The 56325-nt window shown below is 72.1% G+C and carries 55 protein-coding genes (1 of these 55 only partly in view); 33 read left to right on the top strand and 22 right to left on the bottom strand.

The features are described 5' to 3' along the window. Positions 1–205: the 3' end of a TetR/AcrR family transcriptional regulator gene (locus HMPREF0063_RS09945; RefSeq protein ID WP_040320232.1), read on the top strand. 335 nt of this gene lie to the left of the window's left edge; 205 of the gene's 540 nt are visible here — the last part of the coding sequence; the start codon falls outside the window, past its left edge; the stop codon is at positions 203–205. A gap of 43 nt (positions 206–248) precedes the next feature. Continuing rightward, positions 249–1685: a glucose-6-phosphate dehydrogenase gene (gene zwf, locus HMPREF0063_RS09940; protein ID WP_007078534.1), complete on the top strand. Its 1437-nt coding sequence runs from the start codon at positions 249–251 to the stop codon at positions 1683–1685. A gap of 6 nt (positions 1686–1691) precedes the next feature. On the opposite strand, the gene HMPREF0063_RS09935 is transcribed toward zwf, so the two are convergent. After that, positions 1692–2303 carry a TetR/AcrR family transcriptional regulator gene (locus tag HMPREF0063_RS09935; RefSeq protein ID WP_007078533.1) on the bottom strand — a complete coding sequence of 204 codons (612 nt, stop codon included), beginning with the start codon at positions 2301–2303 and terminating at the stop codon, positions 1692–1694. 74 nt (positions 2304–2377) lie between these two features. On the opposite strand from HMPREF0063_RS09935, the gene HMPREF0063_RS09930 reads away from it, so the two are divergent. Beyond that, positions 2378–3607, top strand: coding sequence for an oxygenase MpaB family protein (locus tag HMPREF0063_RS09930; protein WP_007078532.1), 1230 nt, complete (start codon positions 2378–2380; stop codon positions 3605–3607). On the opposite strand, the gene HMPREF0063_RS09925 is transcribed toward HMPREF0063_RS09930, so the two are convergent. Then, on the bottom strand, positions 3597–4040 hold the full coding sequence (locus tag HMPREF0063_RS09925) for a GNAT family N-acetyltransferase (RefSeq protein ID WP_211208727.1): 444 nt from the start codon (positions 4038–4040) through the stop codon (positions 3597–3599). The two genes, HMPREF0063_RS09930 and HMPREF0063_RS09925, sit on opposite strands and share 11 nt — an antisense overlap. Beyond that, positions 4037–4396: a GntR family transcriptional regulator gene (locus tag HMPREF0063_RS09920; RefSeq protein ID WP_007078530.1), complete on the bottom strand. Its 360-nt coding sequence runs from the start codon at positions 4394–4396 to the stop codon at positions 4037–4039. Before HMPREF0063_RS09920 ends, HMPREF0063_RS09925 begins: the two co-directional genes overlap by 4 nt. A 229-nt stretch (positions 4397–4625) precedes the next feature. On the opposite strand from HMPREF0063_RS09920, the gene pcrA reads away from it, so the two are divergent. Next, entirely contained in the window at positions 4626–6950 is a 2325-nt protein-coding gene (pcrA, locus tag HMPREF0063_RS09915) for a DNA helicase PcrA (RefSeq protein WP_007078528.1), read from the top strand. 19 nt (positions 6951–6969) lie between these two features. On the opposite strand, the gene HMPREF0063_RS09910 is transcribed toward pcrA, so the two are convergent. The 3 genes from HMPREF0063_RS09910 to HMPREF0063_RS09900 are packed head-to-tail and all read right to left on the bottom strand — an operon-like array spanning position 6970 to position 8883. Further along, positions 6970–7440: a hypothetical protein gene (locus HMPREF0063_RS09910; RefSeq protein WP_007078527.1), complete on the bottom strand. Its 471-nt coding sequence runs from the start codon at positions 7438–7440 to the stop codon at positions 6970–6972. Further along, positions 7425–8036, bottom strand: a complete 612-nt coding sequence (locus tag HMPREF0063_RS09905; protein ID WP_007078526.1) for a CDP-alcohol phosphatidyltransferase family protein — start codon at positions 8034–8036, stop codon at positions 7425–7427. Before HMPREF0063_RS09905 ends, HMPREF0063_RS09910 begins: the two co-directional genes overlap by 16 nt. A 46-nt stretch (positions 8037–8082) precedes the next feature. Further along, positions 8083–8883 carry a M23 family metallopeptidase gene (locus tag HMPREF0063_RS09900; RefSeq protein WP_156794089.1) on the bottom strand — a complete coding sequence of 267 codons (801 nt, stop codon included), beginning with the start codon at positions 8881–8883 and terminating at the stop codon, positions 8083–8085. Positions 8884–9041: 158 nt separating this feature from the next. On the opposite strand from HMPREF0063_RS09900, the gene HMPREF0063_RS09895 reads away from it, so the two are divergent. Beyond that, complete coding sequence (locus tag HMPREF0063_RS09895) at positions 9042–9302, top strand: hypothetical protein (protein WP_156794088.1); 261 nt, start codon at positions 9042–9044, stop codon at positions 9300–9302. A gap of 50 nt (positions 9303–9352) precedes the next feature. Here the strand turns inward: HMPREF0063_RS09895 and HMPREF0063_RS09890 are convergent, their stop codons facing one another. Then, the gene (locus HMPREF0063_RS09890; RefSeq protein WP_007078523.1) at positions 9353–10234 is read right to left on the bottom strand and encodes an alpha/beta fold hydrolase; all 882 of its coding nucleotides are present in this window, start codon (positions 10232–10234) and stop codon (positions 9353–9355) included. A gap of 173 nt (positions 10235–10407) precedes the next feature. Here HMPREF0063_RS09890 and sucC point away from each other — a divergent pair, with 173 nt between their 5' ends. Continuing rightward, entirely contained in the window at positions 10408–11577 is a 1170-nt protein-coding gene (sucC, locus tag HMPREF0063_RS09885; RefSeq protein ID WP_007078522.1) for an ADP-forming succinate--CoA ligase subunit beta, read from the top strand. 1 nt (position 11578) lies between these two features. Continuing rightward, positions 11579–12475, top strand: a complete 897-nt coding sequence (gene sucD / locus HMPREF0063_RS09880) for a succinate--CoA ligase subunit alpha (RefSeq protein ID WP_007078521.1) — start codon at positions 11579–11581, stop codon at positions 12473–12475. Positions 12476–12566: 91 nt separating this feature from the next. Here the strand turns inward: sucD and HMPREF0063_RS09875 are convergent, their stop codons facing one another. Beyond that, on the bottom strand, positions 12567–14384 hold the full coding sequence (locus HMPREF0063_RS09875) for an RNA polymerase sigma factor (protein ID WP_007078520.1): 1818 nt from the start codon (positions 14382–14384) through the stop codon (positions 12567–12569). Positions 14385–14450: 66 nt separating this feature from the next. Between HMPREF0063_RS09875 and HMPREF0063_RS09870 the strand changes: the two genes are divergently transcribed. Genes HMPREF0063_RS09870 through HMPREF0063_RS09855 form a run of 4 tightly spaced genes read left to right on the top strand, consistent with a single transcriptional unit; the run spans position 14451 to position 18747 of the window. After that, positions 14451–15635 (top strand): cell division protein PerM, encoded by a 1185-nt coding sequence (locus HMPREF0063_RS09870; RefSeq protein WP_007078519.1) that lies wholly within the window; start codon positions 14451–14453, stop codon positions 15633–15635. Beyond that, entirely contained in the window at positions 15610–16248 is a 639-nt protein-coding gene (purN, locus tag HMPREF0063_RS09865; RefSeq protein WP_007078518.1) for a phosphoribosylglycinamide formyltransferase, read from the top strand. The genes HMPREF0063_RS09870 and purN overlap by 26 nt, the downstream gene beginning before the upstream one ends. After that, on the top strand, positions 16245–17807 hold the full coding sequence (purH, locus tag HMPREF0063_RS09860) for a bifunctional phosphoribosylaminoimidazolecarboxamide formyltransferase/IMP cyclohydrolase (RefSeq protein ID WP_007078517.1): 1563 nt from the start codon (positions 16245–16247) through the stop codon (positions 17805–17807). Before purN ends, purH begins: the two co-directional genes overlap by 4 nt. 28 nt (positions 17808–17835) lie before the next feature. Continuing rightward, a complete protein-coding gene (locus HMPREF0063_RS09855) occupies positions 17836–18747 on the top strand; it encodes a DMT family transporter (RefSeq protein ID WP_040320756.1) in 912 nt (303 codons plus the stop codon). On the opposite strand, the gene HMPREF0063_RS09850 is transcribed toward HMPREF0063_RS09855, so the two are convergent. Continuing rightward, positions 18744–19361, bottom strand: a complete 618-nt coding sequence (locus tag HMPREF0063_RS09850) for a TetR/AcrR family transcriptional regulator (RefSeq protein WP_050760938.1) — start codon at positions 19359–19361, stop codon at positions 18744–18746. The genes HMPREF0063_RS09855 and HMPREF0063_RS09850 overlap by 4 nt on opposite strands. 75 nt (positions 19362–19436) lie before the next feature. Here HMPREF0063_RS09850 and HMPREF0063_RS09845 point away from each other — a divergent pair, with 75 nt between their 5' ends. Genes HMPREF0063_RS09845 through HMPREF0063_RS09835 form a run of 3 tightly spaced genes read left to right on the top strand, consistent with a single transcriptional unit; the run spans position 19437 to position 22442 of the window. Next, positions 19437–21281 (top strand): CocE/NonD family hydrolase, encoded by a 1845-nt coding sequence (locus HMPREF0063_RS09845; RefSeq protein WP_007078515.1) that lies wholly within the window; start codon positions 19437–19439, stop codon positions 21279–21281. Positions 21282–21312: 31 nt separating this feature from the next. Further along, the gene (locus HMPREF0063_RS09840) at positions 21313–22167 is read left to right on the top strand and encodes a bifunctional methylenetetrahydrofolate dehydrogenase/methenyltetrahydrofolate cyclohydrolase (protein WP_007078514.1); all 855 of its coding nucleotides are present in this window, start codon (positions 21313–21315) and stop codon (positions 22165–22167) included. Continuing rightward, positions 22164–22442, top strand: a complete 279-nt coding sequence (locus tag HMPREF0063_RS09835) for a DUF3017 domain-containing protein (RefSeq protein ID WP_007078513.1) — start codon at positions 22164–22166, stop codon at positions 22440–22442. The genes HMPREF0063_RS09840 and HMPREF0063_RS09835 overlap by 4 nt, the downstream gene beginning before the upstream one ends. A gap of 99 nt (positions 22443–22541) precedes the next feature. Here HMPREF0063_RS09835 and HMPREF0063_RS09830 read toward each other — a convergent pair whose 3' ends face one another. Together HMPREF0063_RS09830 and HMPREF0063_RS09825 are read right to left on the bottom strand one after the other, a co-directional pair. Further along, complete coding sequence (locus HMPREF0063_RS09830) at positions 22542–23531, bottom strand: malate dehydrogenase (RefSeq protein ID WP_007078512.1); 990 nt, start codon at positions 23529–23531, stop codon at positions 22542–22544. 82 nt (positions 23532–23613) lie between these two features. Beyond that, positions 23614–24789: a winged helix DNA-binding domain-containing protein gene (locus HMPREF0063_RS09825; RefSeq protein ID WP_007078511.1), complete on the bottom strand. Its 1176-nt coding sequence runs from the start codon at positions 24787–24789 to the stop codon at positions 23614–23616. Positions 24790–24851: 62 nt separating this feature from the next. On the opposite strand from HMPREF0063_RS09825, the gene HMPREF0063_RS09820 reads away from it, so the two are divergent. Further along, on the top strand, positions 24852–26087 hold the full coding sequence (locus HMPREF0063_RS09820; RefSeq protein WP_245527702.1) for an MFS transporter: 1236 nt from the start codon (positions 24852–24854) through the stop codon (positions 26085–26087). On the opposite strand, the gene HMPREF0063_RS15810 is transcribed toward HMPREF0063_RS09820, so the two are convergent. After that, positions 26060–26563 (bottom strand): hypothetical protein, encoded by a 504-nt coding sequence (locus HMPREF0063_RS15810; RefSeq protein ID WP_007078509.1) that lies wholly within the window; start codon positions 26561–26563, stop codon positions 26060–26062. The genes HMPREF0063_RS09820 and HMPREF0063_RS15810 overlap by 28 nt on opposite strands. A gap of 109 nt (positions 26564–26672) precedes the next feature. On the opposite strand from HMPREF0063_RS15810, the gene HMPREF0063_RS09810 reads away from it, so the two are divergent. Further along, entirely contained in the window at positions 26673–29186 is a 2514-nt protein-coding gene (locus HMPREF0063_RS09810; RefSeq protein WP_007078508.1) for a helix-turn-helix transcriptional regulator, read from the top strand. Positions 29187–29232: 46 nt separating this feature from the next. Then, positions 29233–29592, top strand: coding sequence for a DcrB/PsbP domain-containing protein (locus HMPREF0063_RS09805; RefSeq protein WP_007078507.1), 360 nt, complete (start codon positions 29233–29235; stop codon positions 29590–29592). A 29-nt stretch (positions 29593–29621) separates the two neighbouring features. Here the strand turns inward: HMPREF0063_RS09805 and HMPREF0063_RS09800 are convergent, their stop codons facing one another. From HMPREF0063_RS09800 to galK, 9 genes are all read right to left on the bottom strand, one after another. After that, positions 29622–30590, bottom strand: a complete 969-nt coding sequence (locus HMPREF0063_RS09800; protein ID WP_007078506.1) for a sulfate/molybdate ABC transporter ATP-binding protein — start codon at positions 30588–30590, stop codon at positions 29622–29624. Then, positions 30580–31410, bottom strand: a complete 831-nt coding sequence (locus HMPREF0063_RS09795; RefSeq protein WP_007078505.1) for a sulfate ABC transporter permease — start codon at positions 31408–31410, stop codon at positions 30580–30582. Before HMPREF0063_RS09795 ends, HMPREF0063_RS09800 begins: the two co-directional genes overlap by 11 nt. Continuing rightward, positions 31403–32197 (bottom strand): sulfate ABC transporter permease subunit CysT, encoded by a 795-nt coding sequence (gene cysT, locus HMPREF0063_RS09790; protein WP_007078504.1) that lies wholly within the window; start codon positions 32195–32197, stop codon positions 31403–31405. Before cysT ends, HMPREF0063_RS09795 begins: the two co-directional genes overlap by 8 nt. Then, entirely contained in the window at positions 32194–33204 is a 1011-nt protein-coding gene (locus HMPREF0063_RS09785; RefSeq protein WP_007078503.1) for an extracellular solute-binding protein, read from the bottom strand. The genes cysT and HMPREF0063_RS09785 overlap by 4 nt, the downstream gene beginning before the upstream one ends. A gap of 136 nt (positions 33205–33340) precedes the next feature. Then, positions 33341–34207 (bottom strand): formyltetrahydrofolate deformylase, encoded by an 867-nt coding sequence (purU, locus tag HMPREF0063_RS09780; RefSeq protein ID WP_007078502.1) that lies wholly within the window; start codon positions 34205–34207, stop codon positions 33341–33343. A 9-nt stretch (positions 34208–34216) separates the two neighbouring features. After that, on the bottom strand, positions 34217–35734 hold the full coding sequence (locus HMPREF0063_RS09775; protein WP_007078501.1) for a DHA2 family efflux MFS transporter permease subunit: 1518 nt from the start codon (positions 35732–35734) through the stop codon (positions 34217–34219). Between the two features lie 27 nt (positions 35735–35761). Then, positions 35762–36880, bottom strand: a complete 1119-nt coding sequence (locus tag HMPREF0063_RS09770; protein WP_007078500.1) for a GNAT family N-acetyltransferase — start codon at positions 36878–36880, stop codon at positions 35762–35764. Positions 36881–36882: 2 nt separating this feature from the next. Next, positions 36883–37731, bottom strand: a complete 849-nt coding sequence (locus HMPREF0063_RS09765) for a prephenate dehydratase (protein WP_007078499.1) — start codon at positions 37729–37731, stop codon at positions 36883–36885. Continuing rightward, entirely contained in the window at positions 37728–38816 is a 1089-nt protein-coding gene (gene galK, locus HMPREF0063_RS09760; protein ID WP_007078498.1) for a galactokinase, read from the bottom strand. Before galK ends, HMPREF0063_RS09765 begins: the two co-directional genes overlap by 4 nt. A gap of 42 nt (positions 38817–38858) precedes the next feature. Here galK and trpS point away from each other — a divergent pair, with 42 nt between their 5' ends. Together trpS and HMPREF0063_RS09750 are read left to right on the top strand one after the other, a co-directional pair. Further along, positions 38859–39899, top strand: coding sequence for a tryptophan--tRNA ligase (gene trpS / locus HMPREF0063_RS09755; protein ID WP_007078497.1), 1041 nt, complete (start codon positions 38859–38861; stop codon positions 39897–39899). Between the two features lie 34 nt (positions 39900–39933). Then, positions 39934–40455, top strand: coding sequence for a 2'-5' RNA ligase family protein (locus HMPREF0063_RS09750; protein WP_007078496.1), 522 nt, complete (start codon positions 39934–39936; stop codon positions 40453–40455). Positions 40456–40532: 77 nt separating this feature from the next. Here HMPREF0063_RS09750 and HMPREF0063_RS09745 read toward each other — a convergent pair whose 3' ends face one another. Continuing rightward, the gene (locus HMPREF0063_RS09745; protein WP_007078495.1) at positions 40533–41408 is read right to left on the bottom strand and encodes a LysR substrate-binding domain-containing protein; all 876 of its coding nucleotides are present in this window, start codon (positions 41406–41408) and stop codon (positions 40533–40535) included. 86 nt (positions 41409–41494) lie between these two features. Between HMPREF0063_RS09745 and HMPREF0063_RS09740 the strand changes: the two genes are divergently transcribed. From HMPREF0063_RS09740 to HMPREF0063_RS09675, 14 genes are all read left to right on the top strand, one after another. Continuing rightward, positions 41495–42214 (top strand): succinate dehydrogenase cytochrome b subunit, encoded by a 720-nt coding sequence (locus HMPREF0063_RS09740; protein ID WP_040320227.1) that lies wholly within the window; start codon positions 41495–41497, stop codon positions 42212–42214. 1 nt (position 42215) lies between these two features. Then, entirely contained in the window at positions 42216–44204 is a 1989-nt protein-coding gene (locus HMPREF0063_RS09735) for a fumarate reductase/succinate dehydrogenase flavoprotein subunit (RefSeq protein ID WP_007078493.1), read from the top strand. Positions 44205–44217: 13 nt separating this feature from the next. Then, positions 44218–44967 (top strand): succinate dehydrogenase/fumarate reductase iron-sulfur subunit, encoded by a 750-nt coding sequence (locus tag HMPREF0063_RS09730; RefSeq protein WP_007078492.1) that lies wholly within the window; start codon positions 44218–44220, stop codon positions 44965–44967. A gap of 129 nt (positions 44968–45096) precedes the next feature. Further along, positions 45097–45507: a MarR family winged helix-turn-helix transcriptional regulator gene (locus HMPREF0063_RS09725; RefSeq protein WP_040320226.1), complete on the top strand. Its 411-nt coding sequence runs from the start codon at positions 45097–45099 to the stop codon at positions 45505–45507. Beyond that, the gene (locus tag HMPREF0063_RS09720) at positions 45504–46796 is read left to right on the top strand and encodes an MFS transporter (protein ID WP_007078490.1); all 1293 of its coding nucleotides are present in this window, start codon (positions 45504–45506) and stop codon (positions 46794–46796) included. Before HMPREF0063_RS09725 ends, HMPREF0063_RS09720 begins: the two co-directional genes overlap by 4 nt. A 58-nt stretch (positions 46797–46854) precedes the next feature. Beyond that, positions 46855–47283, top strand: a complete 429-nt coding sequence (locus tag HMPREF0063_RS09715) for an SRPBCC family protein (protein ID WP_007078489.1) — start codon at positions 46855–46857, stop codon at positions 47281–47283. A 38-nt stretch (positions 47284–47321) separates the two neighbouring features. Further along, entirely contained in the window at positions 47322–48488 is a 1167-nt protein-coding gene (locus HMPREF0063_RS09710; protein ID WP_007078488.1) for an amidohydrolase, read from the top strand. 155 nt (positions 48489–48643) lie between these two features. After that, positions 48644–49717, top strand: coding sequence for a BMP family lipoprotein (locus HMPREF0063_RS09705; RefSeq protein ID WP_007078487.1), 1074 nt, complete (start codon positions 48644–48646; stop codon positions 49715–49717). A 133-nt stretch (positions 49718–49850) separates the two neighbouring features. Continuing rightward, the gene (locus HMPREF0063_RS09700; RefSeq protein ID WP_007078486.1) at positions 49851–51356 is read left to right on the top strand and encodes an ABC transporter ATP-binding protein; all 1506 of its coding nucleotides are present in this window, start codon (positions 49851–49853) and stop codon (positions 51354–51356) included. Then, positions 51353–52435: an ABC transporter permease gene (locus HMPREF0063_RS09695; RefSeq protein ID WP_040320225.1), complete on the top strand. Its 1083-nt coding sequence runs from the start codon at positions 51353–51355 to the stop codon at positions 52433–52435. The genes HMPREF0063_RS09700 and HMPREF0063_RS09695 overlap by 4 nt, the downstream gene beginning before the upstream one ends. Next, positions 52436–53671: an ABC transporter permease gene (locus HMPREF0063_RS16980; protein ID WP_007078484.1), complete on the top strand. Its 1236-nt coding sequence runs from the start codon at positions 52436–52438 to the stop codon at positions 53669–53671. It begins immediately after the preceding gene. An 86-nt stretch (positions 53672–53757) separates the two neighbouring features. After that, positions 53758–54117: a cytidine deaminase gene (locus tag HMPREF0063_RS16975; RefSeq protein WP_050761021.1), complete on the top strand. Its 360-nt coding sequence runs from the start codon at positions 53758–53760 to the stop codon at positions 54115–54117. Between the two features lie 10 nt (positions 54118–54127). Further along, entirely contained in the window at positions 54128–55324 is a 1197-nt protein-coding gene (locus HMPREF0063_RS09680) for a cytochrome P450 (RefSeq protein ID WP_007078482.1), read from the top strand. 29 nt (positions 55325–55353) lie between these two features. Beyond that, the coding region (locus tag HMPREF0063_RS09675) for a thymidine phosphorylase (protein WP_040320745.1) at positions 55354–56325 on the top strand (972 nt) is incomplete at its 3' end.

Genomic DNA, 56325 nt, shown 5'->3' with positions numbered 1-56325 from the left:
GCGGGAGCCCTACGCCACCCACGTGCCCGCCCTCGTCGAGGCCTGGGTGCAGTGGGCGGCCGACCACCTGCAGGGGTCCGCCGACCGGCGCCGGAGCGAGGCCGAGGCGACGATCGCGTCGATCGACGGACTCCTGCTCGTGCGGCAGCTGCTCGGTGTCGAGGCGGCAGCACGGGCCGCCGAGGTGCTGGTGGGTCCGACCTGATCGACGTCACGTGCCGGCAACCTGGGCGGTCTAGCCTGACCGCATGAAGCAGCCTCATCTCATCGTGCTGTTCGGGGCCACCGGCGACCTGGCCCGCCGCAAGCTGCTGCCGGGGATCATGCACCTGGTGCAGTCCGGTCTCGTGGGCGACTCACGGATCATCGGTGTCTCGCTCGACGACTTCGACGACGACGCCTTCCGGGAGTTCACCCGCAGCGCGTGCCGCGAGTTCGGGACGCGGGCCGTCCGCAGCGAGTCGTGGGACGACTTCGCCGGCAAGCTCAGCTACGTCAACGTCGCCGCCGGGCCGGAGGTGCTGGCGGCACGGGCGGCCGAGCTCGAACGCGATCTCGGCGGATCCCCGGGCCGGCTGCACTACCTCAGCGTCCCGCCGAGGTCCGCGCTCGACGTCGTGCACACCCTCGCGGCCGCCGGGCTGGTCGAGCGGTCCCGGATCATCATGGAGAAGCCGTTCGGCGTCGACCTGGCCAGCGCCCGGGCGCTCAACGCCCAGCTGCACCAGGTCTTCGACGAGCAGCAGATCTTCCGCATCGACCACTTCCTCGGCAAGGAGGCGGCGCTCAACATCCTGGCGTTCCGGTTCGCCAACGGTCTGTTCGAGCCGATCTGGAACCGCAACTTCATCGACCACGTGCAGATCGACGTCCCCGAGCGGCTCTCGGTCGCGGGTCGGTCGGGCTTCTACGAGGGCACCGGGGCCTACAAGGACATGGTGGTGACGCACCTGTTCCAGATCCTGGCCTTCATGGCCATGGAGCCCCCGACGGCGCTGGACTCCGACGCGATCAGTGAGGAGAAGAACAAGGTCTTCCGCTCGATGCTGCCCCTCACGCCGGCCGACGTGGTCCGTGGGCAGTACCAGGGCTACCGGGAGGAGGACGGCGTCTCCCCGGAGTCGGAGACCGAGACCTTCATCGCCCTCAAGGCCGAGATCGACAACTGGCGCTGGGCGGGCGTCCCGTTCTACCTGCGCACCGGCAAGCAGATGGCCGAGGGCGCCCGGATCATCTCGATCGCCTTCCGCGAACCGCCCAAGAGCATGTTCCCGACCGGGTCGGGGGTGGGGCTGTCGGGACCGGACCACCTCACCTTCGACCTCGCCGACTCCTCCCGCATGTCGCTGTCGTTCTACGGCAAGCGTCCCGGGCCCGGCATGCGGCTGGACAAGCTGTCGATGCAGTTCGCGATGCAGGAGACCGACCGGGCCGGGGACGTGCTCGAGGCGTACGAGCGGCTGATCCACGACGCCATGCAGGGCGAGCGCACCCTGTTCACCACGGCCGAGGGCATCGAGCGGCTGTGGGAGGTGTCGCAGCCGCTGCTGGACGACCCGTCGCCCGTGCGCCCGTACGCGCCCGGGACCTGGGGCCCCAACTCGGTGCACCAGCTGATCGCTCCGCGGGCCTGGCGGCTGCCGTTCGAGCGGGGGTGGCGCGACCCCAACGAGCTGGGTCAGTAGGCGGCGTCAGGACTGCAGGTAGGCCGTGACCATGGCGTCGACCTCGGCCACCAGCTCGTCGCGGCTCATCGGCGGTCGGTCCAGCACGTACCGCACCGTGAGCTGCTCGATGGCGCGGACCACGATCCAGGCCGCCCGCGACGGGGGCACGTCTCGCACGTCGCCCCGCCGGGCGGCGAGGTAGGCGGCCATGAGGTCCGAGACCCGCTGTTCGACGCCGGCCAGGCGCTCGTGGTTGCGGGTGCGCGGCAGCTCGTCGACGAAGACGCGCAGGAACGCCTCGTTCTCCTCCAGGGCGTCGAGCAGCGCGTGCAGGGTGGCGTGGATGAGGGAGTCGTCGGGGCCCCCGAGCTGGTCGGTCAGTGAGGCCGCGACCCGGTCGGACAGCTCGTCGGCGTACTTCGCCACCACCGCGTCGACGACCGCGTCCTTGTCGGCGAAGTACTGGTAGAGCGAGCCGGGGCTGATCCCCGCCTGCTTGGCGACCTTGTTGGTGGAGGCGGCGTCGTAGCCGTCGCGCAGCAGCACCTCGCGGCCGGCCGTCAGGATCTTCTCGACCATGAGGCGCGAGCGTTCCTGCTGCGGAGCCTTGCGGACGGGCGGAGTGGGAGCGACCATGACGCGAATTGTATGCGAGTGATCGCTCGTGTGAGGCTGGGGGCGATCGATCCCCGACGGACCCGGAGGTCCCCATGAGCGTCACCACCCCGTCCGAGGCTCCTGTCGTGCTGCCCACGCGGTTCCGGGCCGCCGAGGCGCGGGGCGCCCGCATGGGGCGCTTGCTGCGGCCGCTCGGTCGGGTCCGGCAGGTCGACGAGGACCTGATGACCCGGCTCGGCCGTGGCCTGATGGAGGTCGACGAGACCGGGGCGGCGCTGGCCCGGGCGATGCGGCGGCCGGCCGGCGACCCCGCGCGGGTGTCGATGGCACAGCTGAAGCAGGCGACCGACCACGGCATCGACACCGTCGAGGACGCACCGGCGGCGCTGGTCGAGTTCTTCACGCGCGTCGAGGCCACCCCCGCGTGGGTCGACCTCGACCTCGTCGACGAGGGCGCGCGCGTGTTCCGGCGGCTCGGTCAGAACGCGGCCGACGTGCTGCTGCAGCTGTCCCTGATCGGCGGCTACCGCTTCGGCGGCCCGACGGACCTGCTGGTGGCCACCGGCGGGCTGGTGGGCGACACCACGATGCGGCGGCTGGGGGAGACGCAGAAGTGGGCGGTGGCCGTCGGTCAGCCGGGTGCGATGCGTCGTGGCGGGGAGGGATGGGCACTGACCGTGCACGTCCGGGCCATGCACGCGCTGGTCAACGAGGGGTTCGCCCACCGGTGGGACGCCGCCCGGTGGGGCCGGCCGATCAACCAGACCGACCAGGCGGCGACGCTGGGGCTCTTCAGCGGCGTGGTGCTGGTGGGGTGCCGATCGCTGGGCGCGCGGATCACCCGTGACGAGTCACTGGCCGTGATGCACCTGTGGAAGTACGTCGGCTGGCTGATGGGGGTCGACGGGCAGTGGTTGGTCGACACCGAACGCGAGCAGCACCACCTCAACTACCACGTGCTGCTCGCGCAGGACGACCTGACCGAGGCCGGGCCGGCGTTGACGCAGGCCATCGTCGAGGCGCAGGGGTCACTGCACATCACGGCCTTCACCCGGCTGCGACGGCACTATGCGAGGGAGCGCCTGCTGAGCATGCTGACGGTCTTCCTCGGTCCGCGGAGCATGCGGGAGCTGGGCCTGCCGCTGCGGCCGCCGTGGGCGTTCGCGCTGGCCCACCTGCTCAACGTCGTGCGCTACCGCATCGTGGGTCGCAGCGCGTGGGGTGAGCAGGCGCTGCAGGCGTGGGGCGCACGGGTGCGGGCGCGCACGATGAGTCGCTACTTCGGGACGTCCACCCCGGAGATCGGGAGGCTCACGGTGTGACGGAGCGACGGGCGAGGTGGGCGATCGGGAACGGCCGGCCCAGGACGTCGGTGGGGTCGCGGCGGGTCTCCGTGAACCCGTGGGACCGGTAGAAGCCCATCCCGGTGACGTTGTCCGCGTAGACCTCGACGGTGGTCGCGGCGGTCCACCTCAGCAGCCGGCTGCCGAGTCCGCGGCCGTGGTGGCGGGGCTCGACGTACAACAGCTCCACGTGGTGGTCGCGCACCCCGGCGAACGCCGCCGCCTCGGCGTCGACGTCGACGACCCAGACGTCCATCGACGGCAGCAGCAGGTCGCGCACGGAGGGCCGCATCTCGCTGACGTCCTCGTCGGCGAGGAACCCGTGCGTGCTGCGTGCCGACCGCTCCCACAGGTCGGTCAGCTCGTCGAAGTCGGCCTCACCGGCGCGGCGGGGGTTCAGGGGCTCCGTCACACCCGGGGCCACTGCTGCTCCACGAGCCGGACCGCCTCGTCGCGTCCCAGCCCCCGCCGACGGGCGACGTCGACGAACGTCGCTGCCGCCGCGGTCGCGTCCGGGTCGGCGGTGCGGGTGCTGGCGATGAACGTGCCTCGGCGGCCGTGGGTCTCGATGACGCCGTCGGCCTCGAGCTCGCGGTAGGCCCGGGCGACGGTGTTGACGGCCAGACCCAGGTCCGCGGCGAGCTGGCGCACGGTGGGCAGCTTGTGACCCGGGCCGAGGGTCCCGGACGTCGCGGCCGCGGCGACCTGGCGACGGACCTGCTCGAACGGCGCCTCACCGGAGCCGGGGTCGACCGAGACGGTGATCACGACGTGACCCGCCGACGGGCCCTGGTGCGCTCGTCCATGCGGTCCTCCCGGGCAGCTCGAGACCCGCCGATCGTAGCGCTGTCTCCCCCCGCGCGGTGTCAGGCGGACCGAAAGAAGCCTCATGCGGTCGCGGAAGCACCTCCGGGGTCCATTCGGTCGCGAATCCACCGCCCAGGCGGGGTGGCGGGTGGGCGGGGCCGTCGGCGGGGCGCCGTAGGCTGGAGCCGCCATGACCCTGCCTTTCCCCGTGCCCCCGGCCGCCGCACCCGAGCGCGCCCCCGCCCGCCGTGCTCCCCGGTCCGAGACCCTCCTCGAGGACCTCAACGACGCGCAGCGCGAGGCCGTCAGCCACCCCGGTGGGCCCCTGCTCGTCGTGGCCGGCGCCGGCTCGGGCAAGACCCGGGTGCTCACCCGGCGCATCGCCTGGCTCATGGCCGCGCGCGGCGCCCACCCCGGCTCCATCCTGGCCATCACCTTCACCAACAAGGCGGCCGCCGAGATGCGTGAGCGGGTCGCCGAGATGGTCGGCGGCGCCTCCCGCGCCATGTGGGTCTCGACCTTCCACTCCGCCTGCGTCCGCATCCTGCGCCGCGAGGCCGCCACCCTGGGGTACACGTCGTCCTTCACCGTCTACGACGCTGCCGACTCCCGCCGGCTCATGACCCTGGTGTGCCGCGACATGCAGCTGGACCCCAAGCGCGTCAACCCCCGGGCCGTGCTGGCCCACGTGTCGAACCTCAAGAACGAGCTGGTCGACCACGAGTCGGCCGCCGGCCGGGCCGAGAACCCCACCGAGGAGCTGTACGCCGAGGCCTACGGCACCTACCAGCGCCGTCTCATCGCCGCCAACGCGATGGACTTCGACGACCTCATCATGAACACCGTCCACCTGTTCCAGGCCTTTCCCGCCGTGGCCGAGTCCTACCGACGCCGGTTCCGGCACGTCCTGGTCGACGAGTACCAGGACACCAACCATGCGCAGTACTCGCTCATCCGCGAGCTGTGCGACCCGGAGTCCGACCTCCTGGTCGTCGGTGACTCCGACCAGTCCATCTACGCCTTCCGCGGGGCCAGCATCCGCAACATCCTGGAGTTCGAGGACGACTTCCCCGACGCCCGCACGATCCTGCTCGAGCAGAACTACCGCTCGACCCAGACGATCCTGTCGGCGGCCAACGCGGTCATCAGCCGCAACGAGGGCCGGCCCGAGAAGAACCTGTGGTCGGCCGAGGGCGAGGGCGAGAAGATCGTCGGCTACGTCGCCGACGACGAACGCGACGAGGCCCAGTTCATCGCCGACGAGATCGACACGCTCACCGACGACGGCGCAGCGACCCCCGCCGGCGTCGCGGTGTTCTACCGGACCAACGCCCAGAGCCGGATCTTCGAGGAGGTCTTCATCCGCGTGGGCCTGCCGTACCGCGTGGTCGGCGGGGTCAGGTTCTACGAGCGCAAGGAGGTGCGCGACGCGCTGGCCTACCTCCGGGCGCTGGTCAACCCCCGCGACACCGTCTCGATGCGCCGCATCGTCAACGAGCCCAAGCGGGGCATCGGCGACCGCGCCGAGGCCAGCCTGGAGGTGTTCGCGGCCCGCGAGGGCGTCAGCTTCTGGGAGGCGATGCGTCGCTGCGACGAGGTCGCCGACCTCGCGACCCGGTCGCGCACCGCGGTGGCGGGGTTCGCCGGCACCATGGCCGAGCTGATGGAGCTCGCCGAGTCCGGCGCCCCGGCCGACCAGGTGCTCGAGGCGGCCCTGACCCGCAGCGGCTACCTGGCCGCGCTGGAGAAGAGCGACGACCCGCAGGACGAGTCCCGGGTCGAGAACCTCGCCGAGCTCGTCGCGGTCGCCCGGGAGTTCGTGACGGCTGCCGCCACGGTCGACGACGACGCCCCGGCCGACCCCGACGACGTCGACCTCACCCCGGGCTCCCTCGCGGCGTTCCTCGAACGGGTCTCCCTGGTGGCCGATGCCGACTCGATCCCCGACTCCGGCGACGGGGTCGTCACGCTCATGACCCTGCACACCGCCAAGGGTCTGGAGTTCCCCGTGGTCTTCCTCACCGGGCTCGAGGACGGCATCTTCCCCCACATGCGGTCCATGGGGGACCCCGCCGAGCTCGCCGAGGAGCGGCGACTCGCCTACGTGGGCATCACCCGCGCCCGCGAGCGGCTGTACCTGACCCGGGCCACGAGCCGGTCGGCGTGGGGCGCACCGTCGTACAACCCGGCCTCCCGCTTCGTCGAGGAGGTGCCCGACCACCTGGTCGACTGGCGACGCGAGGCCAGCCCGCCGACCCAGTGGATGCCGTCCACCCCGTCGGTCACCGCCCGGGCGCAGGGCTCGTTCCGCTCCGGCAACGTGTCGGCCCGGTCGACCGACATGAGCGGCATCCCCTCGCTCGATCCGGGCGACCGGGTCTCGCACGACACCTTCGGTCTCGGCACGGTCGTCGCGCTCGACGGTCAGGGCCAGAACAGTCAGGCGTCGGTCGACTTCGGCTCACAGGGCATCAAGCGACTCATCCTGCGGTACGCCAAGCTCGAGAAGCTCTGAGCCCGCGGCGGGCGAGCCGTCAGGTCGTGGCGAACACGATCGGCATCGCGATCGCCGCGAACCTGACCGTCCGCCCGGCGAAGCAGCACACCACGAAGTCGAGCCGGCGCATCTGCACGACGCCGGCGGCGGTCGCGGTGGCCAGCAGCGGGGGGAGGCCCACGGAGGCGGACAGCGAGATCACCCCGATCGCGCGCCAGCGCCCGTCCAGGGCGGCCAGGAGCCTGGTGCCGGCGCGCACCCACCACGCGTCGGGGCGCTTGGGAGGCCGGCGCTCCACCACCCGCCGCCCGGCCCTGCCGGCCTCGTAGAGCACGACCTTGCCGGCCGTCTGCCCCGCGGCCAGCGCGACACATGCGGCGAGCGCCACCGGCCACGCCTCGACGAGGGCGATCGCCGTGGTCACGGCCTCGGCGTTCACCAGGGGGAGGACGGCCGAGGCGAACCCCAGCCCCACCGCCCCGAGGACGGTGATCAGTCCGGCGAGCACGTCTGCCCGGCAGCAGCGATCGTCAGCATGCGGTGGGCGGACCAGACCTTGACGGCCAGCTGCACCACGGCGACCACGGTGGCCACCGCGACGGGAGCGACCAGCAGCAGCACCAGCAGCAGGGTCGTGTTGGCCGTCTTGGCCGGGACCGACCAGTTCCAGCGCCAGAGCACGCGGTCGACCCGGTGGAAGTAGTTCGGGCTGACCAGCGGCCAGTGCAGGAACCCGAGTGACAGCATCATGTCGATCACCATGAACTGCAGCAGGTAGATCACCAGGGCCGGCGCGAAGTCCGGCCGGACGACGAGCAGTCCGCCGATCAGGACCGCGCTGCACGCCCGGTCGCTGACGATGTCGTACACCGCTCCGAGCCGGGTCTCGCCGCCGGTCCACCGGGCGACGTTGCCGTCGAGGGAGTCGCCGACCCAGTACACCCCGTAGGCGATCGCGAGCAACAGCTCGGACGCCTCGAGCAGTCCGACCACCCCGAGGACGACGGCTCCGGCGGTGCGGACGGTCGTGACCAGGTTCGCCCACGTGGCGACGGGGGCGCCGTCCCACACGAAGGTGGCGGACGGGGCCGGGGAAGTCACCATGGCCCGACCGTAGTGCCTCACCGCGGGGAGGCGAGCGGGGAGGCCCTCAGGGGTTGACGTTGTGCGTGCGCAGCACGACGGCGGGATCGACCGGCGACGAGCTGCCGGCCGGGTAGATCTCCAGGTGCAGGTGGGGGCCCGTGGAGTTGCCGGTCGATCCGGTGTACCCGATCGTCTGTCCGGCGGTCACGGTCTCGCCGGGTCGCACGATCATGCGGCTCTGGTGGGCGTACCAGACCTCGGTGCCGTCCTCCAGCTCGATGACGGTGCGGTTGCCGTACGAGCCCTCGTACCCGGCGGAGATCACGGTTCCGGCAGCGACCGAGACGATCGTGGAGCCGGACGGGCCGGCGAAGTCCAGGCCGGTGTGCATGCCGCTGCTCCAGAGGCTGCTGCGCTGGCCGAAGCGGGCCGAGAGGCGGTAGCCGGCGACCGGGAGGACCCACTGGTTGGCCCGCAGCTGGTCGGCGGCGGCCTGGGTGTCCTGGGCCAGCTGCTGCTGGGTGATCTCGAACTGCTCCGCCTGGATGCGGGTCTGCTCCTCGAGCAGCTCACGGTCGAAGCTGCGGCTGACGTCGACGGTGCCGTCGTCAGCGGCGATGCCGCCGGTGTAGGCGGCGGAGATCGCCTGGTAGTTGGCGGTGAGTGCGCTGCCGTCGGCCTTGTTGGTGATGACCGCCGAGCCGATGCCGGCGACGACCAGGGCCAGGGCGCCGACCATCGCGAACGAGGGGCGCAAGCTCCGGCGGACGCGACTCTGACGTCGGGCGACGCGACGGCCCGCGGGGGGGCGTTGCGAGGACTGCTGTCGGACGTCGAGTCGGCGCTTGGGCGCGGACGAACTCACGCAGACCTCCGACCAGTGGATGACAGAACGCGGCCCACCTTAGCCGATGGTCGGTACGTCGTGGCATCGATCGGCCGATCTGCTGTGGTGAGGAGGCCGTTCGCCGCCTGAGGCCGGGAGGTCCTGTGGTCGGATTCACAGCGTGCGAGACTGCCGACGTGCGGCGATCGGAACGAGTGGTGGTGGGGTCGACCGGGTCCGGTGAGGGCCTGGACGTCGAGGCGAGGCGCCTGCGCGACACCGGCGCGGAGGTCGTGTGGATCGGCGCGGGGGTGTCGGTCGACGACCTGGCCGCGACCGCCGTGGCCGAGGACGCTGCCCGGGTGGTGGTGGCGTCCGGCGACGACCCGACCGCGGTCACCGCCGCGCTGGCCGCGCGGCACGTCGACGACGTCGACGTGATCACCGCCGCCGGCTGAGACGGGGGTCCGCAGGGCCGTCATCCGCAGGGCCGTCATCCGCAGGGTCGTCATCCCGCTCGGGACTGGCGCGCCTCGACGTCGTCGACCCAGGTCCGCACGGCGTCGGCCACCACGTCCGGCTGTGCCTGGGGGATCCAGTGGTCGGCCACGACGTCGAGCCGGCGCAGGTCCGGGGCGAAGGTCGCGACGTCCGCGTAGATCGCCGGCGACAGGAAGGCGTCGCGGGTCGGCACCACCAGCTGCACCGGCACGCGGGTCGACGCCGGGGTGAAGCGGGGCGAGTTGGCCCGGTAGAGGTTGACCCCGCGTCGGGCGTCCTCGACGAAGGTCTCGCCCCAGTGGCTGTCCTGCAAATCCTGTCCGCCGGCCAGGATCCGCGGCAGACGCTGTCCCAGAGCGGTGAGGACCAGCTCGGGCAGCACCGGCAGCTGGAACACCATGACGTACCAGGACTTGGCCAGCTGTCGGGCCAGCGGCAGGTACTGACGGCGCCGGGCGCTCGAGGCGAGGAAGTGTCCGACCAGCTCCAGCGCGGGGCCGCTGACCGACGTGAACGAGGCGATCCTGCCGCGCAGCCGGGGATGGTCCGCCTCCGTCAGCACCGCGTCCCACAGCTGGACCGAGCCCCAGTCGTGGCCCAGCAGGTGGACCGTGCGGCCCGGGGCCACGGCCTCCACCACGGCCGCGAGGTCGTCGACCAGGTGCCGGGTCGCGTAGGCGGCCCTGCCCCGGGGGGCGCTGGACCCGCCGGTCCCGCGGACGTCGTACGTGACGACCCGGAACGTGTCGTCGAGCAGCGGGACCACCTGGTTCCACACCGCCGACGTGTCGGGGTAGCCGTGGACGGCGATGATGACCGGGGCGTCGGACGGACCGCTCTCGTGCACGGCCAGACGGACGTCCCCGGAGCGGACCGACGTGATGCTCATCGGGTCTCCTCGACGGTTTTCCTCGGCACGGACGCTCCGCGACTCTACGGGACAGTAACGGACCCCACGATGCCCCGCCGTTCCACCGCGGATAGAGTCGCACCGGCTCTGCCGCGGACCCAGCTCGCGGGCCGGGAGCCCCCAGGACGTCAACTCACAGGACGGACTCCACCGTGGATCTGATGGAATACCAGGCGAAGGAACTCTTCGCCAAGCACGGCGTACCGGTCACGACCGGCATCGTCGCCACCACCCCCGACGAGGCGAAGGCCGCTGCCGAGCAGCTCGGTGTCGTCGTCGTCAAGGCCCAGGTCAAGGCGGGCGGGCGAGGCAAGGCCGGCGGCGTCAAGCTGGCGAAGACGCCGGACGAGGCGCATCAGCACGCGTCGAACATCCTCGGCATGCAGATCAAGGGCCTGACGGTGAACCGGGTGCTCATCGCGCCCGCGGCGACCATCGAGGAGGAGTACTACTTCTCCTTCCTGCTGGACCGCGCGAACCGCAGCTACCTCTGCATCGCGAGCGTCGAGGGCGGTGTCGAGATCGAGGAGGTCGCGAAGACCAACCCCGACGCCGTCAAGCAGATCCCGATCGACGCCGGTGCCGGGGTCGACGACGCCAAGGCCCGCGAGATCGTCGCGGAGGCCGGATTCCCCGAGGCCCTCACCGAGCAGGCCGTCACCACGGTCCTGACGCTGTGGAAGACCTTCGTGGAGGAGGACGCGACCCTCGTCGAGGTCAACCCGCTGGCGCGTCTGGAGGGCGACGTGCTCGAGGCGCTGGACGGCAAGGTCTCGCTCGACGAGAACGCCGAGTTCCGCCACGACGACCACGCCGGCTTCGAGGACAAGGCCGCGGCCGACCCGCTGGAGGCCAAGGCCAAGGCCAAGGGCCTCAACTACGTCAAGCTCGACGGCGAGGTCGGCATCATCGGCAACGGGGCGGGGCTCGTCATGAGCACCCTCGACGTCGTCGCCTACGCCGGGGAGAAGCACGGCGGCGTGAAGCCCGCCAACTTCCTCGACATCGGCGGAGGAGCCTCGGCGCAGGTCATGGCCGACGGCCTCGACGTGATCCTCGGGGACGACCAGGTCAAGAGCGTGTTCGTCAACGTGTTCGGCGGCATCACGTCCTGCGACGCGGTCGCCAACGGCATCAAGGGCGCGCTGGAGCTGCTCGGCGACAACGCCACCAAGCCGCTGGTCGTGCGCCTCGACGGCAACAACGTCGACGAGGGTCGCGCGATCCTCGACGAGCTGAACCACCCGCTGGTGACGCAGGTCGAGACGATGGACGGCGCCGCCGACAAGGCCGCCGAACTCGCCAACGGACAGGGAGCCTGACATGTCGATCTTTCTGAACGCACAGTCCAAGGTCATCGTGCAGGGCATCACCGGTGGTGAGGGCTCCAAGCACACCGCCCGCATGCTGGCCGCCGGCACCCAGGTCGTCGGAGGTGTCAACGCCCGCAAGGCCGGCACGACCGTCGAGCACACCGACGCCGACGGCGCCACCGTCGAGCTGCCCGTGTTCGGGTCGGTCGCCGAGGCGATGAAGGAGACCGGCGCCGACGTGTCGGTCGTCTTCGTGCCGCCGGCCTTCACCCAGGACGCCGTCGTCGAGGCGATCGACGCCGAGATCGGCCTGCTGGTCATCATCACCGAGGGCGTCCCGGTGCAGGACAGCGCCGAGTTCTGGGCCTACGCCCAGGGCAAGAAGACCCGCATCATCGGCCCCAACTGCCCCGGCATCATCACGCCGGGCGAGGCGCTCGCCGGCATCACGCCGGCGACGATCTCCGGCAGCGGCCCGATCGGTCTGGTCTCGAAGTCGGGCACCCTGACCTACCAGATGATGTTCGAGCTGCGCGACTTCGGCTTCACCACGGCCATCGGCATCGGCGGCGACCCGATCATCGGGACGACGCACATCGACGCCCTCGAGGCGTTCGAGGCCGATCCCGACACCAAGGCGATCGTGATGATCGGCGAGATCGGTGGCGACGCGGAGGAGAAGGCGGCGGCCTACATCCAGGCGCACGTCACCAAGCCGGTCGTCGGCTACGTCGCGGGCTTCACCGCCCCGGAGGGCAAGACGATGGGCCACGCCGGCGCCATCGTCGCCGACGGAGCGGGCACCGCGCAGGGCAAGAAGGAAGCCCTCGAGGCGGCAGGCGTCAAGGTCGGCAAGACGCCGTCGGAGACCGCGGAGCTCATGCGGGAGATCCTGCAGGGCCTGTAGCCCCCACGCACCACCACGCGGGCCCGGAGTCGACCTCGACTCCGGGCCCGCCTGCGTCCGTCCCGGCCCGGACCGCCGCCGTGTCCGCCGGTCAGGGGAGGTAGATGAGCCGCTGGGCCGCCCGCTGGGCCAGCTGGAGGAACTGCTCGGGGCTCACGTCGGCCTCGCCGCTGGGCGTGAAGGTCAGCTGGGCCACGGCGCTGCCGCGCTGGACGATCGCGGTCCGCACGCTGACGGGGGCCGCGTCGGCCACCTCGAACCCGATCCGCCAGGTGAACCCGCGGGACATCACCCCGGTGTCGAACGCCCCGGTGTCCTCGACGCCGGCCGCGAGGTTCTCGCCCGGGCAGGCGGCGATCCGGTTGCGGACGTCGTCGACGAAGGCCGTCGCGGCCTCCTCGGACGCAAAGCGTCCGACCGTCTCGACCGCGCCGAAGCCGGGCGGCAGCCCGGTGGCCTCGGGGATGACGTAGATGCGCGATCCCGCCCCGGTGACCCCCTCGCCGGCGATCTCGGAGCGGTCACAGGGCGTCGCGGCCGGGTTCGGTCCGGTGCCCGTGGGGGCGACCCCGGCCCACACGTTGTCGATCGTGGTGATCGGCGGGAGGTCGACGACCCCGAGGAACTCCGGCGCCTCGGAGGTGCGCGGGGGGTCGGTCGGCTGGACCTGGATGTCGTCGGTGCAGCGTCCGCCGCTGTCGGCGCACACCCGCTCGACGGAGTCGTTGAGCGTCTGGGCGAAGACCTCGATGGGCGGGGCCTCGAGCCCGTCGACCTCGTGCACCACGGTGCTGGTGACCGTGCCGGACTGGCTGAACCCGACGGTGAACGTCCGCTGCGGCGACCGGTTCGACACCATGCGCATGATGAGGAAGTCGCCGAACGGCCGGGCGACGCGGTAGGTCTCGGTCAGCTGCGTCCGCGGGTGGCTGCAGTCGGCGTACCAGCTGACCAGCCGGGCGTACGCCTCCTCGGCGGCCGCGACGCCGGGCGCCACCTCGATCGCCTGGGCGACCCGCTCGGTGAGCCGGCCCGAGCCCTCGAAGGACCGGACGAACACCTTGAGCGGGTCGACGGTCGCGAAGCGCTGGGTCGGGCAGGTGGCGTACGGCCGGTCGTTGTCGGTGTCCTCGTCGGTGCTCGTGACCGTCCACTCGGCCTCGGGGTCCAGCTGGCTGACCTGGGCGCTGGTGAGCAGGTTGCCGGCGTCGATCTCGCGGGCGTCGAGGACCAGGTCGGGGGTCTCGGCGCCGAACCGCTGCCGGTCGGGCAGCACGTCGCCCGTCGCCAGCACGTCTCCCTCGGTGGCCACCACGCCGCCGAACGCCAGGGCCGTGACGGCCGCCGCCACCAGGGCGACGGTGTTGCGGCGCCGGCCCTGGACCGCCTTGCGGCGGATGTGGTCCGACGGTGGGAGGGAGAGCTGCTGCGCGACCTCGACCAGGGCCAGCATCCGGCGTTCCAGCGTGTCGATGTCCTGGCCGGTGGCCGCCTCGAGCGCCGTGATGGCGGACGTGACCTTCTCGATGCCGTCCTCGTCGGTGACCCCGACCTCACGGGCGGCGTCGTCCAGATCGGTGCTGCCGAGAGTCATCAGCACGATCAGGCGGCGGTCGTCGGACGGCAGGTCGGCCAGCGCGTCGAGCAGCTCGGTGTCGGAGTCGTCCTCGTGGCGGCGGCGCAGCGGGTGGGTCCCGCGGTCGAGCACGGCGAGCTTCCAGGCCTCGTTCCGGACGTAGCTGAGGGCGTGACGGTCCCGGATCTTCGACCAGTCCCGCCACGCCCGCCGGTACGCGTCGACCGTGACCTCGCGCGCGACGGTGCGGTCGCCGGTGACGGCGTAGGTGACCCGGAGGGCGGCGTCGGAGGTGGAGCGGTAGAAGCTGTCGAACTCGTCGACGCGCGTCATCGGTCTCCTCCTCACAGGTCGGCGTGGCTTGGACGAACGCGGCAACCCTACAGGGAGGATGGACGGGTGCGCCCTCGCAGTGAGCCCCCCTCCCGGCCGTCCGACCGGACGGCCGGCACGGCCGCAGCGGCGGCCCTGGGGCCGGCCTTCGTGGCGGTCGCGACCGCCGTCGGGGTCGGCCTCGTCGTCGCCTTCCTCGGCGTGTGGGCCGCCGGCGGGGCCGGCGGGTCCCTCCTGTCGACCGCCCGCGCCACGGTGCAGGTCTGGCTGGTCGCCCACGGCTCGGGCATCACGACGGGCGGGACCGACGTCGGTCTGGTGCCGCTGGGAGCCGTCGCCGTCGCCGTCGCCGTCGTGGCGTGGTCGGTACGGCGCACGGTCGACACCCCGGTGGCCGAGCCCTCCGCCCTGGTCGCCGCGACGGCCGGCGCGCACGGTGTCGTGGCGGCCTTGCTGTCGGCCGTGACGGACTCGACGGGCGCGTCGACGTCGATGGTGCGGGCCGCGCTGGTCGCCTTCTGTGTGGCGGGAACGGGTGCCGCGGTGGGGTACGCCGCCGCGCACGGGGTGCCGGACCTGTGGTGGCCCCAGGACCGACCGGAGCTCCGGGCGGTGGTGGTCGGGGCCTCCGTGGCAGCGGGCGCGGTGGTGGTGTGTGCCGCCGTGGTCGTGGCGGTGCTGCTCGGTGTGCGGGTCGAACGCGCGGGCGACCTCTGGGCGCTGCTCGATCCCGGCCCGGGAGGAGGACTCGCGTTGGCGGTGGTGTGCCTGCTGCTCGTGCCGACCTTGGTCGCGTGGACGGTCGCCGCCCTGCTCGGGCCCGGTTTCGTCGTCGGGTCCGACACGTCGGTCGACCTGACCGGCTCGTACCTGGGAGAGGTGCCGGGCCTGCCGGTCCTGGCGGCACTGCCGTCGCCCGGGGAGTTCCCGGGGTGGGTCTTCCTGCTCGCCCTGGTACCCGTCGTCGCGGCCGCCGGCGCCGGGTGGTGGCTCGTGCGCACCGGACGGGTGGACACCACCACCTCGATGCCCCGTGCCGTCTCGGTCGCCGCAGGTTCCGGTGCCGTGGGCGGTCTGGCGCTGGCGTTGCTCGCGCGGGCCTCCGGCGGATCGGCGGGCCCGGGACGCATGGCCGAGGTCGGACCGACCGTGTGGTGGCCCCTGCTCGTCGGGGTGCCCGTGATGGCCGCGGGCGCTGCCATCGGCGCGACGGTGGCCCACTATCGTGGGGGCCGTGCCGAGCCGCGTTGAACCCTCACGTCTGGTCGTGCTGGTGTCGGGCAGCGGCACCAACCTGCAGGCGCTGATCGATGCCGCCGCCGATCCCGACTACGGCGCACGGGTCGCGGCCGTCGGGTCCGACCGCCACGGGATCGAGGGACTCGAGCGGGCCGAGCGGCACGGGATCGACACCTTCGTCCTGCCGACCGCCGACTTCGACGGCCGCGACGCCTGGGACGCAGCGCTGGCCTCGGAGGTCGCTGCGCACCGACCCGACCTCGTGGTCCTCGCCGGCTTCATGAAGCTGGCCGGTCCGGCCTTCCTCGCACGGTTCGGCGGCCGCACCGTCAACACCCACCCGGCGCTGCTGCCGGCGTTCCCCGGCATGCACGGCCCCCGCGACGCGCTCGCCCACGGGGTCAAGGTCACCGGCGCGACCCTGTTCGTGGTCGACGCCGGGGTCGACACCGGCCCGATCGTCGCCCAGGTGGCCGTGCCCGTGCTGCCGGGCGACGACGAGCGGACCCTGCACGACCGCATCAGGACCAGCGAGCGCAGCATGCTCGTCGAGTGGGTGGGCCGGATGGCCCGAGAGCCCTACACGATCACCGACCGCACCATCACCTTCGGAGCCGCCGTATGACCACCCCCGACAGCCGTCCCCTGCGCCGAGCCCTCGTCTCGGTCTACGACAAGACCGGGCTCGACCAGCTCGCGCTCGACCTCCACGCCGCGGGGGTGGCGATCGTGTCGACCGGTTCGACGGCGAAGGTGATCGAGTCCGCCGGGGTGCCGGTGACCCCGGTCGAGGAGCTGACGGGCTTCCCGGAGTGCCTCGACGGCCGGGTGAAGACCCTGCACCCGCGGGTCCACGCCGGGATCCTGGCCGACTCCCGTCTGGACTCGCACCGGCAGCAGCTGGCCGACCTGGACATCGCACCCTTCGACCTGGTGGTCGTCAACCTCTACCCGTTCGCCGAGACGGTCGCGTCCGGCGCGAGCGACGACGAGTGTGTCGAACAGATCGACGTCGGTGGGCCGTCGATGGTCCGTGCCGCGGCGAAGAACCACCCCACCGTGGCCGTGGTCGTGTCGCCGGACTCCTACGAGGAGGTCCGGGAGGCGCTCGGTTCCGGCGGGTTCACCCTCGACGCACGTAAGCGGCTCGCGGCGCGGGCCTTCGCCCACACGGCCGCCTACGACGTCGCCGTCGCCTCGTGGTTCGCCGGCGACTACACGCGAGCGGACGGCGACGCCTGGCCGGAGTTCGGCGGGTCCACCTCGGCGCTCGCCCAGGTGCTGCGCTACGGCGAGAACCCGCACCAGCAGGCCGCGCTGTACTCCGACGGCACCGGGGGTCTCGCCGATGCCGAGCAGCTGCACGGCAAGGAGATGTCGTACAACAACTACGTCGACACCGACGCCGCCCGCCGCGCCGCCGCCGACTTCTCGCGACCGGCCGTCGCGATCATCAAGCACGCCAACCCCTGCGGCATCGCGGTCGGGTCCGACGTCGCGGAGGCGCACGCGCGGGCCCACGCGTGCGACCCCGTCTCGGCCTTCGGCGGAGTCATCGCGGCCAACCGGCCGGTCTCGGTCGCGATGGCCGAGCAGGTCGCCGAGGTCTTCACCGAGGTCATCGTGGCGCCGGACTACGAGCCGGGTGCGGTGGAGGTGCTGCAGCGCAAGAAGAACATCCGCATCCTGCGCTGCGCCGCCGACCAGGACCCCCCGGCGCGGGAGGTGCGGCCGATCTCCGGTGGGGAGCTGGTCCAGCAGGTCGACCACGTCGACGCGCCGGGCGACGACCCGGCGAGCTGGACGCTGGTCGCGGGGGAGCCGGCCGACGCCGCGACACTCGCCGACCTCGCCTTCGCCTGGACCGCCGTGCGCGCGGCCAAGTCCAACGCGATCCTGCTCGCCGCCGATGGTGCCTCGGTGGGCATCGGCATGGGTCAGGTCAACCGCGTCGACTCCTGCCACCTCGCGGTCCAGCGGGCCGGCGCCGGCCGGGCCCGGGGCTCCGTGGCGGCCTCCGACGCGTTCTTCCCCTTCGCCGACGGCCCGGCGATCCTGATCGACGCCGGGGTGCGGGCCATCGTGCAGCCGGGCGGGTCGGTCCGCGACGACGAGACCGTCGCCGCGGCCCAGGCGGCCGGCGTCACGATGTACGTCACCGGCACCCGACACTTCTTCCACTGACACCGGTGGGCGGTCTGCTGTGCCGGTCATGACGGACCGCCGTCTGCTCGGGGCGCTGCTCGTGGCGGTCTCGGCCGTCGCGTTCGGGTCGATGGCGATCTTCGGCGTCTGGGCGCAACGGGACGGGGCGGACACCCCGGCGCTGATCCTGGTCCGGTTCTCCGTCGCCGCGGCCGTGCTGGCCGTGGTGCTGGCCGTCGTCCGTGGTCGGCTCGGACTGGTGCGGCCGCCGTGGCACCGGATCTGGCCGGTCGCGGCCCTGGGCGGGATCGGCTACATCGGCCAGGCCTACTGCTTCTTCCTGGCGCTCGAGTACGCCCAGGCGAGCCTCGTGGCGCTGCTGCTCTACCTGTTCCCCGCGTTCGTCGCCGTCCTGGCGGCGGTGTTCCTGCGTGAACGGATCGGCCTGGTGACCGCTCTGGCGCTCGGACTGGCCCTGTGCGGCACCTTCCTGGTCGTCGGCGGTGGGTCGGGGCGCCCGCTGGGCATCGCGCTCGGGGTGGGGGCCGCCGTCATCTACTCGCTCTACATCACGATCGGCTCGGTCGTCACCCGTGACCTCGACGCGCTGACGGTGTCGACCGTGGTCTGTGCGGCTGCCTCGTGCGTCGGCGGCGGCATCGTGCTGGTGCTCGTCGCGGCCGGCCGGTCACCGTCGTTCCCCGCGACCGCGGCGGGGTGGGGGTCGTTGGTGGCCATCGCCCTGATCGGGACGGTCGTCGCCATCCTGACCTTCTTCGCGGGACTGGCCCTGCTGGGCCCGACGTCGGCGTCGGTGCTGTCGACCCTGGAGCCGGTGGTGACGGTCGGCCTCGCGACGTGGCTGCTCGACGAGTCGCTGACCGGTGTGCAGGCCGTCGGCGCAGCCCTGGTGCTGGGTGCCGTCGTGTGGCTGGCGCTGGAGGGCCGACCGACGGCCGACCCGTTGCCCCCGACCTAGGAGGCGGCCGACCCGCCGGGCGCGGCGTGGGCCCGCACCAGGTGGCGCACGGCGGTGGTCAGCATCAGGGCCTCCTCCGACTCGGAGTACTGCCCGGACTGCCGGCGCAGCGCGGTGCCGGCGATCAGGGCGATGATCGCGGCGACCAGCTCGCGCGAGTCCTCGACGCCGATGTGGCGCAGGACGTCGGCGGCCAGCTGCTCGAGCGACCGCAGGGCCTCGCCGGCGACGTCACGCAGCTGCGGATCGCGGGCGGCCGCCAGGTAGATCGACAGCTCGACCGCCGCGACCTCCGGGCCGCGGGCGGCGAAGATCATCTCGACCCAGCCGGCGGCGGTCTCGGTGGGCACGGCGGCGCCGAGGTCGGCGACGGTGAAGCCGCGCAGGTCGTCGATCCACTGCTGCACGTGGGCGGCGAGAGCCTCACGGATCAGGTCGTCGATCGAGGCGAAGTAGTAGGTGGTGGTGGCCGGCGCCACCCCGGCGCGGGCGGCGACGGCCCGGTGGGTCACGAGGCGGGAGCCGCCCTCGGCGAACAGCTCGATGGCGGCGGCGAGCAGCGCGTCACGCCGCTGCCGACTGCGCTCCTGGCTCAGCTGGGCCCGGCTGACCATTGACACTCCCTCGTTCATTTCGTACGTTCGTCTCAATTACTTCGAGTGGTACGTCCCGATCCCCGTGGAGATTCTATGCGCCGGACGCTGCTGGGTCTGTTGTTGCTGGGTCCGTTGTTCGCCGTGGTGCCCGCCGGTCCGGCCGCCGCCGCGGGGTGGGAGCCCGGCCCGGCGCTCTACGACGTGGCCGTGACCGAGAGCGACGTGCCCGTGACGATGGCCGACGGCCGGGTGCTGCGGGCGGCCGTGCACCGGCCCGTCCTGCCCGGGACCACGACACCCGCCGACGGCCCGTTCCCGGTCATCCTCGTCCAGACCCCCTACGGCAAGTCGGTCGGCAACACCGGCATCGGCGCGGTCAACCCGTACCTGATCGAGCGGGGCTACATCGGGGTCATCGTCGACGTGGCCGGGACGGGCGGCTCGGAGGGCACGTCCCAGCTGTTCGGCCGCCAGGAGGCGGAGGACGGCGCGGAGCTGGTCGAGTGGGCTGCGCGCCTGCCGGGCAGCACGGGGGAGGTCGGCCTGCTCGGCGGCTCGTACCTCGGGATCGACCAGCTGTTCACGGCGGCCGCGGTCGGTCCCGGTTCTCCCCTGAAGGCGATCCTCCCGATCGTCTCCGCCTCGGATCCCTACCGCGACCTGTTCGTGGCCGGCGGGGTGGTGAACATGGTGTCGAGTCTCGGACTGATCGCCGCGTACTTCGGCCTCCGTACCCTCACCCCGGCGGCCGAGCGCCCGACCGTCCCCGTCGATGCGTTGCGGTTGAGCCTCGAGCACGGCCTCGCCGGGATTCCGTTCGAGCTGCAGACCGGTCTGGACGTGCTCGCCCAGACGGGTCGGGTGTACGACAGCGCGTACTGGCAGGAGCGGGCCCCGCAACGGGTGCTGCAGCAGATCGTGGACAACGACGTGCCGACGTTCCTTGTGGGCGGCCAGTACGACGTGTTCCAACGCGGCGAACCTCTGCTGTTCAGCGGCCTGCAGAACGCCTCGGTGGGGCGTTCGGTGTGGGAGCCCATGTCGGCCGACCAGCCGGTCGACCCCCGCTTCCACCTGCTCACCGGACCGTGGGACCACGGCAATCCGGGTGGGGAGGACCTCGACGAGATCCAGCTGCGGTGGTTCGACCAGTGGCTGAAGGACGTCGACACCGGAGTGCTGGGGACCGGCCCGCTGCACGTGGTCGACTCGACCGCCGGGGCCTTCGAGGCCGACCGGTTCCCGCTGGCCGAAGCCACCCCGACCGCGTACCACCTCCATCCCGGAGGTGTGCTGTCGACCGAGCTCCCGAGTGCGAACCACGGGTCCCGGACCCTGTCGTACTCACCGATCTCCCTGGCGTGTCGACGATCCCTCCAGCAGTGGACCGCCGGGCTCCTGCGCGAGGTGTACCGGGCGTGCAGCTCGGCGCCGCCACCCGCGCTGCTGCAGCTGGGGGACGCCTCGTTCGACACCGCCCCGCTCGGCGAGCCGCTGCAGATCGCCGGGCCGATCGGGCTGCGACTGCAGGCGAAGTCGACCCGGCCCGAGGCGATCTTCGTGGCGACCCTGCAGTCGGTGGCTCCCGACGGGACCGTCACGGATCTCACCGCCGGCGCGCTGCTGGGCTCCGCCCGCGCCATCGACCCGGCCAGGTCGTGGCCGGGCGCGGCCGGCACCTACCAGCTGCCGTACCACCCCCACACGCGCGAGGCCGAGCAGCCGATCGTTCCCGGCCGGCTCACTCGCTTCGACGTCGAGCTGCGTTCGGCCTTCACCACGGTGCCTGCCGGGCACCGGCTCCGCCTCGTGCTGGGCACCGCCGACACCCACCTGCTCCCACCGCCGCTGAAGCTGCTCGACCTGCTGCTGGGCTTCTACGGCGTGCAGACCAACCGGGTCACACCCTCGGTGCTGAGTCTCCCGGTGGTCGACTGAGCGCGGGTGACGACGTGCCACACTCGTACCCGTGACCGCGCAGATCCTCGATGGCAAGGCCGCCGCGGCGGCGATCAAGTCCGAGCTGAGGGTGCGGGTGGCCGCGCTCGCGGAACGGGGCATCGTCCCGGGCCTCGGCACGATCCTGGTCGGCGACGACCCGGGCAGCCAGTGGTACGTCGGTGCCAAGCACCGCGACTGCGCCGAGATCGGCATCACCTCGATCCGGATCGACCTGCCCGCGACGGCGACCCAGGCCGAGGTCGAGGCGGCCGTCGACCAGCTCAACGCCGACCCGGCGTGCACCCTCTACATCGTGCAGCTGCCGCTGCCCCGCGGGCTGGACGAGAACGCCGTGATCGGGCGCATCGACCCGGCCAAGGATGCCGACGGACTGCACCCGACCAACCTCGGGTGGCTGGTCCTGGGCGCGCCGGCGCCGTTGCCGTGCACGCCGCGCGGCATCATCGAGCTGCTCCGTCGCCACGAGGTCGAGATCGCCGGGGCGCACGTCGTCGTGGTCGGGCGCGGCATCACCGTCGGCCGTCCCATGGGTCTGATGCTGACCCGTCGCAGCGAGAACGCCACGGTGACGCTCTGCCACACCGGTACCCGGGACCTGGCCGCCGAGGTGGCGCGGGCCGACATCGTCATCGCCGCCGCGGGCGTCCCGGGCATCATCACCCCGGAGATGGTCAAGCCCGGTGCCGCGCTGCTCGACGTCGGGGTCAGCCGGGACGACGACAACCGCATCGTCGGCGACCTCGCCCCGGGGGTCCGGGAGGTCGCGGGCTGGGTCGCGCCCAACCCCGGCGGGGTGGGTCCGATGACCCGCGCCATGCTGCTCGCGAACGTCGTCGATGCGACGGAGCTGGCCCACCGATGAGCCTGCACCTGCCGCGCAGCAGGGGATCGCAGCTGTACCTCGCCCAGCTGGCCGTGGTCGTGGTCGGTCTGGTGCTCGTCGCCCTGGACCACTGGCGCCTCGGCACCGCGATGGTCGGCACCGCGTTCTGCCTCGGCGCCGTGGCGCGCGTGGTGGTGCCGGTGAACCACACCGGCATGCTGCGGGTGCGGGGCCGGACGTTCGACGCCCTCTGGATGCTCACCCTGGGCGTGGCGCTGATCGCTCTCGCGGTCGTCGTGCCGGTCCAGCCCTGACCCGCCCGCTGATTCCCAGGAAAACCCAGAAAACTGTCACCTCACCCCGGTTGCAACAGGGGCCAGGTGACAGTTTTCGGGGATTTCCTGGGAAACGTCTCAGATGAGGCCGAGAGCCTGCACGGCGTCGCGCTCCTCGATGAGCTCGGCGGCGGTGGCGTCCATGCGGCCGCGGCTGAACTCGTCGATGTCGAGGCCCTGGACGATCGACCAGTCGCCGCCCGACGTCGTGACGGGGAAGGAGTAGATCAGGCCCTCGGGGATCCCGTACGACCCGTCGGACTGCACGGCCATCGAGACCCAGTCGTCGGCGGCCGAACCGTGCAGCCAGTCGCGGGCCGCGTCGATCGTGGCCGAGGCCGCCGAGGCGGCGGACGACGACCCGCGGGCCTCGATGATCGCGGCACCGCGCTTGGCGACGGTGGGGACGAAGTCGTTCTCGATCCAGGCCTGGTCGTCGACGACCTCGGCGGCGTTGCGTCCTCCGACGGTCGCGTGGAACAGGTCGGGGTACTGCGTCGCGGAGTGGTTGCCCCAGATCGTCATGTGCGCGATCTCGGTGACGCTCGAGCCCGTCCGTGCCGCCAGCTGACTGATGGCCCGGTTGTGGTCGAGGCGGGTCAGGGCGCTGAACCGGTCGGCGGGGATGTCGGGCGCGTTGCGCTGGGCGATCAGCGCGTTGGTGTTGGCGGGGTTGCCCGTGACGCCGATCCGCACGTCGTCGGCCGCGACCTTGTTGAGGGCCTTGCCCTGCGCGGTGAAGATGGCGCCGTTCGCCTCGAGCAGGTCACCGCGCTCCATGCCGGGGCCGCGGGGGCGGGCCCCGACGAGCAGTGCCAGGTTGACCCCGTCGAAGATCTTCTCGGCGTCGTCACCGATCTCGACACCCGCGAGCGTCGGGAACGCACAGTCGTCGAGCTCCATCACGACACCCTCGAGCGCCTTGAGCGCCGGGGTGATCTCCAGCAGCTGCAGCTGCACGGGGGTGTCGGGGCCGTAGACGGCGCCACTCGCGATGCGGAAGAGCAGGCTGTAACCGATCTGACCGGCCGCACCGGTGACGGCGACCTTGACGGGGCTGGAACTCACGAATCCTCCTGTGTGACGCGGGCAACACGACCAACGTAGCGCAGCCCGGGCGGGCGTGGTCCCGGGGCGGCTGCCCGCCGGCTCACCCCCGCAGCTCCAGCTCGACCGCGGTGTACGCACGGGCGCGGGCGGCCAGCCGGACGCCGCCCAGCAGGTCCGTGAGAGCCGCCGCCCGATCCGCCAGATCACGCTCCGCCTCCCCGCTCACGGGCTCGAGCAGCCGCAGCACCACCTCGCCGTCAGGAGTCTGCGACCATCCCCCCACCATGCGACCGTCGCACCACACGGTGGGACCGGCGTTGCCGTTGCGGTCGTACAGCGCCGCCCGGTGGGGGCCCAGCACGAAGTCGCGGTGCTTCCAGCCCATGGCCGACGGGTCGAGTGCCGGCAGCAGGGCGGTCCACGGTCCCGGGTCCGGGAGGGGCTCCAGCTGGTGGGCCAGGGCGACCCCCGGACGGCCCTCCACGTCGACGTCGACGGTCTCGAGGCCGGCGAGCGCGGCCCGGGTGCGGGTCTTGGTCCAGCCGGTCCACCACTGCAGGTCGTCGGGGGTCGCCGGCCCGTGGGTCCGCAGCCACAGGTCGGCGAGGGCGACGGCCGCGTCCTCGGGACCCGGCAGGTCGACGGGACCGCACCACGTGTCCAGCAGCGTCCAGCGGAACTGCGTCGACGTCCAGGTGCCGCGTGGCCGGGCACGGACCAGCCGGCCCTCCGCGGCCAGGATCGTGAGCAGCCGGCTCGTGACGGTGGGGGTGGCCGACGCCGCCGGGGTGCCGATGGTGACCCGTGAGGCCAGCAACGGGTCGGTGGCGGCGAGCTCGGCGCTGGTGGCCTCGCCCACGACGGCGAGGGACGCCAGCAGGACCGACTCGACCCGGGCGAGCCAGGCGCGCGGGTCGTCGGCGAGGCCCGCCTCGACGACCGACTTCTCGAGCCGGGACCGCTCCCGGCGGGCGACGTCGTCGCCGGCCCCTGCGACGCAGACCACGGCCGTGGCCCGTGGCGCCACGAACACGGTCCGGCGCATCGCCATGACACGCAGCATCGAGCGGGACCCGTACAGGGCGTGCTCGACGTCCGCGACGGTGGCGTCGGGGCAGCGGGCCAGGGCCGACAGGACGACGGAGGTGGGGTCGGTGCTGTGCAGGGCCACGACGGCGGCGGCCGCGGTCTCGACGTCGGGTGCATGGTGCGGTGGCGCGAGTGCGTGGAGCACCCCGACGCCCGCCCGCCGCCGATCGGCGTCGAAGGTCTGCATGGCAGCAGCGTGACATGGCCCACCGACGGAATGTCCCGGGCGCCGCCGGACTTGTCACTGCCGTGACGTCCCCGATCCTGCCGACCCCCGCCCCCGGCGTCGCGACCCGACCCCGCCACCTCGGCCTGGCCCTGCTGTCGCTGGCCGCCGGCGGGTTCGCCATCGGCACGACCGAGTTCATGACCATGGGCCTGCTGCCGCGCATCGCGGACGGCATCGACGAGTCCATCCCCACGACCGGCCACATCATCACCGCCTACGCGCTCGGGGTGGTGGTGGGCGCGCCGCTGCTGGTCGCGGCAGGGGCCCGGCTCCCGCGGCGCGAGCTCGCGGTCGGACTGATCCTCGCGCTGGGCCTGGGCAACGCCGTCACGGCGCTCGCGTCCGGGTACCTGCCGGTGATGGCGGCACGGTTCCTGGCCGGCCTCCCGCACGGGGCGTACTTCGGTGTGGCCTCGCTGATCGCGGCCTCGATGGTCGCGCCGCACCTGCGCGGACGGGCGATCAGCTCGGTGATGCTGGGGCTCTCGGTCGCCACGGTGGCGGGCGTGCCGGCCAGCACCTGGCTCGGTCAGGGCCTGGGCTGGCGCAGCGCCTACTGGGTGGTGCTGGTGATCGCCGTGCTCGCGGCGGCCATGATCCTGGCGTTCGTGCCGCACCTCCCGGGCGACCGGACGGCCACCGTCGCCCGGGAGCTGACCGCGCTGCGGCAGCCGCAGGTGGTCCTGGCGGTCGCGACCGGGATGGTCGGCTTCGGCGGGATCTTCGCGATGTACAGCTATGTGGCTCCGCTGGTGACCGAGGAGACCGGTCTGGCCGAACGGGCGGTGCCGCTGTTCCTCCTCGCCTTCGGGGTCGGATCGGTGCTCGGCACCGTGCTGGCCGGGCGGCTGGCCGACTGGGACGTCCAGCGGTCGGTGACCGGTGGGTTCGTGGCGTCGGTCGCGACGCTGCTGCTGGTCGTCCCCGCTGCCGGCTCAGCCCCCGCCCTGCTCGGCCTGGTGCTCGTGGTGGGTGCCCTGGGCTCGGTGCTGGCCATCACCCTGCAGGTCCGGCTGATGCAGTCCGCCGGGGACGCCGAGATGCTGGGCGCTGCCCTCAACCACTCGGCCCTCAACGTCGCGAACGGCCTCGGGGCCTGGCTGGGCTCGGTCGTCATCGCCGCGGGGTACGGGTACCGCGCACCCAGCCTGGCCGGTGCCGGCCTGGCCGTGCTGGGCCTGCTGATCTTCGTCGTCGGGTCGCGCGTCCTCGACCCGGGACCGAAGCGTCAGGATCCCTCGGCGACGACGATGTAGGTGACCACGGCCTTGCCGTCGACGAAGTCCGGCGAGGCCGAGACGACGACCTGCCACTTCTCCCCGACGTAGCTCCCCTGGCTGAAGTCGCCGCTGCTCATGGTGCCGCCGGACGTGAAGCCGGCTCCGAGCAACAGCTCGCCGGCCTCGTCGGCGGCATCGGCGACCGAACGGTCCACCTGCACGCTGACGGTGAACCCGTTCGCACCGGCGGCCGCGTCGTTGACCGAGGTCCCCGAGGTGATCGTGCCGTCGATGAGCGGCACCTCATCGGTGGGGAAGTCGTCCGGCAGGTCGGTGCCACCCACGACCGAGCCCTCGTCGGTCTCGACCGAGAAGTCGCCGTCGTCGGTGTCCACGGAGACCGAGCCGCCGGTGCCGTCGGGGATCGTGATCGAGTCGGTGCCGCAGGCGCCGAGGGCGAGCAGCGCGGTGAGCAGCACGGCAACGGTGCCGGAGGGGCGGATCAGGGTCATGGGCGTGCCTTTCGGGGATCGTGACCCCATTGGACACCACCAGGGCCGGTGTCCGGGGTGAGTACGAACTACTCATGCCCCGTCCCCGGGACCGCCCTAGTCTTCGGCCATGGATCTGCACACCCGCCGGGCGGCCGTCGAGGCAGCGCGTGGCGAGCTGACGGGTGGCCGTTCGGTGCTGGTGGTGGGTGAGCAGGGTTCGGGGCGGACCGGCGTCCTGGAGCGGCTGCGCGACGCCCTGGCCGACCAGGGACGGTCCGTCGTCGTGGTGCGCGGTGCCGACGCCGTGGCCGACGTGCCGTTGGCGGCCTTCGCCGAGGTGATCACGACCCACGGGGTGGCCGGAGCGGCTCCTTTGGCGGTCTACACGGCCCTGCCGGTCGAGGTCGCGGCGCGGGGGACCACGGTGCTGGTCGACGACGCCGGACAGCTCGACACCGCGTCGGCCGTCCTGCTGGGCCAGCTCGCGCGGGCCGGTGCGGCCGTCGCCGTGGTGGTCGCGCGTCCGGAGGACCTCCCGACGTCGGTGCTCGACGAGTCGGTGCACCGGGGATGGGCACGGGTCGACCTGGACCCGCTGCCCCCTGACGACGTCCTGAGGTTGGCGGCCGGACTGGTGGGTGACGAGCTGTCCGCCGCGTCCGCGGCCGCGCTCGTGACCCTGGCCGAGGGGCACGTGCGGTGCGCCGTGGAGCTGGTGACGGCCGCTGGTGCGGTCGACCGAGGACCTGCGGGGATCTTCCTCGGTGAGGTGGTGGCGACCCCGGCCGTGCGCCGGCGCGCCGCTGCGGCGACGGCAGGTCTGGGCGCCGATGCCCTCGATGCCCTCGCCGACGTCGCCGTCGCCCCTGACCTGCCGGTCGACCTGTTCGCCCCGGGCGTCCTCGTGGACCTCGAGGCCGCGGGCCTGGTGCGGATCGACGGGTCCTGCGTCCGGCAGACCCGACCGATGGTGGCGCTCGCCCTGCAGTCCGACGCACCACCCTCGGTGCGCCGCGCCCGACAGGCACGCATCTCTGCTGCGCTGCGCGGACGGCCCGGGTGGACCGGAACCTCTGCGCTGCTGGCCGTGCGCGCCGGCGGGGAGGTCGAGGACGAGCAGCTGCTGGCGGCCGCCGACGCGGCCCGGGCCGCATCGAGGACCGCCGAGGCCCGCGAGCTGCTCGACGCCCTGGACGGCACGTCGGAGACCGAGCGGGTGCTGCGGGCGGCGGTCGCGGCTGCCGACGGAGACCTGGACGATGCCGTCGGAGCCCTCCGTTCGGTCGACCTCGACGCCGTCGACGACGACTTGCGGGTCCGGATCGGTCAGGAGTGGGGGCTGGCCCTCGCGGTGCGGGGGGCCGACCCCCGGGCCGCGGTGGTGGAGGTGGCGGCGGTCCTGGACCGGGTCGAGAGCCGGGAGGGGCGCCGCGTCCTGGAGACCGACCTCGTGAAGTGGCGCCTGATGGCCGGCGAGAACCCCTCCGGCGAGCCGGTGGCCCCCGCGTCGGAGGATGCCCGCACCCGGCTCAACGAGGCGCTCATCGGGGCCATGCTGGCCAGTCTCGGCGGCCCCGTGGCGGAGGTGACGGCGCACGTGGAGGCGGGTCGGTCGGCGCTCGTGCTGGTCGAGGAGGCTCCGCGGTCGACCGCGGACCTGCTGAGCCTCTCGGAGTACCTGGGGACGGCCTTCGACGGCCGGGTCCCGGAGGCGGAACGGCTGGCGACGCGGTGCCGTGACCGCGCAGCCCTGGAGGGTGACCCGTCGCTGGGGATGTGGGAGTTCGCCGCAGCCGAGCTGGCGCTGCACCGGGGTGACCTGCTGCAGGCCGACGCCCTGGCGCGACGCGCCGTGCGGCACCTCGCCTGGCGCGACTTCACCGGTCTGCAGCCGGCGGCCGTGGCACTGGCTGCCGCCGTCGACGCCCGCAGCGGCCGCCTCGGCAGTGCCGAGGACCGCCTCGACGGGGTGACCGAGCTGCACCGGGCCGACGTGAAGGTCGAGCTGCACGTGGCCCGGACGCGCGCCGAACGGGCCCTGCGGTCCCGCGACCGACAGGCGGCGGCGGACCTGCTCGCAGCGGCCGGGCGCACCGCGGTCGAGCAGTCGCACCTGTACTTCGCCGCGTTGGCGCTCGACGAGGCCTTCATGGTCGACCCCGGCCCGGCCCGCCTCGACGACGTGCAGACGTCGGCCGACCTCTCGCCGCTGACCGCTGCCCTGGCGCGGCGGGCGGAGGCCGTCGTCTCCGGGTCGACCGCGGTGCTGGCCGGTTGCGTCGACGAGCTGGAGCAGATGGGTCTGCTCGGGCGGGCCGCGCACGCCACCCAGGTCCTCGCCCGGCTGCACGGCCGCGCCGGGCACACGGCTGCGGCACGGGAGTGGAAGACGCGCGGGGTGCTCCTGGGCAGCCGGCAGGTCTCGGCGTGGCCCGTGCAGCACGATGCCGAGTCCCTGACCCCCCGTGAGCTGGACATCGCCCGTCGTGCCGCCCGTCGCGAGCGGAGCCGCGAGATCGGGGCGGATCTGGGGCTGTCGGTCCGAACGGTCGACAACCACCTGGCGCGCATCTACCGCAAGCTCGGCATCTCCGGCCGGGACGACCTGACCCGCGAGGTGCTCGACTCCCTGAGTGAGTAGTTCCTGCTCAATCCGCTGGGTGTCGCGGTGGTGCAGCCTCGGACCCATGAAGATCCTCCTGGTCCCCGTCACCCTGCTCGCCCTCACCCTCGCCGCCTGCGGCGACGACCCCGTGGACGTCCCCGTCGCGTCCGACACGTCGGAGTCCGGCGGTGCGGGAGCGCCGACGTCGCTGGGGGACATCGACACCGGCCTCGACACGCTGGGCTTCGCCCTGGAGACCGCCATGGGCAACGTCGCGGGCTACTCGGTGGACGGCACGACCCTGAAGATCCGGGTCGAGGAGTCCTCGGAGCTCTCGTCGGCGTGCCTGATCATCAGCACGGTCGTGTCCTCGCTGACCGTGCCCGACGGCACGTCCGTCGAGGTCGAGTTCGACGACGGCACCGAGGTCTGCGACCTCTGAGCCGGCGCCGGTGGTGGTGTTGGTGCCCGTCAGGCGCGCACGGTCTGGGCGCCGACCTGCGGGCGCAGCCACACGTGGTCGCCGAGATGCAGGCCGAGGGCGTTCGCCTCGGTGCGGGTGATCACCACCTGGACCGGCTCGGGGTGCAGCGGGTCGGTGGGGGTCACCTCGAGGCGGACCTCGAACCCGATGCGGGTCCAGCGGGTGATGGGCCCGTCGGCGGTCGCCGCCTGCTCGTAGCGGGAGATCTCGATGTCGTGGGGGCGGATCAGCCGTCCGCCGAGGCGGGTCACCGGTCCCAGGAAGCTCAGCACGAACTCGCTGGCAGGGTCGTCGTACAGGTCGTCGGGGGTGCCGACCTGCTCGATCCGGCCCTCGTTGATCACCACGATGGTGTCGGCGACCTCCAGGGCCTCCTCCTGGTCGTGGGTCACGAACACGGTCGTCACGTGCACCTCGTCGTGCAGGCGACGCAGCCAGTCGCGCAGCTCCTTGCGCACCTTGGCGTCGAGCGCGCCGAAGGGCTCGTCGAGCAGCAGCACGCTGGGCTCGATCGCGAGCGCGCGGGCCAGGGCCATGCGCTGGCGCTGACCGCCCGACAGCTGCGACGGGAGCCGGTCGCCCCACTGGGTGAGGTGCACCAGCTCGAGCAGCTCCTCGACCTTGGCGGTGATCTGGTCCTTCGGCTGCTTGCGGATCTCCAGGCCGAACGCCACGTTGCGCCGCACCGAGAGGTGCTTGAAGGCGGCGTAGTGCTGGAACACGAATCCCACGTTGCGCTTCTGGGCCGGCAGGTCGGTCGTGTCGATGCCCTCGATCTCGATGCGGCCGGTGTCGGCGGACTCCAGCCCGGCGACGACCCGCAGCAGGGTGGACTTCCCGCCGCCGCTGGGCCCGAGCAGGGCCGTCAGCTGGCCCGACGGGACCGAGAGGTTGATGTCGTCCAGCGCGACGAAGTCGCCGAACCGCTTGGTGATGCCGGTGATCTCAATGCCCATCGGAGTTCTCCTGGGGTCTCAGGATCGCGACGACCACGAGGGCCGCGACGGCGATCAGCGCGAGCAGGAAGCTGGTGGCGTACGCCGTGCCCTGCTCGAAGTCCTGGTACTTCTGCTCGACCACGAGCGTCGCGGTCTGGGTCTGGCCGATGAGGTTGCCCGACACGATCTTGACGGCCCCGAACTCCCCGAGCGCTCGCGCCAGGCTCAGGACGACGCCGTACACGAGCGCCCACCGGATCGACGGGAGGGTGATGCGGCGGAAGGTCTGCCACCCTCCGGCTCCCAGCGAGCGGGCCGCCTGCTCCTGGTCGGTACCGATCTCGGTCAGGACCGGGACGATCTCGCGGATCACGAGCGGCAGGGTGATGAACGCCGTGGCGAGGACGATGGCCGGGGTCGCGAACACCACCTGCAGGCCGGCGGACTCCAGCCCCGGACCGAACAGTCCGTCGGTGCCTCCGTAGGCGAGCAGCAGGGCGAGCCCGACGACCACGGGGGAGACCGACAGGGGCAGGTCGATCAGGGCCGACAGGACCCGCTTGCCGGGGAACTCCTGGCGCACCAGCAGCAGCGAGATACCGATGCCGAACACGGTGTTGATCGCCACCGCCCACAGGGCGACGACGACGGTCAGCTGCAGTGCGGAGGTCACGACGGGGTCGGACAGGGCGGTCGTGAGGTTCTCGCCGCCGCCCTCGAAGGTGCGGCGGACCACCAGGCCCACCGGCCACACGACGAGCAGCCCGAGGTAGGCGACGACCAGGAGCCGGCGGACCCGGGTCCCGGTGGTCACGGGGGCGGCGACGCGGCTAGCCACGTCGACTCATCCGGCGTGACACCAGCTCGAGGGTCGCGATGGCCAGCAGGGCGACGACCAGCAGGATCGTGGCGACCGCCGCCGCGGAGGCGTCGTCACCGTTCTCGATGTAGGTCAGGATGCGGACCGACGCCACCTCGGTCTTCAGCGGCAGGTTGCCCGACAGCAGCACGAGCGAGCCGTACTCGCTGATGCCGCGGGCGAACGACAGCGCGGCGCCCGCGGTCACGGCGGGGGCGAGGCTGGGCGCGATGATGCGGCGGGCGATGGTGAAGCGGCTGGCTCCGAGGGACGCAGCCGCCTCCTCCACGTCACGGTCCAGCTCCATCAGGACCGGTTGCACGGTGCGGACCACGAAGGGCAGGGTCACGAACAGCAGGGCCAGGAACACCGACCGTTCGGTGTTGACGACGTTGATGCCGAGCGGGCTGTCGGGACCGTAGAGGCTGAGCAGCACGAGCCCGGCGACGATCGTCGGCAGCGCGAACGGGATGTCGATCACGACCTCGAGCACGCGCTGGCCGGGGAACTGGTCCCGCACCAGGACCCAGGCGATGAGGGTGCCCATGACGACGTTCACGGCGGTCACCAGCAGCGCCTGGGAGACGGTGAGCCGCAGGGCCGCCGCGGTCTGCGGGTTCCGCAGCGTGTCCCAGAAGATGCCCGGTCCGCCACCGGTGGCCTGCACGACGATCAGGGCCAGCGGGATGAGGACGAGCAGGCTGAACCACGTCATGGCCAGGCCGAGGCCCAGCCCCGACTGCCGGGTGAGCGTGGAGCGGCTCATCGGGCGGACTCCGTGAGCAGTCGGGTGACGAGGCCGTCTGCGGCGAAGAACTTCGCGTTGACGGCGTCCCAGCCGCCCAGGTCGTCGTCGACCGTCGCCAGCCGGCGGGGGACCGGGTAGGGGTTCCGCGGGTCGGTCGCGCCGTCGACCGTGCCGACCTCGACGCCGACGACGGTGCGGAGCGGCCGGAACCCGGCCGCGGCGTAGACCGTCTGGCCGGCGGCGGACCGCACGAAGTCGAGGAAGTCCGCTGCCCGGGGGTCGGCACGCCGGGTCACCGCACCGGGATTCTGGATCAGCAGCGTGTCGTCGGGCACGAGGTACTCCAGGTCCTCGCCGCTCTGCCGCGCGAGGATGGCCTCGTTCTCCGAGGAGATGAGCACGTCGCCGGTCCCGCTCTGGAACGCCGCGGTCGCCTCGCGGCCGCTGCCGGGCAGGGCCTCCACATTGGCCAGCACCCGCGCGAGGAAACGGGTGGCCTCGGCGTCGGACCCACCGTCGCCGGCCACGTGCAGCCAAGCTCCGAGGACGTTCCACCGCGCGGCACCGGAGGATCCGGGGTTGGGGGTCACGACCTCGAGACCGGGACGGGCCAGGTCGTCCCATCCCTCGATCCCGAGGGGGTTGCCGGCGCGGACCACGAGCACCACGACCGACTCGGTCATGATCCCGCCGTGCCGGTCGTCGTCCCAGTCGTCGCCCACCAGTCCGGCGTCGACGAGCCGGGTGAGGTCGGGCGTCACCGAGAAGTGGACGACGTCGGCCCGCAACCCGCGGGCGACCGCGCGGCTCTGGTCCCCGGAGGCGCCGTAGGACTGGATCCACTCGGTCCCGGCTCCCTCGGAGGTCCGGGCGAACGCGGCCTGGGCGGCTTCGTCGGCGTTCTTGGGCAGGGCGAAGCCGACCAGGGTCAGGTCGTCGCCGTCGGGTCCGGAGCATCCCTGGAGGGTCAGCAGGACGGCGGCGAGCACGGCCACGACGACGGTGCGGGGGCGGCGGTCCGGCATGCTCCACCCCTCCTCGGTCGTCGGTCAGGTCACGCGTGTCGTCCTGAAATCTAGGCGGGAGCGGAGGGGCGGACCGCCGATCTCACGATGTGAGAGCGCCTGCCGGATGGTGAGACGTCGGGTGGGGGCCGGGGCGTCAGTCGAAGACGACGGTGCGGGGTCCGTTCATCAGGACGCGGGACTCCGCGTGCAGCTGCACGGCGCGGGAGAGGGTCTGGGACTCCACGTCGCGGCCCACCCGGGCGAGGTCGGCGGCCCGCAGGCGGTGGTCGACCCGCAGCACGCCCTGGTCGATGATCGGACCCTCGTCGAGGTCGGCGGTCACGTAGTGGGCGGTCGCGCCGATCAGCTTCACCCCACGGTCGTGCGCCTGGTGGTACGGGCGCGCGCCCTTGAAGCTCGGCAAGAAGCTGTGGTGGATGTTGATGATGCGTCCGGTCAGCTCCCGGCACACGTCGTCACCCAGGATCTGCATGTAGCGGGCCAGCACCACCAGGACGACGTCGAGCTCCTCGACCAGGCGCAGCAGGGCGGCCTCGGCCTGTGCCTTGGTCTCCCGGCTCACCGGCACGTGGTGGAACGGGACGTCGTACCGTCCCGCGAGCTGCTCCAGGTCGCGATGGTTCGACACGACCGCCGGCACGACGATGTTGAGCCCCCCGGTGGTCTGGCGGAACAGCAGGTCGTTGAGGCAGTGCCCGTCGGTCGACACCATCACGAGCGTCCGCACCGGGGCCTCGGCCTGCACGATCGCGGCGTTCATCCGGTGCTCGGTCGCCACCGCCGCGAAGGCGGTCCGCAGCCCGGCGAGGTCCTGCGGCGTGGGGAAGTCGAAGTGGACCCGCAGGAAGAACTCACCCCGCTCGTCCACGTCGGTGCTGACGTCGGTGAACTGCTGGCTGTCCAGGATGTTGCCGCCGGCCTCGGCGATCCAGCGCGTCACGGCGAACACCAGGCCGGGCCGGTCCGGGCAGGAGAGGGTCAGGACGTAGCTGGTGGACACGGCGCGAGTCTAGGTGGAGCGGGTGCCGATCACGGGCCGCGGCGCACGACCCTCGTGGCTCGGCCGGGCGAAGGAGACGGCCACGAGCAGCCCCAGTGCGAGGGCGAGCGCCGGCAGCAGCAGCGACTGCGACATCGACGCCGCGAACGGGGCGGCCAGGTCGGCCGGGAGTGCGTCGACCCCCAGCTCCATCTCCCGGCCCGAGCCGTCGAACCCGGGCAGGTTGGCCGCGAGCCGCGACTCGATGGCCGCAGCGATGGCCGCGGCCCCCAGCACGGCGGCCGTCTGGCGGACCGTGTTGTACACGCCGGCACCCGCCCCGGCGGAGTCCATCGGCAGGTTGCGGGTCGCCGTGGCGGCCAACGGCGCCCACAGGAAGGCGCTGCCGACCCCGAACAGCGCCATCGCGAGCAGGATCTGCCACGTCGGCGTGGCCGGCTCCATGATCCGCGTCAACCAGAACACCGCGACGGCGCTGGCCCCGAACCCGACCGACGTGATCGCGCGCGGGTGCGCCCGGTCGACCAGGCGTCCCACGTACGGTGCGAGCACCGCCGTCATCAGGGCCATCGGCACGAGCAGCAGACCCGCCTCGGTGGGGGAGTCCCCGCGCACGGCCTGGGCGTAGAACATGAACGGCAGGGCCATCGAGGTGATGGCGAACGAGACGGCCACGATGCCCAGACTCGCCAGCGAGAAGTTGCGGTCGCGGAAGAGTCGCAGCGGGACCAACGGCTCGGTACGGATCCGCGACTGCCACCAGAAGAACACGGCCATCGTCACGAGGCCGACCACGATCAGCAGCGGGACGGAGACGATGCCGGTGATCGTGCCCCAGTCGTAGGTCGAGCCCTCCTGGATCGCGAAGACGATGCAGAACATGCCGACCGCGCTGAGCGCGACCCCGAACCAGTCGAACGAGTGCGTGTGGGTGGGCAGCTCGGGCACCAGGATCCAGGCCGCGACGAAGCCGATGACGCCGATCGGCACGTTGACGATGAAGATCCACTCCCAGCCCGCGAGGTCGGTGAGCACGCCGCCGACGATCGGACCGAGCAGGGTGGCGACCCCAGCGGTGGCGCCCCAGAGCGCCATGGCGGCACCACGCTTGGCGGCGGGGAACGTGCGGGTGATGAGCGCCATCGTCTGCGGGGTCATCATCGAGGCGCCGAACCCTTGGAACACGCGGGCGACGATGAGGCCCTCGATCGAGGAGGTCAGCCCGCACCACAGCGATGCGAGCGTGAACAGCGTCAGCCCCGCCAGGTACACGCGACGGGGTCCGTAGCGGTCGCCGAGCCGGCCGGTCACCAGCAGCGGCACCGCGTACGCCAGCAGGTAGGCGCTCGTGACCCAGATGACGGCACTGAACGTCGTGTCGAGGTCCTGCAGGATCGCCGGTGTCGCCACCGAGACGATCGTGTTGTCCAGCAGGATCATGAAGAAGCCGATCACCACCGCCCACAGCGCCGGCCACGGGCTGGTCGCGGGTGCGTCGACGGCCTCGGGCGCAGGTGGTTGGGTCACGCAACCAGTGTGGCAGGCACGGTGGCCTCAGCGCATCAGCTCGAGCTCGACCACGTCGTCGAAGGTGCCGTCGCCCACCGGTTCCGCGGCCGTCGCGCGTCCGCACCTCGCGAACCCGGCCGCCTCGAGCACGGCGATGCTCGCCCGGTTCCCGGCGGCGGCGCCCGCGGTGAGCCGTCGCCGGTCCAGTCCCTGCGGCGAGAAGGCGTGGTCGACGACGGCCGGCAACGCCTCGCGCAGCAGGCCCCGGCCGCGCGCATCGGGGTGCATCAGGTAGGTGACCTCGCCGGCCGTCCGGTCCCACCCCGCCAGGTCGACCACGGCGACGGTGCCGAGCAACAGGTCCGAGGACCGGTCGGCGAGCGCCCAGGTGCAGGCGGCGCCGGTGGCGGCCCGCCACGCGGTGTCGTCGAGGTACGCACGGGCCGCCGCCACGGTGTAGGGCCGCGGGAGGTGCGAGAGCCAGTGGTGCGTCACGTCGTCGGAGCAGGCCTCCACGACCCGGGGGAGATCCGTCTGGGCCAGCGGTCGCAGTCTCACCCGGTCGGTCAGGACGACGGGCGGAGCGGCCCACCGCGTCCGAGCGGTCGGGGGGTCGCCGAACAGCCGGACGCCGGTCCAGGCGTCGACGACACGATCACGTTGGAGCAGCAGCGCCGGCACGGTCGCGACCAGCCGGAACCCGGCGGCGTGCGCGACCCGCAGCGAGGCGACGTTGCCGACCTCGGCGCGCCAGTGCACCGCCTCCGTCCCGGCCTCGGTGAACGCCCAGTCCAGCGCCAGCTCGACCGCAGCCCTCATGCAGCCGCGGCCCCGGGCCCACGGGTGCAGCACGAAGCCCAGGTCCGCCACCGTGCTGCCCCGCAGGTCGAGGTTGCCGGCGAAGCGGGGCCGCCCGTGGTCGTCGACCGTCTCGATCGCCCATCCGCGGTCCCCGCCGGCGTCCCACTGCGCCGGGACGTGGCGCAGCGCGAAGTCCTCCCCGGCCTCCGGGGGGTAGGGCGACGGCACCGAGGTCCATCGTGCCGTGGTGGGGTCGGTCGCCATCTCGGTCATGGGGGCGACGTCGTCGGGGGTGTGGGCGCGCAGCGTCACGGTGCCGTCGGTGAGGACCGGCACGCACAGCGGCCACGGCAGGCTCGCCACGGTCAGGCGTGGCCGGTGGCGCGGAACGGGTCCGCGGGGTAGACGCCGAGCACGTTGACCTCGGTCGTGAAGAACTGCAGCTCCTCCAGCGCCCGCGCCAGGTGCGGGTCGTCGGGGTGGCCGTCGACCTCCGCGAGGAACTGGGTCGCGGTGAACTCGCCTCCGACCATGTACGACTCCAGCTTGGTCATGTTGACCCCGTTCGTGGCGAACCCGCCCAGGGCCTTGTACAGCGCGGCGGGCAGGTTGCGGACGTTGAAGATGAAGCTCGTGACCACGGGCCCGTCGCCGGCCCGGGCGCGCCGGGCCTCCCGGGACAGCACCACGAAGCGGGTCGTGTTGTGGTCCTCGTCCTCGACGTCGGTGGCCAGCACGTCCAACCCGTAGATCTCGGCGGCCAGGGGCGGGGCGATGGCCGCCTGGGTGACGTCGGCGGCGTCGGCGATCTCCCGGGCGGCGCCGGCGGTGTCGCCGGAGATCACCGGGGACAGCCCCAGGCGGGCGATGATGCGCCGGCACTGGCCCAGGGCATGGACGTGGCTGTGCACGGTGCGGACGGTCTCCGTGGTCGACCCGGGCACGCCGAGCAGGTGGAACTGGATCCGCAGGAAGTGCTCGGCCACGATGTGCAGCCCGGAGTCGGGCAGGAAGTGGTGGATGTCGGCCACCCGGCCGGCGATGGAGTTGTCGATGGGGATCATCGCCAGGTCGGCCGCGCCGGACCGCACGGCCGCGAAGACGTCTTCGAAGGATGCGCAGGCCAGGGGCTCGAGGTCAGGGTGGTGCTGACGGCAGACGATGTGCGAGTTCGCCCCGGGCTCACCCTGGTAGGCGATGCGGCTGGTGGTCACGGCTCCAGTCTGGCAGCAGGCGACGGGCGGACCGCGAACACGTGCGGCTGCGGCCAGTCCCGGTCGAGGTGGCGGGCCTCGACCCGTCGGCGCAGGTCGTCGACCCGGTCCACCTCCACGAGGGCGATCGCGCTGCCCCCGAACCCGCCACCGGTCATCCGCGCCCCGAGGGCGCCGGCCTCCACGGCGGTCTCGACGGCGACGTCCAGCTCGGGGCAGCTGACCTCGAAGTCGTCGCGCAGCGAGGCGTGGGACGCGGTGAGCATGGCACCCAGCTGCGGCCACGCCTCCGCGCGCAGGGCGTTGGCCGCACCACGGACCCGTGCGGTCTCGGTGATCACGTGCCGGGTGCGCTGCACGGCGACCTCGGAGTCGAGCCTCAGCACGGCGTCGACACCGGCCTGCGCGAGGTGGGTCAGCCCGAGCGCCTCCGCGGCCTGCGCGCACTCGGCGCGACGCGCGGCGTACTCCGACTCCGCCAGGCTGTGCCGTGACCGGGTGTCGATGACGACCAGGGTGAGGCCGGCGTCGGCCCACGTCACCGGCACGTGCCCGAGCGCCGGCGGTTCGCTGCCGTGGTCGACCTGCAGGGCGTGGCCCTGCCGCGCGCAGAGGACGGCCAGGTGGTCCATGCGGCCGACCGGCACGCCGACGCCGTCGTTCTCGGCCGACTGGGCGATCGCGGCGACCCGCTCGCGGGGCAGCTCGATCCCGTGGGCGTCGAGCACGGCGAGGGCGGTGCCCGCGACCAGCGCCGCCGACGAGGCGAGCCCGGCACCGGCCGGGAGGTCGGACTCCACGACCAGGTCGACCCCGCCCACGGCGTGCCCCGCCCGGGCGACGGCCCAGATCGCTGCAGCCGGGTAGGCGGCCCACCCGTCGACCTGTCCCGGGGCGACGCCCAGGTCGAAGGTGGCCCGTCGGCCGTCGCTCCAGACGTTGACCACCGAGTCGGGGCGGCGCCGCACCTTGAGGGTCATCGCCCGGTCGATCGCCATCGGCAGGGTGGGTCCGCCGTTGTGGTCCAGGTGCTCACCGATCAGGTTGACCCGCCCCGGAACCGTCCACCTGCGCACGTCGTCCACGGCCCGAGCCTAGGCGAGGCGCGCCGGTCGGTCACTGGCAGAATGCACAGCATGTCCGCCCCTGCCACCAGCCGGCCCGCCGCCCGACCCCGGGTGCTGTCCGGGGCCCAGCCCACGGCCGACTCGTACCACCTCGGCAACTACTTCGGGGCTTTCAAGCAGTGGGTCGCGCTGCAGGACGACTTCGAGGCGTTCTACTTCATCCCCGACCTGCACGCGATCACGGTGGAGTACGAGCCCGCGCTGCTGCGCGAGCGCACTTACGTCGCGGCGGCCCAGCTGCTGGCCGCGGGGGTCGACCCGGCCCGCAGTGCCCTGTTCGTGCAGAGCCACGTGCCCGAGCACGCCCAGCTGGCGTGGGTCCTGTCGGGGATCACCGGCTTCGGTGAGGCCGGTCGCATGACGCAGTTCAAGGACAAGTCGGCCAAGGGCGGCTCCGACGCGGCCAGCGTGGGGCTGTTCACCTACCCGATCCTCATGGCCGCCGACATCCTGGTGTACCAGGCCGACCGGGTGCCGGTGGGGGAGGACCAGCGGCAGCACGTGGAGCTGACGCGCAACCTGGCCCAGCGCTTCAACCACCGCTTCGGCGACACCTTCACGGTGCCGGAGGCGCACATCGTCAAGGCGACGGCCAAGATCTACGACCTGCAGGTGCCCACGGCGAAGATGAGCGGGTCGAACGCGTCGCACGCGGGCGTCGTCGACCTCACCGACACCGCGCAGCAGGCCGCCAAGAAGATCCGGTCCGCCGTCACCGACTCCGGCAGCGAGATCGTGTTCGACCCCGCCGCCAAGCCCGGCGTCTCCAACCTGTTGTCGATCTTCGCGGCGCTGACCGATCGTCCGGTCGACGAGATCGTCGCCGAGTTCGAGGGCCGGCAGTACGGCCACCTGAAGGTGGCCCTCGCCGACCTGGTGGGCGACTTCGTGCAGCGCTTCGGCGACCGCACCCGCGAGCTGCTGGACGACCGGGCCGAGATCGACCGGGTCCTCGCTGCCGGGGCCGAGAGGGCCCGTGAGGTGGCGGCCGCGACCCTGGAGCAGGTCTACGACCGGTCCGGATTCGTCCGCCCGTCGTGAGGCTGGTCGTGAGGCCGGGCGTGAGGCTGGGCGCGTGACCGACCCGTTGACGATCGGTGTGGCCATCGCGGTGCCCGAGCCGCACGGCTCGCACCTGCGGGCCCGGCGGGCCGCCTTCGGGGACCCGGCCGGCGAGACCGTGCCGAGTCACGTGACGCTCGTCCCCCCGACCCGGATCGAGGCCGACCGGGTCGGCGAGGTGTGTGCCGCGCTGCACGCCGCGGCGTTGACCATCGCCCCGTTCACCATGACCCTGCGCGGCACGGGCACCTTCCGGCCGGTGTCCCCGGTGGTGTTCGTGACCGTCAGTCGGGGCATCTCGTACACCGAGATGCTCGAGCAGGCGGTGCGGACGCGGCTCGGCACGCCGGCGTCGGCCTTTCCGTTCCACCCGCACGTGACCGTCGCCCACCACCTCGACGACGCGGCGCTCGACCGCGCCTACGACGACCTCGCGGACTTCGCCTGCGACTTCACGGTGACCGAGGTGGTCCTGTACGCCCACACCGAGGCCACCGGCTGGACCACCCGCAGCACCTTCCCCCTCGGCCCCTGACCCCGACCCAGAAGTGCTCCCGAACCAACCGATTTTCCCTTCGGAACGGTTGATTCGGGAGCACTTCTGGGTCGGGGTCAGGCGAGGTGGTCGAGGAGCTCGCGGCGGAAGGCTCGGGCCGCCAGGGGCAGGGCGTCCTCGCGCCGGTGGGCCAGGGCGATCGTGCGTTGGAGGGCGGGGCCCGTCAGCCGGGTCGCCTTCAGGTGGGGACGGGTCGCCAGGGCCATCCGCGGCACGACCGCGACACCCAGTCCTGCCTCGACGAACCGCAGGACGGCACTCATCTCGCCACCCTCCACCGCCAGGCGTGGTGCGAAGCCCGCCTGCCGGCACGCCGCCAGGGTGACCTCGCGCAGGTCGTAGCCCTCACGGAACATCACCAGGTCGAGATCGGCGAGCGCGGCCACCTCGACGGAGTCCGGCAGGGTCGCGGACCTCGGGCTGGCGAGCACCAGGTCCTCCGTCAGCAGCACCGTGGTCTCCAGGTCCGGGTCGTCGGTGCGCAGCGGGACGATCAACAGGGCGACGTCGAGACGGCCCTGCGAGAGCTCGCGTGTCAGGACGCCCGAACCGGCCTCCTGGACCTCCAGCTCGATCCCGGGGTGCCGCGCGTGGAACGCCGTGAGCACCTCCGGCAGCAAGCCGTCGCACATCGACGGGGTGGCGCCGAGCCGGACCCGGCCCCGTTGCAGGTCCGACACCTCGTGCACCGCCTGCTGCGCGCCCTCGAGGTCGATGAGGATCCGCTGCGCGTGGGGCAGCAGCGCCTCACCGGCACTGGTCAGCTCGATCGCCCCGCGGTTGCGGACGAACAACGGGGTGCCGAGCGAGTTCTCCAGCACCCGGATCTGCTTGGAGAGGCTGGGCTGCGACACCCCGGTCAGCTCGGCCGCACGGGTGAAGTGCCGCTCGCGGGCCACCGCCACGAAGTAGGCGAGCTGCTGGATCTGCACCCCACCAGTTTGCCATGGCCATCGGCTATGCAAGTAAGCCTCACCATGACTTAGCCAGAATCGACGAACCGTCCTACTGTGGAAGCGTGGCGACTTCCTCCCTGACGAAGCGGACCCCGGCCTCACGGTCCACGGTCGCGCTGAAGTACTCGATGGCGGTCTCCGGTCTCATCATGGTCGGATACCTGCTCCTGCACATGTACGGCAACCTCAAGGTGTTCGCGGGGCAGGAGTCGTTCGACGGCTATGCCGAGCACCTGCGCGAGTTCGGCGAGCCGATCCTGCCCTACGAGGGCCTGCTGTGGATCGTGCGCGTCGTGCTGCTGGCGGCGATCCTCGTGCACATCTACGCGGTCGTGGTGCTGGTGCGCCGCAACCGCCGAGCGGCCGGCTACGTGGGGGGCAAGCGCTACCACACGACCCAGAACCGCACCGGCATCCAGCGCAGCTACGCCTCGTTCACCCTGCGGTGGGGCGGCGTGGTCATCGGGCTGTTCATCGTCTACCACATCCTGCACCTCACGGCGAACGTCATCACCCCCGGTGGTGCGTCCGACAGCCCGTACGAGCGGGTCGTCAACGGCTTCGAGCTCTGGTGGGTGGTCGCCGGCTACACCGCGGCGATGCTCGCCGTCGGTTTCCACCTCTGGCACGGCATGTGGAGCGCGTTCACGACCCTCGGCGCCAACCGCAGCGCGACCCGCGTCGACTCGCGGCTGACGGGTCTGGCCATCATCGTTTCCCTCGTCATCACGATCGGCTTCCTGCTGCCGCCGTGGGCGATCCTGCTCGGTCTGGAGGGCTGACATGGCTGACAACTCGCACGCCGACACCGTCGCCACGGAGTACCGCACCGTCGGTGCCGACATCCGCGACGAGGCCGCACCGTCGGGACCGATCGAGCGCCGGTGGGACGACCGCAAGTTCAACGCCAAGCTGGTCAACCCCGCCAACCGGCGCAAGATCAAGGTCATCGTCGTCGGCACCGGTCTCGCCGGCGCCTCGGCCGCGGCGACCCTCGGCGAGGCCGGCTACCAGGTGGTCAGCTTCTGCTACCAGGACAGCCCCCGCCGCGCGCACTCGATCGCCGCGCAGGGTGGCATCAACGCCGCCAAGAACTACCGCAACGACGGCGACAGCATCTACCGCCTCTTCTACGACACCGTGAAGGGCGGCGACTTCCGGGCCCGGGAGTCCAACGTCTACCGCCTCGCCCAGGTGTCGGTGAACATCATCGACCAGTGCGTCGCGCAGGGTGTCCCGTTCGCCCGTGAGTACGGCGGACTGCTCGACAACCGTTCGTTCGGCGGCGTGCAGGTCTCGCGGACGTTCTACGCCCGCGGTCAGACCGGACAGCAGCTGCTGATCGGCGCCTACCAGGCCCTCGAGCGGCAGATCGGCGCCGGCACGGTCCAGATGAACACCCGGCACGAGATGCTGGAGCTCATCACCGTCCCCGACGCCGACGGCACCGACCGTGCCCGCGGCATCGTGGTGCGCGACATGGTCACCGGCGAGATCGAGACGCACACGGCCGACGCGGTCGTGCTGGCGTCCGGCGGCTACGGCAACGTGTTCTTCCTGTCGACCAACGCGATGGGCTGCAACACCACGGCCACGTGGCGGGCGCACAAGAAGGGCGCCTACTTCGCCAACCCCTGCTACACGCAGATCCACCCGACCTGCATCCCCGTCTCGGGCGACTACCAGAGCAAGCTCACGCTGATGAGCGAGTCGTTGCGCAACGACGGGCGGATCTGGGTGCCCAAGAAGGGCGGCGACGAGCGTCCCGCCAGCCAGATCCCCGAGGACGAGCGCGACTACTACCTCGAGCGCATCTACCCCTCGTTCGGCAACCTGGTGCCCCGCGACATCGCGTCGCGGGCCGCCAAGTACCAGTGCGACGACGGCAAGGGTGTCGGGCCCGGCGGGCTCGGGGTCTACCTCGACTTCGCCGACGCCATCGAGCGACTCGGCCGCCCGGCGGTCGAGGCCAAGTACGGCAACCTGTTCGACATGTACGCCCGGATCACCGGTGAGGACCCGTACAGCGAGCCGATGCGCATCTACCCGGCCGTGCACTACGTGATGGGTGGCCTGTGGGTCGACTACGACCTGCAGACCTCGATCACCGGTCTGTTCTGCACCGGCGAGGCGAACTTCTCCGACCACGGGGCGAACCGGCTCGGTGCGTCCGCGCTCATGCAGGGTCTGGCCGACGGCTACTTCGTGCTGCCGAACACCCTGGCCGACTACCTGGCCGCCAGCCCGTTCGAGAAGATCGACGACTCCCACCCCGCGGTCGTCGAGGCCCGGCAGGCGGTCGAGGAGCGGATCACGAAGCTGCTGGCGATCAATGGCTCCCGCACGGTCGACTCCTTCCACAAGGAGCTCGGCCACATCATGTGGGACTACTGCGGCATGGAGCGCTCCGAGGAGGGACTCGTCAAGGCCATCGGCCAGATCCGGGCCCTCAAGGAGGAGTTCTGGACCAACGTCAAGGTGACCGGTGAGGCCGAGGAGTTCAACCAGGCCCTCGAGAAGGCCGGCCGCGTGGCCGACTTCATCGAGCTCGGCGAGCTGATGTGCATCGACGCGCTGGACCGTCAGGAGTCGTGCGGAGGTCACTTCCGGGTGGAGAGCCAGACCGAGGACGGCGAGGCGCTGCGTCACGACGACGAGTACGCCTACGTCGCGGCCTGGGAGCACCCGGCGGGTGACGGCGACAAGCCGGTCCTGCACAAGGAGCCGTTGGAGTACGAGTACGTGGAGATGAAGGCCCGGTCCTACAAGTGATGGAGAGCCACCAGTGAAGATCACCGTCAACGTCTGGCGCCAGAAGAACGCCTCGGTCGCCGGCGAGATGGTCGCGTACCCGCTCGACGACGTCAGCGAGGACATGTCGTTCCTCGAGATGCTCGACGTCCTCAACGAGCAGCTGACCATCGAGGGGCACGACCCGGTCGCCTTCGACCACGACTGCCGCGAGGGCATCTGCGGCTCGTGCGGCGTCGTCATCAACGGCATCCCGCACGGACCGGAGGTCACGACCACCTGCCAGCTGCACATGCGGTCGTTCTCCGACGGCGACGTGCTGGACATCGAGCCGTGGCGGGCGGGCGCGTTCCCGGTCGTCAAGGACCTGGTCGTCGACCGCGGGTCGTTCGACCGGATCATCCAGGCGGGCGGCTACATCACGGCTCCGACCGGCTCGGCTCCCGAGGCCAACGCCACCCCGGTGCCCAAGGACAACGCCGACCACGCGTTCGAGGCAGCGACCTGCATCGGGTGCGGCGCCTGCGTGGCTGCCTGCCCCAACGGTTCGGCGATGCTCTTCACCGCAGCCAAGATCACGCACCTGGGGCTGTTGCCGCAGGGTCAGGCCGAGCGTGACTCACGGGTGCTCGGCATGGTCGAGCAGCACGATGCCGAGGGCTTCGGCGGGTGCACCAACATCGGCGAGTGCACCGCGGCCTGCCCCAAGGGCATCCCGCTCGACGTCATCAGTCAGCTCAATCGCGACCTGCTGGGCGCGCTGACCAAGCAGACGATCGGCTGACACCTCCGCCGACGCGACGGCCCTCCTCGACCACGGTCGAGGGGGGCCGTTGCCGTCTCCGGGGCCCGGGAGCCTGACGAGGTCGTTCACCACAGGTCATTACTTGGAGTCATGACCTATGCTAAAGACATGCCCACCGACTCAGAACGTCTCGCCCTGGCGGTGGCCCGTCTCAACCGCCGCCTCCGTCAGGAGCGGCAGTCCGACCTGACGCCCACCCAGCTGTCGATCCTCGGGGCCCTGCGGGCCCTGGGACCGACCACGCCGTCGAGCCTGGCCGCCCACGAGCGGGTCCGCCCGCCGACGATCACCCGCACGCTCAACTGCCTGGCCGAGGACGGTCTGGTCGAACGTGAGCCCCACCCGCAGGACGGCCGCCAGGTCGTCGTCTCGCTGTCGAAGCTGGGGGAGAAGGTGCTCGGCGAGGAGCGCAGCCGGCGTGACGCCTGGCTGCAGACCCGGTTGAAGCACCTCGGCCCCCGCGAACGCGCCCTGCTGCGGGAGGCTGCCGCGATCCTGACGGACCTCTCCGACACGTGAGTCCCACCTTCCGCTCCCTCGCGGTCCGCAACTACCGGGTCTACGCCGTGGGGTCCCTCGTCTCGAACGTCGGCACCTGGATGATGCTGACGGCCCAGGCCTGGCTCGTCCTCGAGCTCACCGGTTCGGGCACCGCGCTCGGCATCACCCTGGCCCTGCAGCTCCTGCCCACCCTGCTGCTGTCGCCGATGGGTGGTGTGCTCGCCGACCAGGTGGACAAGCGGACCGTCCTGCGCGTCATGCAGGTGGCGATGGCCGTGCCGGCCGGGGTGCTCGGCGTGCTCGCGGTGACCGGAGTCGTCGAGCTGTGGCACGTGTACACGCTGGCCTTCGTGTTCGGCATCGGCCGGGCCCTCGAGGCCCCGGCCCGCCAGTCGTTCGTGCCGGAGATGGTCGACGACGTCGACCTCAGCAACGCGGTGGCGCTCAACTCGGCGTCGTTCAACGCCGGACGGCTGCTGGGGCCGGGCGTGGCCGGTCTGCTGATCGCCGCCCTCGGGTCCGGGGTGACCGGCACCGGCTGGGTCATCTGCCTCAACGCCCTGAGCTACGGCGCGGCCTACGCGGCCCTGCAGATGCTGGACCCGGTCCGGCTGCACCCCGCCGCGGTCGTCGGACCGCGTCGCGGCGCCGTGCTGGAGGGGGTGCGGTACGTCAGGTCGCGGCCCGACCTGGTCCTCGTGCTGTGGTGCGTGTTCTTCCTCGGTGGGTTCGGCATGAACTTCCAGATCACCAGCGCCCTCATGGCGACCGAGGTCTTCGGCCTCGGTGCCCAGGAGTACGGGGTCCTCGGGTCGGTGCTCGCCGTCGGATCACTCGCCGGGGCGCTCCTGGCGGCTCGCCGGGCCGTTCCCCGGTTGCGCTTCGTGCTCGGCGCCGGTCTGGCCTTCGCGGTCGTGCAGGTCGCGTCCGGTCTGATGCCGACCTACCTGACCTACGCCGCGGTGCTGCCGCTCGTCGGTCTCACCGTGATCACGATGGCCTCGACGGCCAACGCGCTCATCCAGATGACGTCGGCACCGGCCATGCGGGGGCGGGTGGCGGCGCTGTACCTGATGGTGTTCATCGGGAGCGTGCCCGCGAGCGCGCCGCTCGTCGGGCTGGCGGCCGAACAGCTCGGACCGCGGGTCGCCCTGGTCGCGACCGGCCTGCTGGCCGGCACCGGCATCGCCGTGGCCACCGGGTGGTTCCTGCACCGGACCGGGCAGGGGCCGCGCGCCCTGACCGAGGAGTGGCACGCCCGGCGCCGCCACGGCGCGGCGGTACCGGCGGACCTCGAGGTCGTCTGACCGGCCCGTCGCCCGTCGGTGGGCTTGCGCCCGCCCGGGGTGGGCCTAGCGTGGAGTCATGCACGTCCGACGCAGCTTCGTGGTGAACCGTCCCATCGAGCAGACCTTCGACTACTTCGCCGACTTCGAGAACACCAACGAGTGGGACCCTGGCACGGTCGAGACCCGGCGGACCTCCGGTGACGGCGGTCTGGGCACGACCTACACCAACACCTCGCAGTTCATGGGGCGCACGACGTCCCTGACCTACGAGACCATCGGGTACGACCGCCCGACGCAGTTCGTGTGCCGCGGACGCAACAAGACCGCGACCGCGACCGACCACCTCACCTTCACCCGGGACGGCGAGCGGACCCGGATGGACTACCGGGCCGACTTCGACTTCCGGTTCCCGATCAACCTGCTGGCGCCGCTGCTGTTCGGCAGGAAGCTGCAGTCGCTGGCCGACGAGACCGTCGAGCAGATCCAGGACGTGCTGAACCGCTGACCCGGGATCGTCCGCGGAGGGCGGCGTAGGATGGTCCGATGTCCATCGTCGAGTCGCTCGCCCGGTCGATCGAGGTCATCACCCCTGACCTGATCGAGCTCCGTCGGGCGATCCACGCCGACCCCGAGCTGTCGTGGGCCGAGGAGCGCACCACCGATCGCGTCGCCGCCTGGCTGGACAAGTCCGACATCGCGGTCGAGCGGTTGCCCGGCACCGGCGTCGTGGCCGAGATCGGACCCGCGGAGGGCCCCATCGTGGCCCTGCGCGCCGACCTCGATGCGCTGCCCATCCCCGACACCACGCAGGACCCGTGGAGGTCGACCACCCCCGGCGTCGCGCACGCCTGCGGGCACGACGTGCACGTGGCCTCCCTGGTCGGAGCCGGGGTGGCCCTCGCCCAGGCGCACCGGACGCACGGACTGCCGGTGCGGGTCCGGTTGATCTTCCAGCCCGCCGAGGAGGTCATGCCCGGCGGTGCCCTGCGGCTGCTGTCCCAGGGTGTCCTCAAGGGGGTGCACCGCATCTACGCCCTGCACTGCGACCCGTCGCTCGACGTGGGCCAGGTGGGGTTGCGCGAAGGACCGATCACCGGCGCGTCGGACCGGATCCACGTGACGCTCAGCGGTCGTGGCGGGCACACCTCGCGGCCCCACCTCACCGAGGACCTGACCTACGCCCTGGGCAGCCTGGTCACCCAGCTGCCGGCCGTCCTGTCCCGACGCTTCGACCCCCGCGCCGGGGCGAGCATGGTGTGGGGCCAGCTCCGGGCGGGCAACGCCGCCAACGTCATCCCGGCCACCGGTGAGCTCACCGGCACCCTGCGCATGCTCGACGCCGCGGCCTGGCACCAGGCCGAACACCTGGTGCGCGGCCTCATCGCCGACATCATCGAGCCGTTCGGCGTCAGCGCCGACGTGGTCTACGTCCGGGGCGTGCCGCCGGTCGTCAACGACTTCGACGCCACCGAGACGCTGCGCCGGGCGGTCAGCTCTGCGATCGGGCCGGGTGCCGTGGCGTCGACCACCCAGAGCCTCGGCGGCGAGGACTTCGCCTGGTACGTCGAGGCGGTCCCCGGGGCGATGGGCCGGCTCGGCACCCGCACCCCCGACGGCCCGACCTTCGACCTGCACCAGGGCAACCTGCGTGTGGACGAGCGCGCGATCGCGGCCGGAGCACGGGTGCTCGCCGCGGCCGCCGTCGTCTGACCGGGGCGCCGGCGGCTGCCCGGCCCGGTCCGGTCGGTGACAAATCGGTTACGGAGGCCGCCAATCCGGCGGAGCCCCTGCCGCGCGACACCTGCGCCGATTAGGGTCGGCGTCGAGCCGGGTGCAGCACCCGGCCGATGCTTCCAGGAGGAATTTTGCGTCGTCTTGCCAAGTACTCCGTCGCCGTCGCGACGTGTGGTCTGGTCCTGTCCGCCTGCGGCACCGCCGCCGACGACGACGAGGACACCTCAGCCGCTGAGGAGGTCACCTGCGAGCCCACCCAGATCGAGGGTGACCCGCGGGTCGCGCTCGCCTACGACGTCGGCGGACGCGGCGACCAGTCGTTCAACGACTCGGCCTACGCCGGACTCGACCAGGCCGTGCAGGAGTTCGGTGTCGAGTTCGCCGAGGGCGAGGCGTCCGACAACGAGGACGAGGCGGCCCGCGAGGAGCGGCTGCGCGGCTTCGCCGAGGACGGCTTCAACACCATCATCGGTGTCGGCTTCGCCTACAGCGAGTCGGTCAACGCCGTCGCGCCGGACTACCCGGACGTCGCCTTCGCCATCATCGACGGGTTCGATCCCGACGAGGACGTCAACTGCAACGTGGCCTACCTCGGGTTCGCCGAGAACGAGGGCTCCTTCCTCGTGGGTGCCGCGGCGGCCCTGCAGTCCGAGACCGGCCAGCTCGGCTTCGTCGGCGGCGTCAACAACGCGCTGATCCAGAAGTTCGAGGCCGGCTTCGTCGCCGGCGCCGAGGCGGCCGACCCCGACGTCACGGTCGAGTCGACCTACATCGAGCAGTCCGACCCCAAGGGCTTCGGCGATCCTGCCGGTGGCAAGGCGGCGGCCGACGGCCTGTACGCCTCGGGTGCGGACATCGTGTTCCACGCGGCGGGCGGCTCGGGCTCGGGCGTCTTCGACGCGGCCGTCGAGGCCGGCCAGAAGGCCATCGGCGTCGACTCCGACCAGTTCCTCACCGCCGGTGACGCACAGAAGCCGACCATCATCACCTCGATGCTCAAGCGCGTCGACACCGCGACCTACGGATTCATCTCCTCGGTCGTCGAGGGTGAGCCGGCCTCGAGCTACACGGTGTTCACGCTGGCCGACGACGGTGTCGGCTACTCGACGTCCGGCGGGTTCCTGACCCCCGAGACGATCGCGGCGCTGGAGGACTACAAGGCGCAGATCATCGCCGGCGACATCACGGTGCCCGAGGCCCCGTAGGTCCGGCACTGTCGCACGACCGAGCCCGGGTCCCGCACGCAGCGGGTCCCGGGCTCGGTCGTCGCTGCCGGCCCGACCACGGCTGGTCACCGAGGATGATGTGCCGACGAGGAATCTGGGGAAGGATGGGCGCGTGACGAGCATCGAGGTCGAGCTGCGGGGCATCGGGAAGCGATTCCCGGGGGTCATCGCCAACCACGACGTCGACCTGCACATCGCTCCCGGGTCGGTGCATGCGCTGATCGGCGAGAACGGTGCCGGCAAGTCGACCCTGATGAAGATCCTGTACGGCGTCCAGTCGGCCGACGACGGCACGATCAGCGTCGACGGCCGCGAGGTCACCTTCGACTCGCCCACCGACGCGATCGAGGCCGGCATCGGCATGGTGTTCCAGCACTTCATGCTGGCCGACAACCTGTCGGTGCTGGAGAACATCGTGCTGGGCGCCGAGAAGCGGCATGGGATCGGCGACCGCGCCCGGGCGGAGATCGAGAAGATCTCGGGGCGCTTCGGGTTCGGCCTCTCGCCCGACGTCCTGGTCGAGAAGCTCGGCGTCGCCGACCGCCAACGGGTCGAGATCCTCAAGGTGCTCTACCGGGGTGCGCAGCTGATCATCCTCGATGAGCCCACGGCCGTGCTGGTGCCGCAGGAGGTCGACGCGCTGTTCGCCAACCTGCGGGAGCTCGTCGCCGACGGCTGCTCGGTGCTGTTCATCTCGCACAAGCTCGACGAGGTGCTGCAGATCGCCGACCGGATCACCGTCATGCGACGCGGCACCACGGTCGGCACCGCCGACCCCGCGACCGCCACCAAGCGCGAGCTCGCCGAGCTGATGGTCGGGTCCGAGCTGCCGTCGCCGGACACCAGCGAGTCCACCGTGACCGACCAGGTCGTGCTCGAGCTCGCAGGCGTCACGGTGCGCGGTGACGGCGGCCGCGCGGTGCTGTCGGACGTGTCGCTCGCGGTCCACCGCGGCGAGGTCGTCGGCATCGCCGGCGTCGAGGGCAACGGTCAGTCCGAGCTGGTCGAGGTCGTGATGGGTCTGCAGCGCTGCTCGGCGGGGACGATCACCCTGTCCGGCGAGGACATCACGGACCTCAGCACGCGGCAGGTCCGCGACCGGGGGGTCGGTTTCGTCCCGGAGGACCGGCACCGCCACGGTCTCGTGCTCGACTACCCGCTGTGGGAGAACCGGATCCTCGGCCACCAGACCTCCGCGCCCAGCGTCCGGGGACCGTTCATCAACGCCCGTGGGGCCCGCGCCGACGCGCAGCGGATCGTCGAGGAGTTCGACGTCCGGACCCCGGGCATCGACACCACGGCCCGAGCGCTCTCCGGCGGCAACCAGCAGAAGTTCATCGTGGGCCGCGAGATGAGCGGTGACCCGATCCTGCTGATCGCGTCCCACCCCACCCGGGGCGTCGACGTCGGTGCCCAGGCCGCCATCTGGGACCACATCCGGGCGGCCCGGCGACAAGGTCTCGGGGTCCTGCTGGTGTCGGCCGACCTGGACGAGCTGATCGGACTGTCCGACCGGCTCGAGGTCGTCCTGCGCGGCCGCCTCACCGCCCGCTTCGACCCCGGCGAGGTGACCGCCTCCGACCTCGGGGCCGCCATGACCGGAGGAGCTGACGCATGAAGCGCGCCTCGATCGTCTCGTCGCTGCTGCCGCCCCTCGTCGCGGTGGCGTTGGCCGTCGCCGCCACCAGCGCCGTCATCGTGCTCTCGGGCGGGTCGGCGACGGCGTTCCTGACGACGGTGTTCTCGGTCCCGAACGACCGGATCCTCGTCAACATCGTGAACCAGTCGTCGATGCTCGCGCTGTCGGCCTTCGCAGCGGCCATCGGCTTCCGCATGGGCCTGTTCAACATCGGGGTCGAGGGCCAGTACATCGTCGCCGCCTGCGCCGCCGGGTTCTTCGGCGGGGCGGGCCTGGTGCCGGGGCCGTTGAACATCCTCGCCACCCTGGTGGTCGCCGTCGTCGCGGGCGGCCTCTACGCCTCGATCGCGGGGATCCTGAAGGTCACGCGCGGCGTCAGCGAGGTGATCAGCGCCATCATGCTCAACTACATCGCCCTGACGATGGCCGGCTACCTCGTGCAGCGGTACGGCGTCGAGAGCGGACTGACCTTCACCACCACGCCGCTGCCCCCCAGCAGCCAGCCCCTCGGCTTCGGCGTCATCGCCGGGGCGCCGGACGTCTGGGCCCTCACGGTCGTGGCGCTCGCGGTGGGCGCCGGCTACTGGTTCCTGCTGTCGCGCACCCGGTTCGGCTTCGACCTGCGGGTCGCCGGCGAGTCACCGACGGCGGCCCTGGCCAGCGGCGTCTCGGTGCCGCGCATGGTGCTGATCTCCATGGCCCTCTCGGGAGCGATCGCCGGGCTGGTCTGGATGCCGGCGTACTTCGGCTCGGTGCAGAAGTTCGGCATCCCCGAGAACTTCCAGGCCGGGCTCGGGTTCACCGGCCTGGCGGTCGCGCTCCTGGGCCGCAACCGGGTGGTGGGGATCTTCTTCGGCGCGGTCCTGTTCGCCTTCCTCGCGGCGCAGTCCAACGGTCTGCAGCGCGAGGGGATCGCCAAGGAGGTCGTCGACATCACGCAGGGCATCGTCGTGCTCGCGGTCGTCGTGGCCTACGAGGTGGTGCGCCGGCGTCAGGCCAAGGCCGAGTCCGAACGGGTCGCCCGAGAGCTGGCCACCGAGCGGGAGGCGGTGGTCTAGATGGCGACCGACCAGATCGCGCGGATCCGCACCTACCGCTACACGATGATCCTGATGGCCCTGGCCGTCGTGGCCACGATCGCCGCGGTGCGGGTCATCACGGGCGCCGACCGGATCTCCAGTCCCGGGACGCTGCGCGCCGCGATCATCGCCGCCTGCCCGATCCTGCTCGCCGGCATCGGCGGGCTCTGGGCGGAGCGGGCGGGCATCGTGAACATCGGCCTCGAGGGGCAGATGCTGCTCGGCACCTGGGGCGCGGCGTTCTTCGCGTACCACCACGGACCGTACGTCGGTCTGCTCGGCGCGGCGGGCATGGGACTGCTCGGCGGGCTGCTGCACGCGGTCGCGACCGTGTCGTTCGGGGTGGACCACATCATCTCCGGCGTCGCGATCAACATCATCAGCCTCGGGGCGATCGGGTTCCTCGCCAAGTCGTTCTTCGAGGACCTCGAGGGGGGCGGACCGCGCAACCTGTCCGGGTACGAGACGTTGCCGAACATCACCGTCCCCGGGGTGTCCGACGCCGCCCTGTCGGTCGCCGAGCGGAACATCTTCGTGGTGTCCGACGTCGCCGGGGCGGTCGCAGCCCTGACCACGCGGGTCTCGTTGCTGACCGTCCTGGTGGTGGTGCTGGTGGTCGGCACTGCCTGGCTGCTGTGGCGGACCGCTTTCGGCCTGCGCCTGCGGTCGTGCGGCGAGAACCCGCAGGCCGCCGAGACGCTCGGCGTCGACGTGTACCGGTACAAGTACGTCGCCGTCATGGTCTCGGGAGCCTTCGCGGGTCTCGGCGGTGCCTACCTGACGATGGTGGCCTCGTCGTCGTTCACCGTGGGGCAGACCGGCGGCCGCGGCTACATCGGTCTGGCCGCGATGATCTTCGGCAACTGGCGCCCCAGCGGCGTCGTGGCGGGGTCGCTCATGTTCGGCTACACCGACGGCATCAGCCTGCTGCCGAACAACGGCCCGCTGGTGCGGTCGCTGCTGCTGCTCATCGCGATCTTCCTGCTGGCCTACGCCGTCGTGAAGTACCGCAGCACCGAGCGGGTCACGGCCGGCGTCATCGCCGCCATCGCGGTGCTGCTGCTGGTGTGGTTCGCCACCACCGACGCCGTGCCGAGCGCCTTCACGGGCATGACCCCGTACGTCATCACCCTGTTCGTGCTCGCGGTCGCCGGGGCGCGACTACGGATGCCCGCGGCCGACGGCAAACCCTATCGACGAGGGGGGGCCGGCTAGTGGCCACCGACGTGCCGGGGCTCGGCATCTCCGGTGCCGACGACCCGATCGACTGGGACGCCCTCACGCGGTACGCCACCGAGGTCATGGGGCGGGCGTACGCGCCGTACTCCGACTACCCGGTCGGTGCGGCCGGGCTGGTCGACGACGGCCGGGTCGTGCTGGGCTGCAACGTCGAGAACGCGGCGTACGGTGTGGCGCTGTGCGCCGAGTGCGGGATGGTCTCGGCCCTGCACTCCACCGGCGGCGGCCGGTTGGTGGCGGTGGTCTGCGTCGACGGAGCGGGTCGACCCCTGATGCCGTGCGGACGCTGCCGACAGCTGTTGTGGGAGAACGGCGGTCCCACGATGCAGCTGCTCACCGCCCACGGGGTCCGCACGATGGCCGACGTCCTGCCCGACGCCTTCGACGCCACCGACCTGCGCGCCGGGGGCCCGAACCCGTGACCCTCACCCCGTGACGAGCCGGCCCACCGTCGAGGTGGACCTCGGGGACCCGGGGTTCGTCGACGACCCCTACCCGACCCTGGCCGGCCTGCGCGCGGCCGGACCCATGGTGTGGCACGACGCCGGGGGGCGGTGGCTGGCGACCACCCACGGTGCCGTCACGGCGACCCTGCGGGACCGTCGCCTCGGGCGGATCTGGACCGACTGGGAACCCGTCGGCCGGATGGAACCGTTCAACGCGCTGCACCGCAACCAGCTCATGGAGAACGAGCCACCGGTCCACACCCGCATGCGTCGCCTGCTGGCGGGAGCGTTCTCCCGGGGGCACGTGGAGCGGATGCGACCCCGCATCGAGGAGCTTGCCACCGAGATGGCCGGCCGGCTCGACGGGACGGTCGACCTGCTCGCCGACTACGCCGAGCCGATGCCGGTGTACGTCATCGCCGACCTGCTGGGCGTTCCCCGGTCCGACCACACCGTGCTGCGCGACTGGTCGCAGGCGATCGTGCACATGTACGAGCCGGCGGTCGACGAGTCGGTCCGCTCGGCGGCGGTGTCGGCCTCGGTGGAGTTCGACGCATACGTCCGCGACGTGCTGCAGCACCGCAGGCGCACCCCGGGCGACGACCTGATCACCGACCTCCTGGCGGAGCGGGCCGACGGCGAGAGCCTGTCCGAGGACGAGCTGGTCGCCACCGTCGTGCTGCTGCTCAACGCGGGGCACGAGGCCTCGGTCAACGTGTTCGGCAACGGGGTGCACGCCCTGCTGGAGCACCCGGCCGAGGTCGCCCGGGTCGCGGGTGGCGAGGTGCCGGTCGACGTCGCGCTGGAGGAGCTGATCCGGTTCGACGCACCCCTGCAGCTGTTCGAGCGCACGGCCACCGCCGACGTCGAGATCGCCGGGCAGCGGGTCGTCGCCGGTGAGAAGGTCGCCTGCCTCATGGGGTCGGCCAACCGTGACGCGGCCGTGTTCGACGATCCCGACCGGTTCGACCCGGCCCGCGACCCCAACCCGCACGTCGGGTTCGGGCTGGGACCGCACTTCTGTCTCGGCGCGCCGCTCGCGCGTCTGGAGCTGCAGATCAGCCTCGCCGCGTTGTTGCGGCGGCATCCACGCCTGACCCTCGCCGGCACCTCGCCCCGACGTCCCACCTGGGTGCTGCGCGGCTACCGGACCCTCGTGGTCGACCTGGAAGGAAGCTCGTGACCGAATCGTTCGACGCCGTCGAGGTGATCATGGCCAAGCGCGACGGTCACCGACTCACCGATCCGCAGATCGACTGGGTCGTCGACGCCTACACCCGTGGCGTGGTGGCCGACGAGCAGATGGCCGCCCTCGCGATGGCGATCCTGCTCAACGGCATGGACCGTCCGGAGATCGCCCGGTGGACCGCGGCCATGATCGCCTCGGGGGAGCGGATGGACTTCTCCGGGCTCAGCCGGCCCACGGCGGACAAGCACTCCACCGGCGGGGTGGGCGACAAGATCACGCTGCCGCTCGCCCCGCTGGTCGCTGCCTGCGGTGTGGCGGTGCCCCAGCTGTCGGGTCGGGGGCTCGGCCACACCGGCGGCACCCTCGACAAGCTGGAGTCGATCCCCGGCTGGCGGGCCGACCTGACGAACGCCGAGATCCTCGCCCAGCTCGACGACGTCGGGGCCGTCATCTGCGCGGCGGGCCCGGGTCTCGCGCCGGCGGACAAGAAGCTGTACGCGTTGCGCGACGTCACCGGCACGGTCGAGGCGATCCCGCTGATCGCCAGCTCCATCATGAGCAAGAAGATCGCCGAGGGCACCGGCTCGCTGGTGCTGGACGTCAAGGTCGGGTCCGGAGCGTTCATGAAGGAGATCGACCAGGCGCGCGAGCTGGCCGCGACCATGGTCGCCCTGGGCCAGGACGCGGGCGTCGCCACGGTCGCCCTGCTCACCGACATGTCGACGCCGCTGGGGATGACGGCCGGCAACGCGATCGAGGTGACCGAGTCGGTCGAGGTGCTGGCCGGAGGAGGACCCGGCGACGTCGTCGAGCTGACCCTGGCCCTGGCGCGCGAGATGCTGGCCGCCGCCGGCCGGCCCGACGTCGACCCGGCCGACGCGCTCGCCGACGGCCGCGCCATGGACGTCTGGCGCCGCATGGTCCGGGCCCAGGGTGGGGACCCCGACGCGCCCCTCGCCCGCCCGCGCGAGACCCACGAGGTCAGGGCCGCGGCG

Origin of the sequence: Aeromicrobium marinum DSM 15272, from assembly GCF_000160775.2 — a bacterium.
GTDB classification, from domain to species: Bacteria; Actinomycetota; Actinomycetes; order Propionibacteriales; family Nocardioidaceae; genus Aeromicrobium; species Aeromicrobium marinum.
The sequence above is the reverse complement of the archived record's forward strand: the minus strand, read 5'-3'. Positions and strand labels throughout refer to the sequence as shown.

Bases quoted from the DNA above. Each gene is read 5' to 3' on its own strand.
- zwf (WP_007078534.1), top strand. From the start codon at position 249: ATGAAGCAGCCTCATCTCATCGTGCTGTTCGGGGCCACCGGCGACCTG.
- HMPREF0063_RS09935 (WP_007078533.1), bottom strand. From the start codon at position 2,303: ATGGTCGCTCCCACTCCGCCCGTCCGCAAGGCTCCGCAGCAGGAACGC.
- HMPREF0063_RS09930 (WP_007078532.1), top strand. From the start codon at position 2,378: ATGAGCGTCACCACCCCGTCCGAGGCTCCTGTCGTGCTGCCCACGCGG.
- pcrA (WP_007078528.1), top strand. From the start codon at position 4,626: ATGACCCTGCCTTTCCCCGTGCCCCCGGCCGCCGCACCCGAGCGCGCC.
- HMPREF0063_RS09905 (WP_007078526.1), bottom strand. From the start codon at position 8,036: ATGGTGACTTCCCCGGCCCCGTCCGCCACCTTCGTGTGGGACGGCGCC.
- HMPREF0063_RS09890 (WP_007078523.1), bottom strand. From the start codon at position 10,234: ATGAGCATCACGTCGGTCCGCTCCGGGGACGTCCGTCTGGCCGTGCAC.
- sucD (WP_007078521.1), top strand. From the start codon at position 11,579: ATGTCGATCTTTCTGAACGCACAGTCCAAGGTCATCGTGCAGGGCATC.
- HMPREF0063_RS09875 (WP_007078520.1), bottom strand. From the start codon at position 14,384: ATGACGCGCGTCGACGAGTTCGACAGCTTCTACCGCTCCACCTCCGAC.
- purH (WP_007078517.1), top strand. From the start codon at position 16,245: ATGACCACCCCCGACAGCCGTCCCCTGCGCCGAGCCCTCGTCTCGGTC.
- HMPREF0063_RS09855 (WP_040320756.1), top strand. From the start codon at position 17,836: ATGACGGACCGCCGTCTGCTCGGGGCGCTGCTCGTGGCGGTCTCGGCC.
- HMPREF0063_RS09850 (WP_050760938.1), bottom strand. From the start codon at position 19,361: ATGGTCAGCCGGGCCCAGCTGAGCCAGGAGCGCAGTCGGCAGCGGCGT.
- HMPREF0063_RS09845 (WP_007078515.1), top strand. From the start codon at position 19,437: ATGCGCCGGACGCTGCTGGGTCTGTTGTTGCTGGGTCCGTTGTTCGCC.
- HMPREF0063_RS09835 (WP_007078513.1), top strand. From the start codon at position 22,164: ATGAGCCTGCACCTGCCGCGCAGCAGGGGATCGCAGCTGTACCTCGCC.
- HMPREF0063_RS09825 (WP_007078511.1), bottom strand. From the start codon at position 24,789: ATGCAGACCTTCGACGCCGATCGGCGGCGGGCGGGCGTCGGGGTGCTC.
- HMPREF0063_RS15810 (WP_007078509.1), bottom strand. From the start codon at position 26,563: ATGACCCTGATCCGCCCCTCCGGCACCGTTGCCGTGCTGCTCACCGCG.
- HMPREF0063_RS09810 (WP_007078508.1), top strand. From the start codon at position 26,673: ATGGATCTGCACACCCGCCGGGCGGCCGTCGAGGCAGCGCGTGGCGAG.
- HMPREF0063_RS09805 (WP_007078507.1), top strand. From the start codon at position 29,233: ATGAAGATCCTCCTGGTCCCCGTCACCCTGCTCGCCCTCACCCTCGCC.
- HMPREF0063_RS09800 (WP_007078506.1), bottom strand. From the start codon at position 30,590: ATGGGCATTGAGATCACCGGCATCACCAAGCGGTTCGGCGACTTCGTC.
- cysT (WP_007078504.1), bottom strand. From the start codon at position 32,197: ATGAGCCGCTCCACGCTCACCCGGCAGTCGGGGCTGGGCCTCGGCCTG.
- HMPREF0063_RS09785 (WP_007078503.1), bottom strand. From the start codon at position 33,204: ATGCCGGACCGCCGCCCCCGCACCGTCGTCGTGGCCGTGCTCGCCGCC.
- trpS (WP_007078497.1), top strand. From the start codon at position 38,859: ATGCACAGCATGTCCGCCCCTGCCACCAGCCGGCCCGCCGCCCGACCC.
- HMPREF0063_RS09735 (WP_007078493.1), top strand. From the start codon at position 42,216: ATGGCTGACAACTCGCACGCCGACACCGTCGCCACGGAGTACCGCACC.
- HMPREF0063_RS09725 (WP_040320226.1), top strand. From the start codon at position 45,097: ATGCCCACCGACTCAGAACGTCTCGCCCTGGCGGTGGCCCGTCTCAAC.
- HMPREF0063_RS09715 (WP_007078489.1), top strand. From the start codon at position 46,855: ATGCACGTCCGACGCAGCTTCGTGGTGAACCGTCCCATCGAGCAGACC.
- HMPREF0063_RS09710 (WP_007078488.1), top strand. From the start codon at position 47,322: ATGTCCATCGTCGAGTCGCTCGCCCGGTCGATCGAGGTCATCACCCCT.
- HMPREF0063_RS09695 (WP_040320225.1), top strand. From the start codon at position 51,353: ATGAAGCGCGCCTCGATCGTCTCGTCGCTGCTGCCGCCCCTCGTCGCG.
- HMPREF0063_RS16980 (WP_007078484.1), top strand. From the start codon at position 52,436: ATGGCGACCGACCAGATCGCGCGGATCCGCACCTACCGCTACACGATG.
- HMPREF0063_RS16975 (WP_050761021.1), top strand. From the start codon at position 53,758: ATGGGGCGGGCGTACGCGCCGTACTCCGACTACCCGGTCGGTGCGGCC.